A 57,242-nucleotide genomic window follows, 5' to 3' on the forward strand; every position below is an offset into this window, starting at 1 on the left:
CCTTCATCAACCTCTCCATGATCACTATCATGACCAGGCGCCTGACCCGCCAGAAACAGCGGGCCAGGACCACCTAACCAAGATCCAAGACAGGCTCTTAGAACACTGTTTCTCACTCACGAGCAGCCGCGGCAGGGTGTTCAGCCGAACGGACCTCGGCGGCAGGGTCCAAAGACCCTGCCGCCCGCCGGGCGCGGGTGGTGTTCTGTAGGGGTGCAGGCCCGCCGCAGGGCCGGTGCGGGGACCTCGGGCCCCGGCGGGCCGCACGCCTTCTTCACTCCATGACGCGGATCGGTTGCCCCGCCTGGTAGGCGGCGATGTCCTCGACCGCGTCGCCGTAGAAAATCTCGTAGACCTCCCGCGTGACGAAGCCGATGTGCGGGGTCAGCACCGCGTTGTCGAGTGTCCTCAGCGGATGGTCGGCGGGGAACGGCTCGGTGTCGTAGACGTCCAGCGCGGCGGCGCGGATCTCCTTGCGTCGCAACGCGTCCACCAGCGCGGCTTCGTCGACGATCGGGCCGCGGGAGGTGTTCACCAGCAGCGCGGTCGGCTTCATCGCGGCGAGCTCGGCCGCGCCGACCAGGCCGCGGGTGCGCTCGCCGAGCACCAGGTGGATCGACAGCACGTCCGACCGCGCGAACAGCTCGTCCTTGGACACCGCGGTGACGCCGTGCGGGTCCGCCTTCTCCTGGGTGAGGTTCTGGCTCCAGGCGATGGTGTCCATCCCGAAGACCTGCCCGATCTTCGCCGCACCGGCGCCGAGCCGGCCGAGGCCGAGCAGGCCGAGCGTCTTGCCGTGCAGCATGGTGCCGACGGACGTCTGCCAGCCGCCCTCGCGCATGGACCGGAACTCCTGCGGCAGGTTCCGCGACGCGGCCAGGATCAGCGCCCACGTGTGCTCGGCGGTCGGTTCCCCGATGTAGCCGGTGGCGGAGACGACGACGCCGGCGCGCCGCGCGGCGGCCACGTCGATGGCCGCGTTCCGCTTGCCCGTGCTGACCAGCAGCTTCAGGTCCGGCAGGGCGTCGAGCACCTCGGCCGGGAAGCGGGTGCGCTCGCGCATCGCGACCACCGCCTCGAAGCCCTGCAGCTGCTTGACGACGTCGGTCAGGGGTTCGGTGAAGACCGTGATGTCGGCCTGCAGCGAGTCCCAGTCACCGAAGGTGAGGGCGACGTTCTGGTAGTCGTCGAGAATCGCGATCCGCATGGCCTCACCGTAGCCGCGCCACGAAGTCCCCGCGGAGTGACGCGGCTCTCTCTTGAACGCGTTCAAAATCAGCGTTACCGTCCCTCTTGAACACGTTCAAAAAGGAGGCACCATGGATCACGTCGTCCTCGCGTACGCCCTCTACCTGCTGATCAGCATTCCGCTGACCGTGCTCGTGGCCCGGACGCTGAGCAAACACGGCCGCACCTTCCTGGCCGAGGTCTTCGCCGACAGCCCGGGCTTGGCCAACGCCGTCAACCAGCTGCTGGTCGTCGGCTTCTACCTGGTCAGCCTCGGGTTCGTGACGCTGTTCCTGACCAGCGGCGCCGACATCACCACGGCACGGGAGGTGTTCGAGATGCTGTCGGTCAAGATCGGCACGGTGGCGCTCGTGCTCGGCGCCATGCACCTGCTCAACGTCCTGGTCTTCAACGGCATCCGGCGCCGCCACCTGACCCCGAAGCCCGCGCCGGTCCCCGTGCCACTGCCGTACCCCGGCGTGCCGCAGGCCCCGCCCTTCCCGGCTCCCTGACGGCGCTAACGTGCAGCGCGTGGCCAAGAGCGAGGAAACGCGGTCCCTGATCGTCACGACCGCGATGCGGCTGTTCACCGAGAACGGCTACGACCGCACGACGATGCGCGCGATCGCCGCCGAGGCGGGCGTCTCGGTCGGCAACGCCTACTACTACTTCTCGTCCAAGGAACAGCTGATCCAGGGCTTCTACGACGAGATGGCCGGGCAGCACCTGACGGCGGCCCGTGCCCTGCTGGACGGGCGCCCGGGCTTCGCGGACCGGCTCAAGGCCGTGCTGCTGTGCTGGCTCGACGTCGCCGAGCCCTACCACCGGTTCGGCACCCAGTTCTTCGTCAACGCGGCCGACCCGGAGTCGCCGCTGAGCCCGTTCAGCGTCGACTCCTCGGCCGCCCGCGAAGCGTCGATCGGCCTGATGCGCGAGGTCGTCGACGGCTCCGACGTGAAGCTCGACCCGGAACTGCGGGACCAGCTGCCGGAGCTGCTGTGGCTCTACCAGATGGGCGTGGTGCTGTTCTGGGTCCACGACCGCTCGGCGGGCACGAAACGCAGCCGGCTGCTGGTCGAGCGCAGCGTCCCGCTGCTGGCCCGGCTGGCCGCGCTCTCCCGGCTGCGGGTGTTCCGCCCGGTCAGCCGGGAGATCGTGGACCTGATCCAGGAGCTGGCTAAGCGGGACTGACGGCCCGGAAGTACAGGAGCCGCAGGTTCGCCGTCCACGCCGGATCGACCGTGCCGGGCACCACCGCCAGTCCTCGCCGGAGTGGTGCACCGAGAAGACCGGTGCCCCGCCGGGGCAGAGGCCCGGTCCGCCGGGCAGTGCAGCACGAGCAAGGCCGTGACGACATCGATCGAGGCGTCCGGCAGCGCGAGCGGCCGGGTGATGTCTGCGACCTCGAACCGCGCGCCGGCGATCATCCCTGCGCTGGGGTCGACGCCGAGGGTATCGCTTGCCCGCTAGGTGACCGGCCAGGTCCAGGATCGCGAGGGGCTTAGCGCGCGTCGGTGACGGAGTCCTCGGCGTGGCCGTCGTACTGCTCGGCCCGGGCGCGGTCGATGATCTCGTTGATCACCGCCGTCTTGGCGTCGGCGTAGTTCTGGACGTACTTCCACACCCGGGCGGCCAGCTCGCGCTTCTTGGCCGCGTACAGCTCGAGTTCTTCCGGGTGCGAGCGCAGGCGGTCGCGGAAGAGACGGAAGCGCGGGGTCTCGCCGTTGCCCGGCGAGTGGACGTGCAGGTTGATGTTCGTGTCCGGGCCCTTGAAGCAGCGGTGCTTCTCCCAGTCCGGCTCGCGGATGACGAGCCGGTAGCCCGCCGCCGCCAGCGCGGGGACGTAGGCGTCCTCGTCGCCGGAGTCCGGGACCTCCAGCAGGATGTCGATGATCGGCTTGGCGCACAGCCCGGGCACCGACGTCGAGCCGACGTGCTCGAGGACGACCACCTGCTCGCCGAGCACCCCGCGGATGCGCTCGGCCTCCCGCTCGAACAGCTTCGGCCACTCCGGGTCGTAGTCGGCGAGGGTGATCGCCGCGTTGTGCTCCGGCGGCTCGCCGACCCAGATCGCGGCGATCTGCTCGTCGTTCAGCGCGTCTTGACTGGTCATTCCGGTAGACCCCCTTCGAAACAAGGCAGTCGACCAGATTATCGGCACGTGCAAGCGGTTTTCAGCTGATCGGCAGCGGCAGCAGGTTCCCGGTCGCCTCGCGCAGCGCGTCCCGCATCGCCGCCCGCGGGGCCGGGCGGCCGGTGAAGTGCTCGGCCTGGCCGAACGCCTGGTGCAGCAGCATGTCCAGCCCGGTTGCGAGCCGGCCGCCGCGAGCCGCGACCGCTTCGGCGAGCGGCGTCGGCCACGGGTGGTAGATGACGTCGAGGACGTGCGCGACCACGGCGAGGTCGGCCACGTGCGCGGCGACCGCGTCCGGCGGGACGGTGTTCACCAGGACCGCCGCCCCCGCCGCCAGCGCCGTGAAGTCCGTCTCGGACCAGCGCAGGACGTCGACGTCGAGCGACGCCCGCTTCGCCGCGTCGAGCGTTTCGCCGGCCCGGGCCGGTTCGCGCACGACCAGCCGCACCTGCCGCACGCCGAGGTCCGCGAGCCCGACGACCGCCGCCGCCGCGGTGCCGCCCGCGCCCAGCACGATCGCGGTGTCCCCGGGGGACGGCTGGTAGCCGCCGGCCGCCCGCAGCGCGCCGGTGACGCCCTCGACGTCGGTGCAGTCGGCGAGCCAGCCCGTCCCGGACCGCACGAGGGTGTTGGCCGCGCCGACCGCGGCCGCCCGCGGCGTCACCTCGCCGGCGTGGTCGAGGGCCGCGCGCTTGCCCGGCATGGTCACCGAAAACCCGGCCCACTCCGGGCCGAGGCCGTCGACCAGCGCCGGGAGCTCCGCGGCGCCGGTCTCGATCCGCTCGTACGTCCAGCCGGTCAGGCCGAGCGCGGCGAACGCGGCGCCGTGCAGCACCGGGGACAGCGAGTGCGCCACCGGCTTTCCGAGCACGGCGGCCTTGCGCGGCTCAGATGACACCGCGTGACCTGGCCAGGTCCCGGTTGCGGTTGTGCTCGTCGTTGGTGACCGCGAAGCACGAGAGGCCGTTCTTCTCGCACTTGACGAAGTACACCCAGTCACCCTCGGGCGGCTTGACCGCCACCTTGATCGCGTCCGGGCTCGGCACCGCGATCGGGGTCGGCGGCAGCCCGGTGTTCTTGTACGTGTTGTACGCGCCGGACTTCGCCCGGTCGCCTTCGTCCGTCAGCAGCGTCGGGCGGTCCAGCACGTAGTTGACGGTCGAGTCCATCTGCAGCCGCATGTTGATCTTCAGCCGGTTGTAGATGACCCGCGAGAGCTTGCCGAAGTCGGCCTTCACCGCCTCGCGCTCGATGATCGAGGCGATGATCAGCGTCTGGTACGGCGTCATGCCCGGGCCGGTCGACTGCGGGGTCAGCCCGTCGTTCTGCAGCGCCTCGGCCGAGCTGTGCACCAGCTGCCCGAGGATCTCCGGCGCGGTGGACCCGGGCTTGACGTCGTAGACGCCGGGCGCGATCAGGCCCTCCAGCCTGCGGTCCTTGCGGTCGGCCTTGTTCGCCGGCTCGATCGCCCAGTCCGGCACGCCGAGCTGCTTGAGGTCCGCCGCCTCGACGGCCTTGCGCAGGTCGTCGGCCGAGACGCAGGTGCTCTTCCCGTTGAGCTGCGCGCAGGACGCCTTCGCCATCAGGCTGTACACGCCGGGCGTGACCTTGCCGTCGGGCTGGGTGATGTCGTCGAACTGCGTGTACGGCCGGATCTCCAGCTGCCCGACGCGCGCGTCCGGGGTGGTGATCCGGTCGACCGCGCTGGCCCCGGACATGTGCGACTTCATCACGTAGAAGCCGTGCTGGACCCGGGCGAGCTTCGGGTTGTCCTCGCCGGCCTTCACGAACGCCTTGCCGCTGGCGACGATGCCCGCACTGGCGAGCTTCGCGCCGATCGCGGACGTCGTGTCGCCGTCGTCCACCTGGAACACGACGTCGTCGGTGCCGGCGCCGTCGAAGTCGTCGTAGCCGAAGATCCGGTTGAAGCCGTAGTAGGCGCCGCCCGCGAGCAGGGCGATCACCGCGATCGCGGCGACCCAGCCGAGGGCGCGCTTGCCCTTCTTCTTCCGCGGCTTCTCCGGCTCTTCGTCGTAGTCGTCGTACTCCTCGTCGTACTCCGCCTCGTCGTAGTCCGCGTACTCGTCGTACTCGTCGTAGTCCGCGTATTCGTCGTCCTCGGCGAGCGGCTCGGGTTCCTCGCGCGGCGCGCGGGGCGGCTCGGCCGGGGGCGGCGGGGCGAGCGCGGGCAGGACGTCGGTGACCGGTTCCTCGCGCACCGGCGGGGCCGGCGGACGGCGGCGGCGCTCGGCGCCGGGTTCGGGCACGCCTGCGGACCGGTCACCCGGCTGGGCGGGCCGCCGGGCGGGCGGTTCGGGGACGGCGTCGGGATCGGGGGCCGGGCGGCGGCGCCGCGAATCGGCGGACTCGGCCGCTTCGGGGGCGCGGCGGCGGCCGGGCGGCGGCGCGGCGGCTTCCCGCGGCTCGGGTGCCGGGCCACGCCGGCCCGGTGGGGGCTCGGCCGCGTCGGGCTCGGCGCGACGCCGTCGCGGGGGCGCCGGTTCGATGCGCTCGGGCATGGCGCGCCGCCGGCCTTCGGCTTCGCCGGGGTCCGGCGCCGTGCGACGCCGGGGCGCCCTGGCCTCGGTCTCCCCGGGGTCCGGCGCGCGGCGGCGGCGCGGGGCCGGCGGCTCGAGCTCCGAGCCCTCGTCGAGGCCGTGGCGGGCGCGGGCGGCGCGGGCCGGGGCGGCCCGCCGCTCCTGGGGGTCGACGTCGTCGTCGGCCGGGGGCAGGGTGCCCGGCGGCTCGAGGCGGCGGCGACGGCCGGACGGCGGGGCGTCCTGGCGCGGGTCGTAGGCCGGCTCCCCGGGCCGGGCCCGGCGGGAGGGCTGCGGCAGGTCGTACTCGCCGCTGGGCGCCTGCCCGCGACGCGGCGGCAGCTCGTGCTGGCCGCTCGGGGTGTGGCGCGGGTCGGCACGGCGCGGTGCGGGCCGGGACGGCGGCGGGGTGGCCGCTTCCGGCTCGCGCAGTCGCCGGCGCCCGCGTGAAGGCTCAGGTGGCTGCTCGTTCATCGGTCTCCCTCCCGGGCGCGGTGCGCAGCGGCGGCGTCGATCCAGGCCTGCAGGATCTCGACGGCGGCGGCCTGGTCGACCACCGCGCGCTGCTTGCGGCCTTTGACCCCGCGCTGGGAGAGGATGCGGGATGCGGTGACCGTGGTCAGCCGCTCGTCGCCCAGCCGGACCGGCACGGGCGCTATCCGCCCGGCCAGGCGTTCAGAATACGCGATGGCCAGCTCGGCCGCCGGGCCCTGGCGGTTGGCGAGCGTTCTCGGCAGGCCCACGATCACCTCGACCACCTCGTGTTCGGTGACGAGCGCGGCCAGCTGGTCCAGATCACTGTCGTCGGTCGCATCGCGGGAGAGGGTAACCAATGGCGACGCCAGCACGGGGGCCGGATCGCTCAGCGCCACCCCGACCCGGACGGATCCGACATCCACGCCGAGCCGGCGGCCCCGGCCCGGATCGCCCACGCCGGGACGGTCCGGGCCGCGGTTTCCGCGGTTAACCAATGCCGGCAATCGCCGAGCGCAGGGCCGTGACCGCCTCGTTCGCGCCGGCCGGGTTCGTGCCACCGCCCTGGGCCATGTCGGGCTTGCCGCCGCCCCGGCCGCCGATCTTCTCGGCGAACGACGGCACCAGCTTGCCCGCGGCGATGCCCTTGTCCTGGGCCGCCTTCGTCGTCGCGACGACGAAGCTCAGCTTCTCGCCGGCCGGCGAGAACAGCGCCACCACGCCGGGCCGCGAGCCGAGCCGGCCGCGGATGTCGGAGGCCAGCGCGCGCAGGCCGTTGCCGTCGACGTCCGGGACGACCTCGGCCACGACCGTGACCCCGCCGATCTCCTGGGCCTTGTCGACCAGCGCGCCCGCCGAGCCCAGCACCTGCTGGGTCTTGAGCTGCGCGATCTCCTTCTCGGCGTTCTTCAGCCGGGTCAGGACGTCGTCGATGCGGCCCGGCAGCTGGTCCGACGGCACCTTGAAGGTGTTCGCCAGCTGCGAGACCAGCAGCTGCTCCTTGCGGACGTACTTGAGCGCGTCCGTGCCGACCAGCGCCTCGACGCGGTGCACGCCCGAGCCGATGGAGGCGTCGGAGACCAGCTTGACCAGGCCGAGCTGGCCGATCCGGTCGACGTGCGTGCCACCGCAGAGCTCGCGGGAGTAGTCGCCCATGTCGACCACGCGGACGTCGTTGCCGTACTTCTCGCCGAACAGCGCGACCGCGCCCAGCTCGAGGGCCTTGTCCTTGGTCGTGGTGTAGCTCTGCACCTCGACGTTGGTCTGCAGGTAGTCGTTGACCTCCTGCTCGACCTCGGTCAGCACGTCCGACGACACCGAGCCGGGGGTGGTGAAGTCGAACCGCATGCGGCCCGGCGAGTTCAGCGAGCCCGCCTGCGCCGCGCGCTTGCCGTACGCGCCGCGGACGGCCGCGTGCACCAGGTGCGTCGCGGAGTGCGAACGCTCGATCGAGAGGCGGCGGTGCGCGTCGACCGAGCCGGTCAGCTTGGTGTCCAGGCCGACCTCGCCCTCGGTGACCTCGACGCGGTGCACGTACAGGCCGGGCACGATCTTCTGGACGTCCAGGACCTTCAGTTCGACGCCGTCGCCGAGGAGCACGCCGGTGTCGGCGACCTGGCCACCGCTCTCGGCGTAGAACGGCGTCCGGTCGAGGACCAGCTCGGCCTTCTTGCCCGCGGAGACGCTGCGGACCGGCTGCCCGTCTTCGAGCAGCGCGACGACCTTCGCCTCGGCCTGCAGGTCGGTGTAGCCGAGGAACTCGGTCTCGCCGTGCTGCTCCAGGACCTTGCGGTACTCCGAGAGGTCGCCGTGGCCGGTCTTGCGGGCCGCCGCGTCCGCCTTCGCGCGGGTCCGCTGCTCGTTCATGAGCGTGCGGAAGCCGTCCTCGTCGACGGTGAGGCCCTGCTCGGCCGCCATTTCGAGGGTGAGGTCGATCGGGAAGCCGTAGGTGTCGTGCAGCTGGAACGCCTTGTCGCCGGCGAGCACGTCGCCGCCGCCGCGCTTGGTCTCCTCGGCCGCGAGGTCGAAGATGCGCGAACCGCTCGTCAGGGTCGAGAGGAAGGCTTCCTCTTCGATCCGGACGACCTCGCTGATCCGGTCGAAACCGTCGACCAGCTCGGGGTAGGTCGGGCCCATCGTGTCGCGCACGACCTTCGCGAACTCCTGCAGCACCGGCTCGTGCACGCCCAGCAGGCGCGTGGAGCGGACGATGCGGCGCAGGAGGCGGCGCAGCACGTAGCCGCGGCCGTCGTTGCCCGGCGTGACGCCGTCGCCGATCAGCAGCACGCCGGTGCGGGCGTGGTCGGCGATGACGCGGAAGCGGACGTCGTCGGCGTGGTTGCTGCCGTAGCGGCGGCCGGAGAACTCCTCGGCGCGGCCGATGACCGGGCGCACGAGGTCGGTCTCGTAGACGTTCTCGACGCCCTGCAGGATCGTCGCGACGCGCTCGACGCCCATACCGGTGTCGATGTTCTTCGCGGGCAGCTCGCCGAGGATCGGGAAGTCCTTCTTGCCGCTGCCCTCGCCCCGGATGTTCTGCATGAACACCAGGTTCCAGATCTCGATGTAGCGGTCCTCGTCGACGACCGGGCCGCCCTCGCGGCCGTACTCCGGGCCGCGGTCGTAGTAGATCTCCGAGCACGGGCCGCACGGGCCGGGGATGCCCATCGACCAGAAGTTGTCGACCATGTCGCGCGCCTGGATGCGCTCGCCGGGCAGGCCGGTGATCTTCTTCCACAGGCCGGCCGCCTCGGCGTCGTCCTCGTAGACGGTCGCCCAGAGCCGGTTCGGGTCGAGGCCGTAGCCGCCTTCGCTCTGGGGCTTGGTGATCAGCTCCCAGGCGTACTCGATGGCGCCTTCCTTGAAGTAGTCGCCGAAGGAGAAGTTGCCGGCCATCTGGAAGAAGGTGTTGTGCCGGGTGGTCTTGCCGACCTCGTCGATGTCCGGCGTGCGCACGCACTTCTGCACGGAGGTCGCGCGCGGGTACGGCGGCGGCGCCTCACCGAGGAAGTACGGCTTGAACTGCACCATGCCGGCGTTGACGAACAGCAGGTTCGGGTCGTCGAGGATCAGCGGCGCGCTCGGCACGCGCGTGTGGCCCTTGCTTTCGAAATGGCGCAGGAAACGATCGGTGATTTCGTGAGTGTCCACGGGTGTGTCCTTGTGACGGTGGTTCGGAACGGGGTCGGCGGCGACGGCGAAGGGGTTCCGGGCAGGCCCGGATCAGCCCTCCGCCCGGCGAGCTCGCCGGACCGGGCGCCGGGCGGCCGCGTGCCGTCCCTCGGCGCGGGGCGCTGCCACGCCCGTCCGCTCCTCGACCATGTCGTGCAGCTCCTGTTCCCGCTCGTTCATGCCCGCGCGCACCTCGGCGCCGAACGAACCCACGGCACCCGCCAGCTCGCGCACGGCGTCCCCCAGGTTCGATGCTAACCCGGCCGGGGTGGCCTGACGAGCCGTTTCGGCGGCCTTGCGGGACAGCGCGACGCCGGCGACCACGCCGACGCCGAGCCAGAACAGCCGCTTCATTTCCCGGCCTTCCTGGCGGCCTTCAAGGCGCTCTTCTTCTTGCGCGCCTTGATCGCCTTGGACAGGCCGTAGGACAGCGCCGCGGTCTTGACCAGCGGGCCGCCCAGCGTCGCGGTGAACACCGACGTCAGCGCGGAGACGTTCCCGGTGACGGCCTGGGCGTTCGCGGTGACGGCGTCCACCCGCTCGAGCTGGGTGTTGACGTGCGTGATCGTCTCGTTCGCGCCGATCAGCAGCGGATCGGTGTTGCTGTTGGTGCGCTCGATCGCCTCGGTGGCCGCGTCCAGCGTCTTGCCGAGCTTGATCAGCGGGATCGCCAGCAGGACGACCAGCACCACGAATGCTCCTGCGGCGATCAACGCGGCGATCTGCCCTGCCGACACGGGCCCTCCTCGGTTCAGGGGTCGGGATGCCGACTGAGGTTACCGCCTGGCCGGGTCCCCGACCGTGTCACCCCGCCGGGCCCGGAAAGCCCGGCTCAGCGGTCCCCGACGATCACCCGGTACAAGGCAGCCATGTCCTCGTCGCCGTACCCGGCCTCGACCGCCGCCTCCAGGTGGGCCAGCACCGCCTTCGCGCCCGCCACGTCGACGTCGTCGCCGGCCGCCGCCACGACCAGGCCGGCGTCCTTCGCCGCCAGGCTCGCCGGGAACGCCGGCGGGTATTCGCCCGCCAGCATCGCGCCGCCCTTCACGTGGGCGTAGCCGACGTCGAGGCCGCCGCCCTTGATCGTCTCCAGGAACAGGGCCGGGTCCAGGCCGAGTGCCCGGGCCAGGCCCAGGCTCTCCGCCGTTGCGTTGGTCAGCGCGAGCACCCACGCGTTCATCACGAGCTTCAGGCGGCTGCCTCGGCCCGCGGGGCCGAGCCAGATCGTGCGCATGCCGACCGCGTCGAACACCGGCGTCGCCGCCGGCCGGGACTCCTCCGGCCCCGAGCCCAGCACCAGCAGCTGGGCCTGCTCCGCCGGCTGACGGGTGCCGAGCACCGGCGCGTCCACGAACACCACGCCCGCCTTCTCCGCCATCGCGGCCAGCCGGTCGGTCCAGTCGATGCCGACCGTGCTCATCTGCAGCCACAACGTCCCCGAAGCGGGCGAAGCAGCCTCGAACGCTTCGGCAACCGCTGGGCCGTCGGCGAGCATCGTGACGAGGATGTCCGCGCCCTCGGCCGCGGCAGCTGCGGAGGAAGCCACCGTCGCCACGTCGGACAGGGGCTCGGCCTTGGCGCGGGTCCGGTTCCAGACCCGGACGTCGAGGCCCGCCTTGGCGACGTTGGCGGCCATCGGAGCGCCCATGATCCCGGTGCCGAGAAACGCGACAGTCATGCCGCCATCGTGGCCGACGCCGAGCGGGCTCGCGCGCTCAGTAGTCGCCGAGCAGGCAGAACGGGTGGCCCGCCGGATCGGCGTAGACGCGCCAGCCGCGGCCGCCGAGGTCCGGGTCGAGCAGCCGGCCGCCGTTGGCCAGCACCTGGTGGTGGGACTCGCGGAGATCGTCGACCTCGAAGTCGAGGTGGAACTGCTGCGGGAACGCCGGGTCCGGCCAGCGCGGCGGCTGGTGGCCGTACGCCCGCTGGAAGCCCAGCACCAGCTCGTTCACGTGCAGGGTGGACCAGTCGTCGTCGACCCGCCACCGCGGGTCGGGCCGGTCCACCTCGCCGCCGAGCAGGGCCTGGTAGAAGCGGGCGAGCACGAGCGGTTCCGGACAGTCCAAGACGATGCACTGCAGCGTCGCGGGCACGGGTTCGCCTCCTGCCGTCGCTGCGGCCCTCCCCGGTTCCGGGCCGACTCGAAGGGGGAAAGTTTACGAACCCCGATGATCTTGGCCACCCCGGCCCGCACTCCGGGTGAACGGTGTTCTGCCTCAAGCCCTCGGCACGCCGTGCTCACCGCCCGCGGATCGTCCGGCGCAGCTTCGGGACGCGCTCGGCGAGGGTCCGCTCGGCCCCGCGCTGGGTGGGCTCGTAGTAGTCCCGGCCCACCAGGTCGTCCGGCGGGTACTGCTGGGCCAGCACCCCCTCGGGCACGTCGTGCGGGTACCGGTAGCCCTGCGCGTTGCCCAGTTTCTTCGCGCCCGCGTAGTGCCCGTCGCGCAGGTGCGGCGGGACCGTGCCGGCCAGCCCCGCGCGGACGTCCGCGAGCGCGGCGTCGATGCCCTTGATCACCGCGTTGGACTTCGGCGCGGTGGCCAGGTGCACGGTCGCCTGCGCTAGGGCCAGCCTGCCCTCCGGCATGCCGATGAACTGCACCGCGTGCGCGGCCGCGACCGCCGACTGCAGTGCCGTGGGGTCGGCCATCCCGATGTCCTCGCTCGCGTGCACCACCAGCCGCCGCGCGAGGAACCGCGGGTCCTCCCCCGCCTCGATCATCCGGGCCAGGTAGTGCAGTGCGGCGTCCACATCGGACCCGCGGATCGACTTGATGAACGCGCTGATCACGTCGTAGTGCTGGTCGCCGTCGCGGTCGTAGCGCACCGCCGCCTTGTCCACTGTGGACTCGACGATGGGCAGGTCGATCGTCTTCGCCTCGGTGGCCGACGCCGCGTCCGCTGCCGCCTCCAGCGCGGTGAGCGCACGGCGCGCGTCCCCGCCCGCGAGCCGGACGAGGTGGGCGCGGGCGTCCTCGGTCAGGGTCAGCTCGCCGCCGAGGCCGCGCTCGTCGGCCAGGGCGCGCTCGAGCAGCGCCGTGATGTCGTCGTCGGTGAGCGGCCGCAGCTGCAGCACCAGCGACCGCGACAGCAGCGGCGAGACGACGGAGAACGACGGGTTCTCGGTGGTCGCCGCGACCAGCAGCACCGTGCGGTCCTCGACCGCGCCGAGCAGCGCGTCTTGCTGGGTCTTGGAGAACCGGTGCACCTCATCGATGAACAGCACGGTGTTCTCGGCGTTGTACTGGCGGCGCCGCCGGGCCTCCTCGATGACCCCGCGCACCTCCTTCACGCCCGCCGAGAGCGCCGACATCGCGACGAACCGGCGGCCGGTGGCGATCGAGACGAGGTTGGCCAGCGTCGTCTTGCCCGTGCCCGGCGGGCCGTAGAGCAGCACCGACGCCGGCGCGGCGCCTTCGACCAGCCGCCGCAGCGGAGCCCCTTCGCGCAGCAGGTGCTGCTGGCCGACGACCTCGTCGAGCGAACGCGGCCGCATCCGCACGGCCAGCGGCGAGCTGGCCGGGTCGGCCTGCGGTTCCGCGCCCGCGTTCGACCCCGTGCGCTCCGGCGGAGGCGCGATGTCGGCGTTCGCTCGATGGGATGCCGGCTCCGCGGAGAAGAGTGCGTCGCCGGGGAAGAGCTCGTCCTGTGCCACACCGATGACGTTAACCGAAGCCACCGACAGAACCGCTTGCCCCGGTCCCCGGATCGGCGCTACCGTCGTGCTGACCGGTTGACCGAAAGTGCGAATCCGGTCAACACGTCAAACACTCAACGAACCCGCAGGTGGACGACCGCATGAGCCATCCCAACCGCGAGCGCGCCGACCGGATCCTGGACGCGGCGGGCGAGCTGCTGCTGCGCATGGGCTACCGCAAGGTGGCGGTGGACGACATCGCGCGCGCGGTCGGCATCGGCAAGGGCACCGTCTACCTGCACTGGCGCAACAAGGAACTGCTGTTCCAGGCGTTGATGATGCGCGAATCGGCCGACCTGACCGACGAGGTCCTGCAGGCGATCAAGGCCGACCCGGCGATGATCCTGCCGCACCGGATGATCCCCGGGTCGTTCCTGATCACGCACCGCCGTCCGCTGGTGATGGCGATGCTGCGCGGCAACGCCGAGATGTTCGGCTCGCTCGGCGACCTCGCCCTGCACAAGCAGCAGGACGAACTGCGCGCGCAGTTCGAGGAAACCATGCTGCGGCACGGGCTGATCCGCGCGGACGTGCCGAACCTGAGCTACGCGCTCAGCGCCTCGACGCTCGGCTTCTACCTGGGCGACACGCTTTCGCACGAGTTCGAGGGCGTTCCCCTCGAAGAGAAGGCGGCCGTCCTCGCGCACGTGATCCGCACCGCGTTCGAACCGGCCGGGGAGCCCGATCCCGGCGCGGTCGCGGAGGTGGCGGCGGAACTGGGCTCGGCGCTCGAGGAGCTCGTCGCGGGCTACCGCAACGGGATCTACGCACACGATCCCACCAGGTCACCCGGGTAGCTCCCGGGGCTGCACAGGGGAAAGGGGCGGAAATGACCACCACACTCGCCGATACCTGGGGACTCCACGAATCCCAGTTCTGGCTGCGGGGGAAGCAGCCGGAGAAGCAGGTCGAGTTCGCCGCGGAACTGGGGATGTGGAACGTCTACGGGCACCCGGAGGCCGAGGGGATCCTCCGCGACCCGGCGACGTTCTCGTCCGACACGTCCCGCCTGGTGCCGAAGGAGATGATGCCGGAACTCGACGAGGACGCGCTCGCGGCGGGCAGCATCCTGCAGCTGGATCCGCCGCTGCACAACAAGATGCGCAAGCTCGTCAGCCGCGCGTTCACGCCGAAGGTGGTGGCGGACCTCGAGCCGCGGATCGCCGCGATCACCCGCGAGCTGCTCGACACCGCCCCCGGCGGCGGCCGGCTGGAGCTGGTGGCCGACCTGGCCTACCCGCTGCCGGTGATCGTGATCGCCGAGCTGCTGGGCGTCCCGGCGAGCGACCGGTACCTGTTCAAAGGCTGGGTGGACCGCATGTTCGAGTCCGCCGACCAGGTTTCGCTGGTGAAGCAGGACGAGAAGCAGGGTGAAGCGATCAAGAAGTCCCTGGAAGGCCAGAAGGCGCTCATCGACTACCTGGGCGGGCACGTCGACGAGCGGCGCAAGCAGCCGCGCGAGGACCTGCTGACGAAGCTGGTCGAGGCCGAGCTGGACGGCGAACGGCTGTCCCGCGCCGAAGTCGTCAACTTCGCGAACATCCTGCTGCTGGCCGGCCACATCACCACCACGATGCTGCTCGGCAACGTGGTGCTGTGCCTGGACACCTACCCGGAGTGGGACGAGCGGGCGCGCGCCGACCGGGCGCTCGTGCCGCCGGTGATCGAGGAGTCGCTGCGGTTCCTCACGCCGTTCGCGGCGGTCGGCCGCACGACGATGCGGGAGGCGGAGGTCGGCGGCGTCACCGTGCCGGCCGACCAGATGCTGCTGGTGTGGGTGGCGGCGGCCAACCGGGACGAGCGGGTGTTCGCCGACCCGGGCCGGTTCGACCCGCTGCGCGACCCCAACCCGCACCTGGCGTTCGGCCGCGGCATCCACTTCTGCATCGGCGCACCGCTCGCGCGGCTGGAAGGGCGGGTGGCGCTGGACATCCTGTTCGACCGCTACCCGGCGTTGCGCACGATCCCGGGTGAGCCGCCGAAGTTCCAGGTCAACCCGAACATGACGGGCGTGCGCGAGCTGCCGCTCACCGTGGGGTGACGGCGTTGCGCCCTGGGCGAAATCCCTCGCCCGGGGCGCGGCCCGTGCCCGATGGTGGGGCGGTGAACGTGGCCGTGCTGTCCGACATCCACGGGGTGCTGCCGGCGCTGGAGGCGGTCCTGGCGGAGCCGGACGTCCGGGCGGCGGACCGGATCGTGCTGCTGGGCGACGTGCTGGCCGGGCCGATGCCGGTCGAGACCCTCGAACGGCTGCAGGAGCTCGGCGACCGCGCGGTGTGGGTCCGCGGCAACGCCGACCGCGAGCTGGCGGAATCGGCCCGCACCGGCGGCTCGTTCGTCCCGGACCCGATCTTCCCGTGGACGGCGCGGCAGCTGCGTCCGGCCGACCTGCCGCTGCTGGACGCGCTGCCGCTGACCGTCACGCTGGGCGAAGTGCTCTTCTGCCACGCCACCCCGCGCAACGACACCGAGATCGTGCTGGTGGACTCGCCCCCGGAGCGCTGGGCGGAGGTGCTGGCGGGCGTTTCCGCGCCGACGGTGGTGTGCGGACACACGCACATGCAGTTCGCCCGGTTCGCCGACCGGCGGCTGGTGGTGAACCCGGGCAGCGTCGGGATGCCTTACGGGGCAAGGGGTGCGCACTGGGCCCTGCTCGGCGACGGCGTCCAGCTGCGGCGCACGGAGTACGACACCGAGGCGGCGTGCCGGTTCCTCGCTTCACGGTCGGCATACCCGGACATCGAGGAGTGGGCGGACTACTTCGTCCGCAACCCGGCTTCGGACGTGGAGGCGCTGCGGGTGTTCAGCGGGCGCGGAACGAGTTCCACATGATCACCGCGGCGTAGGGCAGGAATTCGCGGCCGCGGCGCCACAGCCACGGGATGCCCTTGAGCACCAGCCACCCCACGTGCCCCGCGGTGCTCGGCTGGACCCCGCCGCTGCAGGTGAGGCTCACCGGTTCCGGCACGGCGAACCCGGCTTCGGCGAGCAGCCCGGTGAAGCCGTTCGCGAGCATGCGGTGGCCCAGTTCGGAGGGGTGCAGCCGGTCGACGCTCCAGGACGCCAGGTCGTAGGCGCCGGGCAGCCGCGCGAGATCGAGGCAGGGCACGCCTTCCCCGGCGACGACCTCGTCGATGGCCGCGTTGAGCTCGGCGACGCGGGCGCTGAGGGCGCGTTTCAGCGACTGCGGGAGGCGGAAGACCTTGCTGTGGTCGTGGAACCGGACGGGCACGACGGTGGTGCCGTGTTCCCGGAGCCCGCGGATCACCCCGGTGAGATCGGCGGCGATGCGCGCGGCGTCGAAGTCCGGCCGCAGGGTGTCGTTCATCCCGGCGACGACGAGCGCCACATCGGGCCGGTGCGCCACGGCGGCGGGCACCTGTTCGGTGAGCACGCACCGCATCCGCGCCCCGGCGAAGGAGGGGTTCAGGTAGCCGTCGGGCGCCACCCCGAGCGCGGCGGCGACCAGCGGGCCGACCCCCCGCCAGCCGGCCCGCCGGGGAAGCGGATCCCCGAGGCCGACAGCGGTGGAGTCACCGAGCACGACCAGCCGCCGCGCCGCCCTGGGCTGCAGCGGCGGAACCGCGGCCAGCGGGGGCCGGCGGCCGGGCTCGGGGAGTTCGGGGGTGACATCGACGCTCATCACGGTCACGCTGACGACCATCGGCCACGCAGGCTCACAGGCGGTGAGGTCGAGGTAACGCGCCTGCGACACCGGGCCTAATTCTTGACGCGGACCTCACGGGCACCGGCCACCGGCGTCGCGAATGACTCATTCGGGACACCAGCGGTCCCGAATGAGTCATTCGCGACCTTCGGGTGCCGCCGCCCCGCCGCCTCGGGCCTCAGCGGAACGCCGGGTAGAACGCCAGGTCGGCGTGCGGTCCCAGCCGTGCCGCCAGGGCCGCCGCCACGCGGGCCGCGAACTCCGGCACCGCCGTCATCCGGACGTATCCCGCGTGCTTCGCCAGATCCCGCCACCACGTCACGAACGCCGCCTCGCGGCTCACCGGGGCCGCGTGGCGGGACAGGTTCAGCGCGCCCAGCTCCTCGCCCGTGATCAGCCAGACCCGCAGCAGCTCGCTGGCCGTCAGGTGGGTTGCCAGCACCTCGTCGTCGGCGAAGGCCGGCCAGATGCCCACCACCTCCGCGCGCCAGGCCGCGATCATCGCTTCGCTCATGCCCGCCGGGAGGGCCAGTGCGTCCGGCCAGCTCGCGAACGGCAACCGCAGGTGGGCCGCGTCGACCAGGGCCGAGCGGACGCAGCCGTACTCGAAGTCGAGGAACCGGACGCCCTGGCCCGTCACCAAGTTGTTGTCCGGGCTGAGCTCGACCGGGCTGAACGCCCGGAAGCCCGCCGACCGCGACTGCTCCAGCGCCGCCGTCACCTGGGCGCGGACCTCGTCCGGCACCGGGATGCCCAGACGCTCCTGGATCAGGGACGGCACCCGCGCGCACAGCTCGTCGACGCCGCCGGAATCGCTCTTCGCCGGGCCGCCGAGGCGACGCAGCAACGCGTTGAAGTCCGCTTCGCGCCCCGCCGTGTTCGCGTGCAGGCGGCCCAGGGACCGGGCCCAGGACAGCAGGGCGCGCTCGGCCGCGCGGGAGTCGCGGGCGTAGAGCTTGTCCTCCAGCGTCGGCGTGCGGCCCAGGTCCTCCAGGACCAGCACGCGGTCGCGGCCGTCGTGGGCCAGCAGCTCCGGGCACATCCGCTCGTCCGGGGACAGCGCCGTGAACAGCTGGTAGCTGACCGCCTCCTGGGCGAACGGGTCGGCGCCCGCCGCCGGCTGGTCCGGGTAGTGCTTGATCACCAGTGTGCGCGGCAGCGCGAAGGACGACGACACCACTCTCGCGCGGACCACCGTCGCCGGCCCGCTGCCCGCGAGGTCCTCCGGCGCGACCAGGGTGATCGGACTGCCGAACCGGCGCGAGAGAACGGACTCGCCCGCCGCGACCGCCGCGGCGACGGCGAGCTGCTCGGCTCCTGCCCCGACCCCAGCGTCGCCGGTGGAGGAGGTGTCGACTGTCATTGTCACCGACCCTACTCGTGACTGAGCAACCATGACTACTGACATCCGGACAGAAAGGCGCAACCCGCCCGGACCCGGGTCACCCCCGTGAAAGCGGACGCGTTCCCACCGCTGAACGTTGCCCATTCCGGCGCACGATCAACACAATGGCCGCTGCTGCAACGATTCCGAGAAGGTTGACCAGCAGCTGCCCGACGGACTGGAGACACCGGCTCCACTCCCCCGCCACGGCCGCGACGACCGCGTACCCCGCGGCCGGCACCGTCGTCACGGAGATGAACACGCCCACCAGCGCGGCCGACTTCGCCGACGTCATGGCGAGCATCCCGGCGGCGCCGGCCAGCATCGCGACGACCAGGGACGGCACCCCGACGGAGAAGACGAAGTCGACGTCGTGGTTCCGCTCCAGCCGGAACGCGTCCGCGCCGAAGACGTCGGTCGCGCGCACGAGCAGGGCGCCGCCCAGCGTCACGACCATCGCCAGCGGGAAGCCGATCCCCAGCGCCGCGGCCGCGCGGCGGACCAGGTCCCATCGGCGCAGCACGAGCCCGACCGCGAGGGCGGCCAGCGGCCCGAACTCCGGGCCGACCACCATCGCGCCGACGATCGTCACCGCGGAGTTCGTCAGCACGCCGACCGCGGCGAGCAGGCACGCGATGGTGAGGAAGGCCAGGAACGTCACGTTCAGCCGGGATTCCTCCCCGGTGCGCGCGACCAGCTCCTCCCACACCACGGCGTCGGCGGCTTCGCCCGGCGCCGCCTCTTCCGCCCGGTCGGCGGCGTCGGACAGCGCCGTGTCGAGCGCTTCCAGGGTGATGCCGCCGGTGTGGTCGAGGTCGAGCGCGCACAGGGCGTCGATGATCTCGTCCGCCGCCTCACGCGCGATGTCGGCCTCGACCAGGTCACCCGCCGGTTCCACGGCGGCGCCGCGGTGCACGACCAGGTGTGCCGTGCCGGCGTGCGCCCGCAGGATGCCGAGCGCCGAAGCGGTCTTCTCCTGCGGGCACACGGCCCTGAGGTGCAGCACTAGTTCTGCGGGGCGGCGGCCGGTTTCGCGTCGATCCCGGCCTCCTTGCGCTGCTGCGCCGTGATCGGCGCCGGCGCCGCGGTCAGCGGGTCGTAGCCGCCGCCGGTCTTCGGGAACGCGATCACGTCACGCAGCGAGTCGGCCTTCGCCAGCAGCATGACGATCCGGTCCCAGCCGAACGCGATGCCGCCGTGCGGCGGCGGGCCGAAGGCGAAGGCGTCGAGCAGGAAGCCGAACTTCTCCTGCGCCTCCTCCTCGCCGAGGCCCATCAGGCTGAAGACGCGCTTCTGGACGTCGCCGCGGTGGATACGGATCGAGCCGCCGCCGATCTCGTTGCCGTTGCAGACGATGTCGTAGGCGTAGGCGAGCGCGTTGCCCGGGTCCTGCTCGAACTTGTCGATCCACTCCGGGGTCGGCGAGGTGAACGCGTGGTGCACCGCGGTCCACTTGCCGGAGCCGACGGCGACGTCGTCGCCGATGTCCTCGACCGGCGCGAACAGCGGCGCGTCGACGACCCACACGAACGACCAGGCGTTCTCGTCGATCAGGCCGAGCCGCTTGCCGATCTCGTCGCGCGCGGCGCCGAGCAGCGGCTGCGTCGACGCGGCCTTGCCCGCGGCGAAGAAGATGCAGTCGCCCGGCTTCGCGCCCGCCGCGGCGGCGACGTTCTCGCGCTCGGTCTCGGACAGGTTCTTCGCGACCGGGCCGCCGAGCGTGCCGTCCTCGTTCACGAGGATGTACGCGAGGCCGCGCGCGCCGCGCTGCTTCGCCCACTCCTGCCACGCGTCGAGCTGGCGGCGCGGCTGGTCGGCGCCACCCGCCATGACGACCGCACCGACGTACGGCGCCTGGAACACGCGGAACGGCGTGTCGGCGAAGAACTCCGTCATGTCGGTGATCTCGAGGTCGAAGCGCAGGTCCGGCTTGTCGGAGCCGTACTTGGCCATCGCCTCGTGGTAGGTGATGCGCGGGATGGGCCGCGGGATCTCGTGCCCGATCAGCTTCCACAGCGCGGCGACGATGTCCTCGCCGAGCTTGATGACGTCGTCCTGCTCGACGAAGCTCATCTCGATGTCGAGCTGGGTGAACTCCGGCTGCCGGTCGGCGCGGAAGTCTTCGTCGCGGTAGCAGCGGGCGATCTGGTAGTACCGCTCCATGCCGCCGACCATGAGCAGCTGCTTGAACAGCTGCGGCGACTGCGGCAGCGCGTACCAGGAGCCGGGCTTGAGCCGCGCCGGGACCAGGAAGTCGCGCGCGCCTTCGGGCGTCGAGCGGGTCATCGTCGGGGTCTCGATCTCGACGAAGTCCTGGGCGTGCAGCACCTCGCGCGCGGCGCGGGAGACCTCGCTGCGCAGCCGCATGGCCGCGGCCGGGCCGCTGCGGCGCAGGTCGAGGTAGCGGTGCTTGAGGCGGACCTCTTCGCCGACGTCGACGCGGTCGTCGATCGGGAACGGCAGCGGCGCGGACTCCGAGAGCACCTCGAGCTCGGTCGCGAGGACCTCGATCTCGCCGGTCGGGATCTCGGCGTTGGCGTTGCCCTCGGGCCGCTTCGCGACCTCGCCGACGATCTTCACGCAGAACTCGGAGCGCAGCGCGTGCGCGCGCTCGGCCATCTCGCCTTCGCGGAAGACGACCTGGGCGACGCCGCTGGCGTCGCGGAGGTCGATGAAGATGACGCCGCCGTGATCGCGCCGCCGGGCCACCCAGCCGGTGAGGGTGACGGTCTGTCCGGCCTGTCCGGCACGCAGGGTGCCGGCTTGATGGGTGCGGAGCACTGCGACTGCTCTCCTTCGACATGGGTGTGCACGCTGCTTGAACCCCCCAGCCTACGGCGTCGGCAGGCCACTCCCGCGCGGTGGTCAGAGGACGTACTTGGGCCGGATCTCCAGCGCCGCGACCAGCCGGTGGGCCTGGGCCAGGTAGGCGGGCACCTGGTAGATGCGCCCGCCCGGGTTCGCCACCAGCCAGCTCGCCGCCGCGGACGCCGACGCGAAGAACGGCTGGCCCGCGCACGCCACCGCGTCGGCCCCGTCCAGGCCGAAGCCGAGGTCGACCGCCGCGACCACCACCGACGGCGGGTCCACCAGCAGGATCGCGTGGGAGGTCAGCTCGATGCGGATGCGGGTCCCGGTGACCGGGCAGGTCGCCGTCGCGTGCACGCGCTCGCCGGTGGCGATGGCCAGCAGGAACATGTCCACCGTGCCGTCGGGGCCGGCGCCGAGGGTGCCTTCGGCCGGTTCGAGGCGGTGGTGGGCCCCGCGCGGGGCCGGCCCGGTGGAGACCAGGTCGCGGTGCAGCGTGAAGCCGATCAGCTCGACCAGCCGCCGGGCTTCGGCCGGGGGCACGCCGACCGTCGCGGCCAGCCGGTCGACGCCCACCGGGTGCCGGCCGGCCCGCGTCAGCTTGAGGGCGGCCCAGGCGAGCCGGGCCGCCGCGACGCGGTCGGTCTGCGAGGTCGTCACGGCCGGCTCCTTCCGGGATCGATCCCTTCGACGTTAGGCGCCGGTGACACACGACGACAACGACACGACCGGACATTTTGCTGCAAACCGAAGACACCGCCCCCGAACGGCGCAGCGCGTCACCCGGTGGGTCCGAAAAGGACCGTCAGAGCAGGCGCAGCTGCTCCGCCGGGACGTCCGCCGGCGCGGCGGGCGCCGGGCCGCGCAGGTCGAAGCCGGTCTTGGCGGCCAGGCCGTGCCGCCGCAGCAGCGGCGCGACCCGCTCCGCGAGCCGCTCCCGGTACGCCTTCCGCACGTAGCTCCCCCGCGCGTACAGCTCGCGGTACCGCGGGACGAGCTCCGGGTGCGTGCCCGCCAGCCAGCGGCCGAACCACTCGCGGGCGCCGGGCCGCAGGTGCAGCGCGAACGCCGTGACGCTCGACGCGCCGACGTCGGCAAGCTGGGCGAAGAGCGCGTCCAGGGCCTCGGCCGAGTCGGTCAGCCACGGCAGCACCGGCGCGACCAGCACCGAGCACGGCAACCCGGCGTCGCGGGCCTTGCGGACCAGCTCCAGCCGCGCCCGCGGGCTCGGCGTGCCGGGCTCGAGACGGTGCTGCAGCTCTTCGTCGAGGAGCGCGATCGACACCGCGAGCCCCACCGGGACATCGGCGGAGACGTCCTTCAGCAGCGGCAGGTCCCGCGCCAGCACCGTGCCCTTGGTCAGCACCGACAGCGGCGTGCCGGACCGGGCCAGCGCCGTGATGATGCCCGGCATGAGCCGGTAGCGGCCCTCGGCGCGCTGGTAGGGGTCGGTGTTGGTACCCATCGCGACGGGCTCGCGCCGCCACGACGGCTTCTTCAGCTGCGCGGCCAGCACCTGCGGCGCGTTGATCTTGACGACCACCTGCGTGTCGAAGTCGCGGCCGGCGTCGAAGTCGAGGTAGGTGTGGGTGTTCCGGGCGAAGCAGTTGTGCGAAACCATGCCGTCGGCCACGAAGTCGCCGGTGCCGGTGGTGATGTCGAACAGCGGCAGCTGCAGGCCCAGCGCCTCGATCGCTTCCACGCGGCGGCGGCTCGCCCCGATCGCCGCGCCTTCGAGCGACCGCTTCCAAGCCACGGCGGGGTTGCTCACGTGCAGGAACCGCAGCACTTCGCCGACGCCGCCGAGCAGGCGGATTTCCTGGCGCGTCGGGAACTTCGGCACCTCGTCCAGCTGGTGGGCGAAGCCGAAGCGGGCGAGCGCGGCGGTGAACGCGTCGGTGATTTCGGGCTCGTCGTGCGCCACCGCGAGGACGCCGCGGCCGTAGCCGCCTGCCAGGTCGAAGACGCCGGCGAGGAACCCGCGCTGCCAGTGGGCGTCCGGATCCGGCGGCACCTTGAGAAAACCGACCGACGCACCGAAGTCCGGCAGGTACTCCAGCGCCCGCGCGGCGGCGTCCGGCTCCGCGGCGAACCCGCCGGAGCGCAGCATCCCGCAGAGGTAGCCGGCCCGGTAGCCGAGGGTTTCGTCGGGGGTCGGGGCGAACCGGCCGACACCGATCAGCTCGGTGCCGGGCGTCAGGTGCGGCCGCTGCGCGGCGCCGAACTTGCTGCCGGTGACGTGCTTCCACCCCTTGCTCGTGAGGAACCGGTGGTCACCGCCGGCCACGAGCCGGGTGCCGTCGTCGAGCGTCACGCGGTAGGCGGCGCGCAGGGTGGTCCAGTGGGCTTCGACCCGGGTCGGCACCAGCCGCCGGGCGGCACCGTGGCCCCGGGTGCCGTAGATCTCGTCACCGACCTCCAGGTCCGACAGCGCCCGCGTCCGGCCGTCGGCCATGAGGATCCGGGTGCCGCCTTCGAGGCAGTAGGTGCAGGCGTGCGAGCAGCCGCGGTAGGGGTTGACGGTCCAGCCGAACGGCACCCCGGACCCGGCAGGCACCTTGTTCAGCACCGACCGCGCGTGCACCTCGTGAAAGGTGACGCCGTCGAATTCCGGTGACCGCACCGATCGCACCAGGCCCTCCAGCCCGGGCAGTGCCGGTTCACCCTCCCCTGTCCGCTGCCGATCCCATCGCACGGCGCCAGTCGAACATACGTTCTAGACGAGTGTCAAACCGGTTCGGGGGCAGTGGATCACGTGGTGCTGATGTGACTGCTGGGGCGGGGAAGGCGTCCCCGTCCGCGCGAAGCGGTGAGCCATCGTGACATCCACGCAGACCGGGGAACCAGGTCACGGACCGGCCACCTGTGGCCGGTGGGGCGGTTCAGGACGAAAACCGGTCCAGCGCCCGGATCTTGTTCGTCGCGTCCAGCGCCGCCACCTTGTACGCCTCCGACAGCGTCGGGTAGTTGAACACCGCGTCCACCAGGTAGTCGACCGTGCCGCCGCAGCCCATCACCGCCTGTCCGATGTGGACCAGATCCGTCGCGCCCGTGCCGAACACGTGGACGCCGAGCAGCTTCCGGTCCGCTGTGGACACCAGCAGCTTCAGCATCCCGTAGCTGTCGCCGGTGATCTGGCCGCGGGCCAGCTCGCGGTAGCGGGCGATGCCCACCTCGTACGGCACCGACGACGACGTCAGCTGGGCCTCCGTCGCGCCGACGTAGGAAATCTCCGGGATCGTGTAGATGCCGATCGGCTGCAGGGCGCCCAGCTCGTTCGCCGGCTCGCCGAACGCGTGGTACGCCGCGAGCCTGCCCTGGTCCATCGACGTCGCCGCCAGGGCCGGGAAGCCGATCACGTCGCCGACCGCGTAGATGTGCGGTACCTGCGTGCGGTAGTTCTCGTCGACCACCAGCCGGCCGCGCTCGTCGGCGGCCAGGCCGGCCGCCTCCAGGTTGAGCTCGCCGGTCATGCCCTGGCGGCCGGCCGAGTACATCACGCCGTCGGCCGGGATCCGCTTGCCGCTCACCAGCGTGGTGATCGTCGCGTCGGCGGACACCGCCACGTCCGCGACCTTCTCGCCGAAGCGGAACGTGACGCCGAGGTCGCGCAGCTGGAACTTGAGCGACTCGACGATCTCCGGGTCGCAGAAGTCGAGCATGTGGTCGCGCTGCTCGACCACGGTGACCCGCGAGCCGAGTGCGGCGAACATCGACGCGTACTCGATGCCGATCACCCCGGCGCCCACCACGACCAGCGACGACGGGATCTGCTCGAGCCGCAGGATCTCGTCGGAGTCGAGCACGCGGGCGGCGTCGAAGTCGACCTGCTTCGGCCGGGCGGGGCGGGTGCCGGTGGCGATCACGACGTGGTCGGCCGACAGCGTGCGCCGGTCGCCGCGGTGGCGGCCCTCGACGACCACGGTGTGCGGGTCGGCGAACGAGCCCGTGCCGTCGACCAGGTCGATGTGGTTGCGCATCAGCTGCGCGCGCACGACCTGGACCTCGCGCCCGACGACGTGCTGGGTGCGCGCCAGCAGGTCGGCGATGGTGATGTCCTGCTTGACCCGGTAGCTCGCGCCGTACAGCTCGCGCTGGTTCATGCCGGTCAGGTAGAGCACCGCTTCGCGCAGCGTCTTGGACGGGATGGTGCCGGTGTTGACGCACACCCCGCCGACCATGTCGTGCCGGTCGACGACCGCCACCTTCTTGCCGAGCTTCGCCGCGGCGATGGCCGCCTTCTGCCCGCCGGGGCCCGAACCGATGACGATGAGGTCGTACTCGTGCTCGCTCACGAGTCGAGCCTGCGCACCCGGCGGCCCCGGCGCAACCCCCCACCGGTGAAGATCCGCCAACACCGCCGCAGCGGGGTTAGCGTGGGCCGGTGCTGCGGGTTTCGCTGCTGGGCGAGCAGGTGATCGCCGACGACGCGACCGGTGCCGTGCTGACGCGGTCGCCGCGGTCGGTCGCGCTGGTGGCCTACCTCGTCGTGCACGCCGGCCTGGCGCAGCCGCGCCGCGTGATCGCCGGGCTGTTCTGGCCGGACTCGACCGACGCGCAGGCGCTGACCAACCTGCGCCGCGAGCTGCACCAGCTGCGCCAGGTGCTGGGCGAACTGCCGTCCCTGGTCGTCACGGGGCGGGACCTCTGCTGGCGTGACACGCCGTCGAGCCGGGTGGACGTGCGGGAGTTCGACACCGCCCGCCGGGCCGCGCTGGCCGCCGGGGACGCCGCCCACGTCCTCGCCGGTGCCCAGGCCGCGCTCGCCGCCTACCGCGGCGACCTGCTGCCGGGCCTGGCCGACGACTGGGTCCTCGCCGCCCGCGCCGAGCTGGACCGCCAGTGCGTCGAGCTGTGCGACCTGATCTGCCGGACGCCGGGCGACAGCGCCACCGCGCTGGCCGCCGCCCGCCGCCGGATCCGGCTGCGCCCGCTGGAGGAGACCGGCTACCGGACCCTGATGCGGCTGCAGGCCGACGCCGGTGACCGGGCGGGCGCGGTGAGCACCTACCACCGGTGCGCGTCGGTCCTCGAACGCGAGCTCGGGGTCGGGCCCGCCGAGCCGACCCGCGCGGCACTGCGCCGGCTCCTCGCCCGGTCCGAGCCCGACGTCCGGCGGGCGGCGGCGCCCGGGCTCGTCGGCCGGGACGCCGAACTGGCCCGCCTCAGCGAAGCCTGGCGCACGGCCGCGGCGGGCCGCGCGGGGGTCGTGCTCGTCCGGGGCGACGCCGGGGTCGGCAAGACGCGGCTGGTCACCGAGCTGGCCGGGCTGGCGCGGGCGGCGGGCGCCGTCGTGGCCACCGGCCGGTGCTTCGGCTCGGCGGGCCGGCTCCCGCTGGCCCCGGTGGCCGACTGGCTGCGCACCCCCGGGGTGCAGCGGGCGGCGGCGTCGCTGGACCCGGTGTGGCGCGCCGAGGTCGAGCGGCTGCTGCCGGCCTCGCCGCCGGTCGCGGGCGGGCACCCGACGGTCGACGCGTGGCAGCGCCTGCGGTTCTTCGAGGGGCTGGCCCGGGCGCTCACCGCCGGCGGGCGGCCGGTCCTGCTGGTGCTCGACAACGCGCAGTGGTGCGACGAAGAGACGAGCGCGTTCGTCACCTTCTGCCTCGGGCTCCGCCCGGACGCGCCGCTGCTGGTCGCCGCGACGCTGCGCGACGGGGGCGCCGAAACGTGGCTCACCCAGCTGCGCGACGACGGCAAGCTGACCGAGCTGCCCCTGCGGCCGTTCGACGCCGACGGCACGGCCCGCCTCGGCGAAGCGGTCGCCGGGCGCCCGCTGTCCGCATCGGACCGAACCCTGCTGCACGCGGCCACCGGCGGCTTCCCGCTGTACGTCGTGGAAGCCCTGCGCACCGGCGCCCCGCCGGCCGGACGGCTGTCCGGGGTGCTGCGGGCCCGGCTCGAACAGCCCGGCCCGGCCGCCAGGGAGGTCGCCGGGCTGGCCGCCGCGGCCGGTCGCGACTGCACCCTGGAGCTGCTCACCGAGGCGAGCGACCTGGACGCGGACACCGTCGTCGACGCGGTCGACGAGCTGTGGCGCCGCCGGATCCTGCGCGAGGTCGGCGGTGGCTACGACTTCACCCACGACCTACTGCGCGACGCGGCCTACCAGCAGGTCAGCCCGCCGCGCCGGTGGCTGCTCCACCGGCGGCTGGCCCAGGGCATGGAGCTGCTGCACGCCGCCGACCCGGACGCCGTCGCCGCGCAGCTGGCCGAGCAGTACGCCCGTGGCGGCCGCCCGGACCGCGCGGTCGAGCACTACCAGCGGGCCGCGGCCGTCGCCGCGCGCACCTTCGCCCACGCCGAAGCGATCCGGCTGCTGAAGGAGGCGCTGACGCTGGTCCGCGCGCGCCCGCCGAGCGGCAACCGCGACCGCGCGGAGCTCGCCGTCCTCGAAGCGCTCGCCGGGCCGCTCAACGCCCACCAGGGCTACTCCTCCCCCGAGCTGCAGCGCACCCTGGAGCGGTCGCTCGCGCTCGCGGAAGCCGTGGGCAGCAAGGATTCCGCGCTGACGGCGTTGCTGGAGCTGTGGTCGTCCCGGTTCGTCCAGGGCCGGACCGCGCTGGCGCACGAATCGGCCGAACGCGCGCTCACGCTGGTCGCCCCCGGCACGAACCCGGCGCTGAGCGGTTCGGCCCACTTCATCGTCGCGGGCTCGTCGGTGAGCCTGGGCCGCCCGGCCGAGGGACTGCGGCACTTCGAGCTGGGCGCCGAGCGCACGCGCGGCGCGTCGACGTGGCCGATCGGCACCCGCCCGGACATCCACGGCCCGGCCTGGGCGGCGCACGCCCACTGGCTGCTCGGGCACGACGCCGCGGCGGTGGCGAGCAGCACCGAAGCCGTCGAGCGGGCCCGCGCGGCGAGCCACCCGTACAGCCTCACCATCGCTTTGGCCTACGCGGCGATCACCCACCAGCTGCGGGGCGACCGGCCGTCGCTGTCGGCGGCCGTGGCGGAGCTGCACGAGCTGTGCGGCCGGTACGGGTTCGCCTACTACCGGGAGTGGGCGCTGGTGCTGGGCGGCTGGACGCACGGCGGCGCGGCCGGGCTGGCCGCGGCCCAGGACGGCGTCGCACACCTCAAGGCCGAGGGCTCGTTCGCCCGGATGCCGTACTGGCTGACGCTGGTGGCCGAGCTGTCGGCGCCGGAGGCGGCCCGCGCGACGCTGGACGCGGCCCTCGCGGCCGGAGAGGCCCGCGACGACCGGTGGTGGCTGCCGGAGGTGCTGCGGCGACGGGCCGCGCACGACCCCGACCCGGTGCCGCGCCTGCGGGCCGCCGCGGAGCTGGCCCGCGCGCAGGACAGCGTCGCCCTGCTGCGGCGCTGCGAAGCGGATCTGGCCGTCACGCAGCCGTCCTGAACGGACCGAACGCTTCGCGAACGCCCGCTGCCTACGTTCGCCTCGAACCGGAAACCTCCGAGAGGGGCACCATGACCACCACCGCGTTGCCGCACGAACAACTGGCCGCCACGCTGCGCGGCACACTCGTCACACCGGCGGACCCGGGCTACGACGAAGCCCGAGCGGTCTACAACGCCATGATCGACAAACACCCGGCGGCGATCGCCTACTGCCGCGACGCGGCCGACGTGGTGGCCTGCGTCCGCTACGGCCGCGACCACGGCCTGGACCTGGCGGTCCGCGGCGGCGGCCACAACGCGGGCGGCCTGGGCGTCGCCGACGACGCGCTGGTCATCGACCTGTCGAACCTCCGCAGCACCACGGTCGACCCGGTGCACCACACGGTCCGCGCGGACGCCGGCTGCACGTGGGGCGACGTCGACCACGCCACGGTGGCGTTCGGCATGGCAACCCCATCGGGCATCGTGGCATCGACTGGAGTGGCGGGCCTGACCCTGGGCGGCGGCATCGGCTACCTGGCCCGCAGGTTCGGCCTGACGATCGACAATCTGCTGGCCGCGGACGTCGTCCTGGCGGACGGCTCGTTCGTCCAGGCATCGGAGTCGTCCCACCCGGACCTGTTTTGGGCCCTGCGCGGCGGCGGCGGCAACTTCGGCGTGGTGACATCGTTCACGTTCCGCTGCCACGACATCGGCGAGCACGGCTCGGTGATCGCCGGCCCGGTCCTCTACGACCTGGCCGACACCCCGGAGGTGCTGCGCTGGTACCGCGAGCTCCTGCCATCCCTGCCGGAGGAGCTCAACGGCTGGTTCGGCCTCCTGACGGTACCCCCGGCCCCACCGTTCCCCGAGCACCTGTGGGGCCGCAAGGCGTGCGGCATCGTGTGGTGCTACACGGGAGCGCACGCGAAGGCGGACGAGGTCCTGGCCCCGGTCCGCGACTTCGGCGCACCATTGCTGGTGGGCCTGCAGGAGATGCCGTACACGGCGCTGCAGGGAGCATTCGACGCCCTGTACCCAGCGGGCCTGCAGTGGTATTGGCGAGCGGACGTGTTCCACGAGATCTCGGACGCAGCAATCGAAATCCACCTGAAGCACGGCGAGGCACTGCCGACAATGCATTCGTCGATGCACCTGTACCCGATCGACGGAGCGGCAGCCAGGGTATCCCCGGACGCAACGGCATTCCCCCACCGAGAAGGCGGCTGGTCAGGAGTGATCGTCGGAGTGGACCCAGCCCCGGAGAACGCTGAAGCGATCGCCCAATGGACACGCAACTACTGGGAGGAGCTGCACCCGACATCAGCAGGCGGAGCGTACGTGAACTTCATGATGGAGGAGGGCCAAGACCGGGTGAAAGCGTCCTACCGAGGCAACTACGAGAGACTGGCAGCGGTGAAGCACCGGTACGACCCGGAAAACGTGTTCCACATCAACCAGAACATCCACCCGAAGTAAAAAAACGGGCAGCCAACAGCACCAAGCAACAACAGGAAAACCCAGACCCCCCGCAACCCCGATCCGAAGCCAGAACACGGGCGGCGGCGGTTTGTCAAGGCACGCTTTCCCGCCTTGACAAACCGCCGCCGCCCGTAGTCACAATCAGGCTTCGGGGTTGTAAAACGGAAGAAATTCACGACCGCAGAGCACCACGCAACCGCTGCCAGTCAGTAACAGAATCCAGCCCAGCAGAAATCTCCTCACCAAGCAAAGCCTCAAGCTGACCACCAACATCACCCCCCAGCAACTCCCCAACCCGCGGAAGCAACGACAGAGCCTCCCAAGGCGACCCAGCCAGCGACCCCACCACCACCCCCGGCTCAGGAGGAGCGAGATCCTCCTCCAACCCAAACCGCCCAGCAGCAAGCAAAGCAGCAACAACAAGATGCGGCTGAGCATCACTCCCGGCAAACCGAAACTCCAACCGAGGAGAGGAGGAAGGCCCAGCAACCCTAACCGAAGCGGTCCGATCGTCATACCCCCACCGAACCTCCCGCGGAGAGAACGGAGCAGTCCGCAACCGAACATAGCTGTTCCAGGTAGGAGCCCAAACAGCAGTCAACGCCCGAGCATCCCGAAGCACACCAGCAAGAAACCCACCCAGCAGATCCGGCTCCGAACCATCCACAGCAGACAAAGACAAGTGCACATGCCCCGACGAACCCTGCCCAACCTCAGGCGCAGCAAGGTAATCAGCGGTAACACCATGCCGCCCCGCAACCCGCCGAACAAGAAGCTGCTGCAGAAGAACATCATCACAAGCAGCAAGAGCATCCCGATGCCGCAGCACGATCTCATACTGCCCCGGATGACACTCGGCACGAGCGCTCTCCACACCCAGCCCGGCATCATCCAAAGCAACCCGCAGATCACGAAGCAACGGCATCAACCGCTCGGTCCCACCAAGAGCGTAGTCGACACCATGCGAGGTAAGAGGCCCGTCAGCATCCCGAAAAACGACCTCGTGCTCGATCCCCACGGAAGGAACCAACCCCAGCCCCTCCAAAGCCGCCAGCTGCCCCCGCAGCACCTCACGCGGAGCAAGCTCGGCAGCAGCCCCTGACGGCCATTCGGCATCGCACACAACAGCCCAGGTCCGATCCCCCAGCGGAACCGCCGAAGCAGCATCCACCCGCACCCTCAGATCGCCGAACCCTTCCAGATATCCACCCAGCACCCCGGCCGCAGGCAGCGGATCCCGCGACGGCGTCCACGCGAAAACATAGCTGCAGACGCCATAACCCTCATCAAGCACCGAAGCGGCAAACGGCGCAGCAACCTCGACCGCGGCGAACCGCGCATGCGGATCGGGCACGAGCAGGAGAAGCCGGGCACCGTCCTCGGCAAGCACCCCGCGCAGCACCCCCTCACCCGCCGCGGCCGCCGCACGCCGAGCGGCAAGGGACCGCGGCCCAGCAGGCCGCGCGAACGCCGTCACCACGCCCCACCAGGATCCGCCGAGTGCAGCGGATTCGGCACCCGGCCCCAGCGAACGTCGAACTCGTCGTCCCGCTCCACCTTGTCGAAGCCCTGCCCGGCGAAGTGTTCCCGGTTCAGCGTCACCCGCTCGACATCCGGCGCGAACAGGCGGCAAGCATCGAAGCGCGCAGCCACATCCGGGTTCTCGTCGCGGTAGCGGCGGACGACTTCCCTGACCGGCGCCCAGAAAGCGGCCCGCGCCAGGCCGAGTTCGTCGAGCAGCAGCTCGGCCCAGAACCGGAACTGCCCGGAGAACACCGAGCTGAACAGCGACTGGGCCAGCAGGTGCGCGGGCCAGCGCAGCATGTCCGCCGCAGCCTCGGGCGGAAGGGACGCGTAGCTGTCGAGCTGCTCGTCGAGCAGGTCGACACCCTGCGCGAAGTCCTTGATCAGCACCCGCTGCGGGAACCCGGCGGGATCGACGACGAGGATGAGGTTCTGGCCGTGCGGGCAGAACCCGACGCCGTGGCGCAGCAGCCACTGCAGCAGCGGCGTGAGCAGCAGGTCGAACAGCCGCGTCAGCCACGCCACCGCGTCCCCGCCGCCGATCAGGTGCGCCAGCACAGAGACGCCGTCGGGCCCGCGGTAGGGCAGCGCGGCGAACGAGATCGCGCGCTCCCCCGGCGGCAGCGGTTCGCGCCACAGCGCACCGAGGGTCTCGTGGAACCGGTACGGCAGCTCCTCGAGGTGCCCGAACAGCGGGTGCTTGACCGACACGCTCGCGACCTCGCCGAGCAGCCCGAACCGGTACTTCTCGCCGAGCAGCGGGTCGGCGGCGCTGATCCGGCGCAGCCACGACGTCACCGACGGCCCGGCGAGCGTCGCCGCGGAGTTGAGCCCGCGGTAGACGAGCGTGTTCCGCACCGAAACGGCGGTCTTGACGTCGTGGCGGCCCGGCGTGCTCACGTTGGCCAGTGTCCGGACCGTCTGGTGCGGCCGGTAGGCGTCGGCGCTCTCGCCGAGGTCGATCACGACGCCGGTGGCGAGCTCGGCGGCGTAGAGCGTGCCGACGATTTCGTCGGCCTGCCACGGGTGCACGGGCACCCAGACGTAGTCCTCGGGCGCCTTCGCGGCGAATTCCGCGCGCTGCTCGCCGAGTTCGGCGTCCAGCAGCGCGTCCCGGCTCAGGTCGCCGACGCAGCGGAACTCGGCGTGGGCGGGGTGGACGGCGAACCAGCGCAGCCGCAGGCCGGCCCCGGCCTCCGGCGCGTACCGGGCGCGGTCGGCGGCGGAGAACCCGACCCGGCCCTTGTTGAGCACCAGCCGCGGGTGGCCGGCGAGGTGACCGTCGGCGAGATTGTAGTCCATTGTGGACAACGCGGCCGCGGTCGGCGCGCGGCGCAGGCGGGTGGCTTCGTTGGTGACCGTCGCGGTCAGCTCGGCCAGGACGTCCGCCAGCCGCAGGCCGCCGAGTCCCAGGACCGCGCGGGCGTCGACGACGAGGGTGCGCGGATCGGTGACCGGCGCACCGAGGCGGCGCGCGCTGCCCGGTTCCACCGTCCACGCCTCGAAGGCGCCGCGCCGGGCGCGGAAGGTGTAGGTGACGCCGTCCGGGAGGTCCAGCCGGTAGCCGTCGCCGTCGGCGACCGGCTCCAGCATGTGCTCGTAGGACAGCTCGCCGAGCATCTTGTGCGTGATCAGGGCGCCGGCCGCGCGCCAGGCGGCCGCCTCATCCAGGGTCACAGGTCCTCCAGGCCGAACGTGGTGAAGGCGGTGCGGTCGGGCAGCTCGTGCACGGTCCGGCCGCACACGGCGTTGAGGATCACGGCCGCCCGCCAGGCGCCGAGACCGAGGTCGGGGGCACCGGGGCCGTGGGTGTGCCGCTCGGCGTTCTGCACGAACAGCGGCCCGGGCACGTCGAGGGCGACGCGGTAGCCGGCGTCGACGACCAGGCGGCCCCGCTGGTCGCGGTGGACGGCGTCGCCGAGCCCGGCCAGCAGCGGCCCGGTCGGCGTCTCCGCGTACCCGGTGGCCGCGACGACGGCAGTGGTGCGCAGGGTGGCGCTGCGGCCCTGCTGCGCGTGCCGGACGCCGAGCTCGACCCCGCCGTCCACAGTGGACGCGGAGACGACCTCGACGCCGGGGGTCAGCACCGCGCCGGAGGGGCCGGTGATGCTGCGGCGGTAGAGCTCGTCGTGGATCGCGCCGATCGTTTCGGTGTCGATGCCCTTGTACAGCTGCCACTGCGCGGGCAGCAGCCGGTCGCGGACGGCTTCCGGCAGGCCGTGGAAGTACGCGGTGTAGTCGGGGGTGAACTGCTCCAGCCCGAGTTTCGAGTACTCCATCGGCGCGAACGCCGGTGTCCTGGCCAGCCACCGCAAGCCGTCCAGAGTGGAGCGGGCGCGCAGCAGGTCGAGGACGACCTCGGCCCCGGACTGCCCGGAGCCGACCACCGTGACGCTCTCGGCGGCCAGCAGCGCGTTCCGGTGGGTCAGGTAGTCGGCCGAGTGCAGCACCGGGACGGCCGGATCGTCCACCAGCCCGCGCAGCGGCTCCGGGACCGACGGCACCGAGCCGACGCCCAGCACGACGGCGTCGGCGAGCACCGGCTCGGCCCCGGCGACGGTCAGCTCGAACGCGGTCTCGGCGTCGTTCCAGCGGACGCCGGTGACCTCGTGGCCGAACCGGCACGACGGCAGCCGGGCGGCGGCCCAGCGGCCGTAGTCGTCGTATTCGGCGCGCGGCAGGTGGAACCGCTCGGCGAAGTAGAACGGCAGCAGCCGCCCGCGGTCGCGCAGGTAGCTGAGGAAGGAGAACGGGCTCGTCGGGTCGACCAGGGTGACGAGATCGGCCAGGAACGGCACCTGCAGCGTCGCCCCCTCGACCAGCAGGCCGGGGTGCCAGCGGAATTCCGGGCGCGCGTCGAAGAAGACCGCGTCCAGGCCGCCGACCGGGGCGGCGAGGGCCGCGAGCGAGAGGTTGAACGGTCCGATCCCGATGCCGGCGAGGTGGTGGTGCCTCACGAAGCGACCGGGCTTTCCCGGCCGGCCACCAGTTCGGCCCCCGCCGTGGCCGCGATCCGGTCGAGCAGCGGGCGGTAATCCTCGGCGGTGGTGTGCGGGTGCAGCAGGGTCAGCTTGAGCCACAGCTGGTTCTCGCCGCCCGGCCCGGTCGGCAGCGCGGCCCGGCCGACGACGGCGGTGCCCGCTTCGAGCAGCGCGCGGCGGACACGGGCGACGAGCTCGTCACCCGCTTCGTCACCCGCCTCGTCGGCGACGACCGGCCGGAGGACCACAGTGGACAGTTCGGGCCGGCCCCAGAGCCGCAGGCCCGGGTGGCCGGACACCAGCCGGGCGACCTCGCCGGCGGTGGTGCAGCAGCGTTCGACGAGCGCGCCGAGGCCGTCGGTGCCGAGCGCGTGCACGGTGACGGCCATCCGGAAGGCGTCCGGCCGCCGCGACGTCCGGATCGACCGGCCGAGCAGGTCGGGCAGGCCGGCTTCGGTGTCGTCGTCGGCGTTGAGGTACTCGGCACGGACGGTGAGCGCGGCGAGGTCGGCGGCCTCCCGGGCGGCGAAGAGCCCGGCGGCGACGGGCTGCCAGCCGAACTTGTGCAGGTCGAGGGCGACGGAGTCGGCCAGTTCGAGCCCGTCGAGTTTGGTCTTGAGCGTGGCGCTGCAGAGGGCCATGCCGCCGTAGGCCGCGTCGACGTGCAGCCGGGCCAGGTGTCGTCGGCAGATCCGGGCGATTTCGGGCAGCGGGTCGAGGGTGCCGGTGTTGGTGGTCCCGGCGGTGGCGACGACGACGGAGTCCGGCGTGAGGACGCCGTCGAGGGCCGCGGGAAGCAGGCGGTCGCCTTCGCAGGGGACGACGACGGGGGCGGGCAGGCCGAGCAGCCAGGCGGCGCGGGCGACGCTGTGGTGGGCGTTGGCGCCGCAGACGGGCTGGGCGCGGGGGTTGCGTTCGCGGGCCAGGAGCAGGCCGAGGAGGTTGGATTCGGTGCCACCGGTGGTCACGACGGCGTCGGGGGTTTCGGCGTGGGGGTAACACAACCGGGCGATTCCGGCGGTGAATTCACGCTCGAGTTCGCTGGCGACGGGAGCTTGGTCCCAGGAGTCCATGGAGGGGTTGAGGGCACTGGCGACGACATCGGCGGCCACGGAGACCGCGAGCGGCGGGCAGTGCAGGTGGGCGGCGCAGGAGGGATCGGCAGGATCGGCGGAACCGGCGGCGAGGAGCCGGCTGAGGTGTTCGAGCGCGGCTTCGGCGCCGACTCCGGTCCGAGGCAAACCGGCCGACAGAAGCGGACCAGTCTCGGCGGCCACGGGTTCGGCGCTGGGGACGGGCGCACCGAGCCCGGCCACCTGCGTGTCGGCGGCAGGCGCGAGCTTCTCCGGTCCCGAACCCGCCGTCACCTGGCCCAGCTCGCCGCCCTCCGCCACCAGGGCCGCTGCCACCGCGGCCGGGCCGCCCGCCGGGACCGGGCCGCCGCGTTCCGCGATGCCCGCCGCCATTGCGCGCAGCGCCACCGGGATCAGCTCGCCGAGGCGGTCCGCGCCGCCCTCGCCACCGGCCAGCCCGTCTGCCCGCATGTGCCCCGCCTTCCTTAGGGTTGCCTTGCCTACGCTGAGCAACAGTACGGCGACCGACGGCTGCCTGTCATCCGGTCCCGTCCAGCATGCTCGACCGGGTGGCGGGGACGCGTCGGCCATCGGGAGTAGGTTCACCGCGAGGAGGAGGTGATCAGCGTGCCCCGGTGGGACGTCCTGCTGGTGGTCGGCGCCGGCGGCGCGCTCGGCAGCCTCGCCCGCTACGGCCTGTCCGTGGCGATCCCGCACGCGCGCGGGGAGTTCGCCCTCGCGACGCTGCTCACCAACGTGCTCGGCTGCCTGCTCATCGGCGTCCTGATGGCGATCCTGACCACCACGGCCCGCCCCCACCACCTGCTGCGGCCGTTCCTGGGCGTCGGGATCCTCGGCGGGTTCACGACGTTCTCCACGTTCGTGACGGACACCCTCGACGCGGCCACGACCGGGCGCATACTGGGTTCGCTGGCCTACGCCCTGGCCTCGCTGGTGCTGTGCTTGACCGCGGTCGCCGCGGGTCTCACCGCCACGCGAGCCGTGCGAAAGGGACGCTGATGGACGGACCCGCGACGCGCCTGACGATCTACCTCGGCGAAGACGACCACTGGCACCACAAGCCGCTCTACCACGAGATCGTCCGCCGAGCCCGCGACGCCGGCCTCGCCGGCGCTTCGGTGCTTCGCGGCGTCGAGGGCTACGGCGCGTCGTCGCTGATCCACACGACGCGGATCCTGTCGCTGTCGGAGGACCTGCCCGTGGTGATCGTGATCATCGACGAGGAGGCGAAGCTGCGGGCGTTCCTGCCCCAGCTGGACGAGCTGATCGGCGAGGGACTGGTGACGCTCGACCAGGTCGAGGTGGTCCGCTACGTGGGGCGGACGGAGTGACGCTGGTCCTGGTGGCCCTGGGCGGAGCGGCGGGGTCGGTGCTGCGCTACCTGACGGATCGCCGCATCCAGCAGTGGCGCGACTCGCCGTTCCCGTTCGGCACGCTGACGGTGAACATCGTGGGCTCGTTCATCCTGGGCTTCCTGAGCGGCTGGCTCCTGCACGGCGCGGAGCCGTCGTCGGTGCGGGCGCTGCTGGCGGTGGGGTTCTGCGGCGGCCTGACGACGTTCTCGACGTTCGGCTACGAGACGGTCCGGCTGTTCCTGGAGAAGACGCGCCTGTACGCGGTGCTGAACGTGGTGGTTACGGTGGCCGCAGGCCTGGCCTCGGGCGCCGCCGGGCTCGCACTGGCCACCGTGATCTGGTCCTGATCGCGCCCCAATCCGCCGTCAGTCACGATCCGCTATCGCCTTTAACACGCCGCTCCGGTGCGGCGACTTGGGTGTCATGGGAAAAAGCACCCGTCGACGGTGGCTCTCGAAACGCGCGCGCACCACGGTGACCCGGTGGGCCATCGCGGTGGCGGTGGCCGCGGTGGGGGTTGCGGTCGTCGCCACGGTCGAGGGCCTGCAGCAGCACGAGGCCGCGCAGAAAACCGAATCCACACCGGACTGCACTCTCGACGAGTACCCGCGCGCCGCCGTTACCGTGCGGGCCGCGGTCGAGACGGACAACGTCGACTACCCGCGGATCAGCAGCGACGTGGTGATCCGCGCCCCGCGGATGTGGAACCGCGCGGACGACCTCCTCGGCGATCCGGACCACAGCGACTACCGGTCGGCACTCCGCTGTCTCCTTGGTGCCTACCCGACCGACTTCTCGGTGTACCGCAACGAGCCGCCAACGATCACGGTGGAGGATGGGGACGTGGTGGTGCACGACCACGTCTGGACGGAACTGGTGCAGTCGGGCCACGGCGCCGTCGGAATGCTGGACCTGAACGTCGAACGGGCGAAGCCGTGGCGACTGGCCGTCGTCTCTCGTGGCGGGCTCAGCCGGTCCACTTCGTGGAACGTCACCATCACGGCGCCGGTGCACTGGCTCGCCTCCTCCGTCCCGCAGCCCTGGCCGCCCCACGACGCGAAGCCGGGCGAGGTGACCTGGTATTACGGGACGACTTCGCCAATGGACGACCAGAAGGAATTGGCCATCACCGAGCTGACCCCGGACGTCCGTACGACGGTCTACGTCTGGCACGGATCGACCTTTGGTGACCTTATGGTGCAAGGTGTCGACGCGGTAAGCGCAGCAGCATTCCCGGCCGTGATCCTGTTGTTCATCCGGCGCATCCGCAAGCATCTGTCCGACGACGGTGACAAACTCGCCCGACGCGCGCGGCGAGTCACCATTGCGGTGCTCATCATCCAGTTCGTCGGCCTCGGTATCCAGATCACCCGCGCCATCCTCGCCGCACAGGGCGACCGGGTGCCGGACTGGTCGACCGCCGCCTGGGCAGCCGACATCGCCGTCGGCCTGGCGGTCTTGGTGTTAGCCCGCTGCTCCGGCGTCCGGCGGAGGCCGCTGTTCGCCGCGGTGCCGGTACTCGTGGCCACCTTGGCGTTCGGCTGGGTACTGGGGGACAATGTCGCCTTCACCGGCCGATGGGAGGACGATGCCCTTTTCCTCCGGTTGAGTGAAACCGCGATGGTCTTCGTCGTGCTGCTTCTCGCAGTGGCAGGATTCGTCGACGCCCTTCGTTCGTTGACCCGGTCGAACGGAAAACGACCGCGACGTGCATGGTGGGTCTGGCCGGTAACGTCGGTCGTGACCGGCGCTCTGGTCCTCGAGCGGGTGATCACCGCCTTGCACAACGACTCGCTCCAGCAGTGGATCAACGATCCGGGGCCTACCGGTGTCCTCCGAGGCATCTTCCGCTACACGCTGTGGGGACTTCCTGGCGCCTGGCTGTGGATCTTCGGCGCGCTGCCGGCAGTCGCCGTGTACGTTCTCGCTCGGACCGTGCTCCAACACAAGAGTGATGCCGACCGCTCCCTGCTTTGGTACCTGTCGCTGGCCCTCTTCGTGGCCGGCCCGGTCACGTGGAGTCTCACGATTTATGGATTCGAGCTGCCTTTCTGGCTGCTCGGAGCGTTGGTGTACTGGCTGTGTTGCCGGGCTGGGAAGCCGCTGCTCGATTCCACGCTCCCCTCGGGCGGCAGAATTCGCGACTACGCGACCCAGCAAGGCGACGCCGCTGTCCGGCGGGACGCGACGCGATGGCTCAAGCACGCAGCCGGACCGGCTGCACCCCGCCACCCGAAGTTGCCGAAGCAGGTCACTCCGGTCGACGTCGTCCTGGCTTTGGGGCCGGGCAGGACCCCCTACGAGAACATGAGGACCATGGTCAGGTTCTCGTGGTGGATGGGGGTCACAGTCGCCGTGGTCGTCTACTTCTCCCGCAAAGTCGCAAGCGCCGACCTCACCGCCGCTTCGCCCGATTCGCTGATCCTGCAGTACGCCGGCGACATCGTTTGGACGGCGGCGGGCTGGGTGCTGGCCGCGGCGGCACTCGGCCTCTATTGGCAGTACCTGCCGGGTAAACGTGGATTTGTCAAGGTGCTGCCGCTGGCAGTCGCGAACGCTGTAGGTCCCATCTGCGTGTTCCTGGCGTCGAAGCTCACCGGCGGGACCGGTGACGTGGACGAGTTGATCGACGGCGCCGTGTTCACGATCGTCTTGTTCTTTCTGGGGCTCGCCATGGACATCCGCACCTTGCGGGATTTGGGCGCAGCAAGGTACCTGACCTTGCGACAGGGCATGGCGGCGTATGGGGTGAGCAATCTGCCGTCCCGGATCACCGCGGCAGTGGCACCGGTTTCGGCGGTCATCGCGCTCGTCTTCACGATCATCGCCGGGCCGCAGAGCAACTCCACGCCCGCGAGTCAGCCACCGTCACCCGAGACAGGACAGAACAAACCGAACACGGGAATCAAGTAAGGGAAGACCCGCCGGTCAAGCACACCACCGGCGGGGAGGACCGCCATCTTGCTCAGCGTGGTGCCAGGCCGCGCACCTGCTCGAACGGGTCCTCCCCGGTCGGCAGCAGCGCGATGATCGGCGTCGTCAGCCCGTTGTCCACATAGGACTGGACCTGCTCCCGGCACGACTCCACGCTCCCGTGGATCACCAGCTCGTCCACCACCGAATCCGGGATCACCTGGTTCGCCTTCTGCCGGTCCCCCGCGGCCCACGCCTCGTGCATCGGCGCCAGCGCCTCCCCGCGTCCCAGCCACTCGTGGAACGCCGCGTACACCGGGACCGTCAGGTAGCTCGAAATCAGCATCCGCCCCAGCCCCCGAGCCGCCTCCGCGTCCTCCGTCGGGCACACGAAGATCCGGGCCGCCAGCTCGACGTCCGGGCCGATCACCGAGCGCACCCGGGGCACGTCCGAAGCCGCCAGCCAGTTCGTGATCGCGCCGTCCGCCTCGCGTGCGGCCAGGCGCAACATGCCCGGGCGCAACGCCGCCAGCATGATCGACGGTGGTGGGTCCGCCGGGCGCTCCAAGCGGAACTTCGAGACCGCGAACGTCTCGTACTTCTCGCTGACCTTCTCGCCCGCCAGCGCCGAACGCAGGAAGCGCAGCGTGTCCCGCGAACGCGCGAAGGGCTCATCGAAGGAAGCCGCGTTCCAGCTCGACACGATCACCGGGGACGACGCGCCGATGCCGAGGACGAACCGGCCCGGGGCCAGCTCCGCCACCGTCGCCGCCTGCATCGCCAGCAAGCCCGGGCCGCGGGTGTACACCGGGACGATCGCCGTCCCGAGACGCAGCTGCGGTGCCCACTGCGAGGCCAGCACCAGCGGCGTGAACGCGTCCGTGCCCGCCGTCTCGGCCGTCCACGCGTCCGTGTAGCCCAGGTCCGGCAGCTGTTCGACCAGCTCGCGGTGCGCCGTGAGCGGAACTCCGGTCAGCGGGATCGTGAGGCCCCAGCGGCTCATGCGTTCTCCTTCTCGACGGCCGACAGTTCACGCAGCAGCCAGTCCACCTGCGTGCGCATCAGGTTCTCCGCGACCTCTTCGGCCTGCGGCGTCATGTGGGTCGCGCCCGCCAGCGGCAGGAAGACGTGCGGCCGGCCCTTCGCCAGCAGCGCCGACGACAGCCGCAGCGCGTGCGCGACGAACACGTTGTCGTCGGCCAGGCCGTGCACGATCAGCAGCGCCCGGCTCAGCTCGCCCGCGCTCTCGATCAGCGAGTTGTGCGCGTAGCTCTCGGCCTCGTCCTGCGGCTTCCCGAGGTAGCGCTCGGTGTAGTGCGTGTCGTACAGCGACCAGTCGGTGACCGGCGCGCCCGCGACCGCCGCGTGGAAGACGTCCGGACGGCGCAGCACCGCCAACGCCGACAGGTAGCCGCCGTACGACCAGCCCCGGATCGCCACCCGCTCCGGATCCAGCTCCGGGTACGACGCGGCCGCCGCCTGCAGCGCGTCCACCTGGTCCTGCAGCGTGACGTCGGCGAGGCGGCCGTGGATCTCGCGCTCCCACACCGCGCCGCGGCCCGGCGTGCCGCGGCCGTCCGCGACGAGCACCGCGAACCCCTGGTCCGCCAGCCACTGCGAAGTGAGGAACGCATTGCGGCTCTGCATGACGCGCTGGGCGTGCGGGCCGCCGTACGGGTCGAGCAGCACCGGCAGCCTGCCCTCGCTCGGCTCGTACCCGCGCGGCAGCAGCAGCGCCGCCCGCAGGCCGCGCTCGCCCAGCGTCAGCCAGGTCAGGTTCGGCACGATGTCCGGGTCCACAGTGGACGAGGAGATCGTCGCGACCGGCGAGCCGTCGCGCAGCACCGAGACGCGCGGGCCGCTGTAGTCCAGGCTCCATGAAGAAAGCACGGTGACCGCGGCGGACCCGGCGCCGACGTGCACGCCGTCCACAGTGGACAACCGGCGCACCGACGAGCCCTCGGTCCGGAAGACGTGGATCTGGGTCGGGTCGGCTTCCGAGGCGCTGAACAGGATCTCGGCGCCGACGTCGAGGACGGCCCGCAGCTGCAGCCCGGCCGGGGTGACGGCCTCGCCGCCGACGAACAGCCGGTGGTCGCCGTCGACCATGCCCTCGACGACGAGGCGGCCGTCGGGCGTCCACGCCGGGACGCCGCCGACGATGTCGATCCAGTGCTGGTCGGCCGCGGTGTGCACCGTCGACGTCGAGCCGTCGGTGACGTCCACGGCGAGGACGTCCATCCGCTTCTGGTCACGCGGCTGCACGGCGAGCAGCGGCGCACCGCCGGCCGACCAGTGCACCGAGGCCAGGTACTCCCAGTCGCCCTGCGTGACGTCGACGCGTGAGCCGTCCAGGCCGAGCACGGACAGCGACACCAGCGCGTTCGTGGTGCCCGCGGCCGGGTAGGCGACGACGTTCGCCGGGTGCTGCGGGTTGGCCGGGTCGGCGATGGTCCAGCGCGGCACCGGGCCGCGGTCGGAGCGCTCGGCGAGGATGCTGCGGCCGTCGGGCGCCCACCAGTAGCCGCGGGTGCGGTCCATCTCCTCCGCGGCGATGAACTCGGCGAGGCCCCAGGCGATGTCCTCGCCCTCCTCCTCGACCAGCACGCGGTCGTCGCCGGTGGCCAGCTCCAGCACGTGCAGCCGCCGGTTCTGGACGTAGGCGACGTGCGTGCCCGCCGGGTTCGGCCGCGGGTCGATGACCGCGCCGTCGACGCGCAGCGTCACCTCGCCCGAGGCGAGGTCCAGCGTGTAGAGCTTCCCCGAGAGCGAGAACACCGCGACGGTGAAACCCGCGTCGACGCCGTAGTGCACGACACCGCCGCCGGTCTCGCGGGCCCGTTCGCGCCGCGCGCGCTCTTCGGCGGGCAGCTCCTCCTCACCGGGCAGCAGTTCGGCGGCGTCGACGAGCTTCGTCTCGGCGCCGGTCGCCAGGTCGGCCGACCACAGGCTGTGCCGGGGGTCGGTGCCCGACTCCGCGCGCAGGAACAGCACGCGGGAGCCGTCCGGGTCGACCCGGAACTCCTTCGGCGCGCCGAGGGTGAAGCGCTGGGTCCGGGCCTGCTTGCGGAGGAACGGGAGGTCGTCGACATCGGTCACGCCCGCACTCTTCCAGACGATCACGCGGATACGCCAACGCCCTTCAGCTTCGCCAGTTCCGCGTCGACGTCGTAGTCCGGCGCCGGGAACGCCGGCTTCAGGTCGGCGAGGGTCTCGATCAGCAGCTCGGCGACGGCCCAGTTGCGGTACCACTTGTGGTCGGCGGGCACCGCGTACCAGGGCGGCGTCTTGGCGAAGATGTCGGCGTAGGCCTCCTGGTAGGCGGGCCAGTGCGACCGCGCCTCCAGGTCGCCCGGGTTGTACTTCCAGCGCTTTTCGGGGGTGACGAGCCGGGCCTTCAGCCGCTTGAGCTGCTCCTCCGGCGAGATGTGCAGGAACACCTTGAGCACGGTCGTGCCCGCGTCGGCCAGCTCCTGTTCGAACGCGGTGATCTCGGCGTAGCGGCGCCGCCGCTCGGCCGCGGTGAGCAGGCCGGAGACGCGCGGGACGAGGATGTCTTCGTAGTGCGAGCGGTCGAAGACGCCGATCCGGCCGGGCGCGGGCAGCTGCTTGCGGATCCGCCACAGGTAGTGGTGGCGCCGCTCGGCCGCGGTCGGCTTCTTGAACGCGGCGTACCGGACGCCCATCGGGTTGACCAGGCCGAGCACGTGCGAGACCGTGCCGCCCTTGCCGGAGGTGTCCATGCCCTGCAGCACGAGCAGGACACTGCGGGTACCGCCGGCAACACCCTCGGCGTAGAGCGCCTCCTGCAGCGCGGACAGCCGTTCGCCGGCGCTCTCGAGCCGTTCGAGGGCCTTGGCTTTCTTGCCGGGCCCGACCGGGGTCGAGCCCGGGTCCGGCAGGTCGCCACCGACGCGCAGCGCGTCCCGGACCCGGCTTCCGTCGTTCTTGGCCATCCGCCGAAACTACCCGTTCAGGCGGCGGCTTTCTCGGCGAAGAGGCCCAGCAGGGCGCCGTGGCCGCCGTCACCGGACACGCCTTCGCGGACTTTCGCGCCCGTCTCGCCGTGCCGTTCGAAGCCGCGGTGCTCCAGCTCGACGCGGGTGCTGCGCGGCCCCTCCTCGATGAACCGGACCTCGATTTCGCTCGCGAACGCCGGGTCCGGGTTGATCCGCCAGTCGCCGTCGATCCGCCAGGACAGGACCACCCGGGCGGGTGGTTCCCAGACCAGCACCTCGCCCCACTGGCACTCGGCGCCGTCCACGGTCTTCTCGTACCAGCGGCCGCCCGGCTTCGGCTCGAGGACGGCTTCGGCGAGGTCCGCGTCGCCCAGGTGGTGCTGCCGCGGCCACCAGCTGTCGAACGCCTCGGTGTAGGTCTTGAACGCGTGCTCGCGCGAGCAGGCGACGGTGATGCTCTTGCGGATCGGTTCCAGGGTGCTCACGACTGCTCCTCCTCGGTGGATTCCGCCAGGTCGGCGAAGGACTTCAGCGCGTCCGACCACATCCCGTCGAGGTAGGCGCGCAGCGCGGCGATCCCGGCCGGTTCGAGCCGGTAGAGCCGCTTGGTGCCGGCGGCCCGATCGGTGACCAGCCCGGCCTCCTTGAGCACCTTGAGGTGCTGGGACACGGCCGGGCGGCTGATCGGCAGGTCCGCGGCCAGCTCGCCCACCGCGCGCGGCCCGTCCCGCAGCGCTTCGAAGATCGCGCGGCGCGAAGGGTCGGCGAGGGCGGCCAGCTGATCGCTTCCGTAAGTCGCCACGAACGGTAAGTTACGACTTACCAATGGCTTCGTCAACGGCTGCGCACTGTTTCGCGGGTGTGAACGGGATATTGCGCAACGAACAACGGGTGAAAGCAACGATTCCCGGCTGAACTCTGCGTGTTCTGCCTCTAACCTGAACGTATGACGACGTTCGCCGGCCGGGAGACCGCCGCCCCCACCGCCGCGAGCTTCATCGAGCTCGACGAGCAATGGAGCACGCACAACTACCACCCGCTGCCCGTCGTGATCGCCGAAGCCTCCGGTGCCTCGGTGACCGACGTCGAGGGCAAGTCCTACCTCGACTTCCTGTCCGGCTACTCGGCCCTGAACTTCGGCCACCGCCACCCGGACCTGATCGCCGCCGCCGTCGCCCAGCTCGGGCGCGTCACGCTGACGTCGCGGGCGTTCCACCACGACCAGCTGGGGCTGTTCTGCCACGAGCTGGCCGAGCTGACCGGCACCGAGCTGGTGCTGCCGATGAACTCCGGCGCCGAGGCCGTCGAGTCCGCGGTCAAGGTGGCCCGCAAGTGGGCGCACCGGGTCAAGGGCGTGCCGGACGGCACCGCGGAGATCATCGTCGCCGGCTCGAACTTCCACGGCCGGACCACGACGATCGTGTCGTTCTCCACCGACGAGACCGCCCGCGCCGACTTCGGCCCGTTCACCCCCGGCTTCGTCACGGTGAAGTACGGCGACGCGGCCGCGCTGCGCGACGCGATCACCCCGCGCACGGCCGCGGTGCTGCTGGAGCCGGTGCAGGGCGAGGCCGGCGTCATCGTGCCGCCGGAGGGCTACTTCGCCGACGTCCGGCAGGCCTGCGACGAGCACGGCGTGCTGCTGATCGCCGACGAGATCCAGTCCGGCCTGGCCCGCACCGGCACGGTGCTGGCGCTGGACCACGAGGGCGTCCGCGCCGACGTCTACACGCTCGGCAAGGCCCTCGGCGGCGGCATCCTGCCGGTGTCCGCGGTGGTCGGCCGCCGCGACGTGCTGGGCGTGCTGAAGCCGGGTGAGCACGGCTCGACCTTCGGCGGCAACCCGCTCGCCTGCGCGGTCGGGCGGGCCGTCGTCAAGCTGCTGAAGACCGGCGAGTTCCAGCAGCGGTCGGCGGAGCTGGGTGCCCACCTGCACTCGCGCCTGAACGCGCTGATCGGCACCGGCCTGTCCGAGGTCCGCGGCCGCGGGCTGTGGGCGGGCATCGACATCGCGCCGGGCGGTCCGTCCGGGCGCGAGGCGTCGGTGGCGCTGTCCGCGCGGGGCGTGCTCTGCAAGGAGACGCACGAGCGCACGCTGCGCGTGGCGCCGCCACTGGTGATCACCCGCGAGGAGCTGGACCGCGGCATCGACGCGATCGCCGAGGTCATCCGCCCCTGAAACCACCCGGACGCCGCCGGGTGAGCCTCCCGCCCCGGCGGCGTCCGGGAGCACAACGTCCCCTTCGGACGTTGTGCCCGGTATGGGATCAGGGGAACGCCCGCTCGTGGGCACCGAAAGCGTCACCCCCGCCGAGCTGTACGAACAGGGGAAACGGCTCCGGGATAAAACACCGGTCACGGCACACGACCACCAGGCGGCCGCCGAAGACCGGCCGTCGCCGCGGGACTACTTCGAGGCCAGCAACGCCGGACGGCTGCCGGAGCTCGTCGAACTGCGGCGCGAGCGCATGCTGGCCTCGCCGTTCACCTTCTTCCGCGGCGCCGCCGGGCTGATGGGCGCCGACCTCGCCGGGACGCCGGACGCCGGGCTGACCGCCCAGCTCTGCGGCGACGCGCACGCGGCGAACTTCGGGCTCTACGGCACACCCGAGGGCAAGATCGTGATGGACATCAACGACTTCGACGAGACCGTGCCGGGCCCGTGGGAGTGGGACCTCAAGCGGCTCGCCGCCAGCCTCGTGCTCGCCGGGCGCGAAGGCGGCATCGGGGAGTCCGGCTGCCGCGAGGCCGCCGAAGACGCCGTGAAGTCCTACCGCCGGACCACCCGCGCGCTGGCCGAGCTGCCGTTCCTGCGGAGCTGGAACGCGCTGCCGGACTCCTCCGTGCTGTCGAAGGCGCGCGCCGACGAGCTGATCGACGACTTCGCCGACGCCGCCGAGAAGGCCCGCAAGAACACCAGCGCGAAGGTCGCGGCGAAGTGGACCGAGCACGTCGACGACCACGAGACCGGGCTGGCGCGCCACCGGTTCGTCGAAGACCCGCCCGTGCTGACCCACGTCGACGCGGCAACCGCCGACGCCGTGGCCGCCGGCCTGGTGTCCTATGTGGACACCCTGCGCGAGTCGAGGCGCACGCTGATCGCGCGGTACCGGCTCGCCGACGTCGCCTTCCGCGTCGTCGGCACGGGCAGCGTCGGCCTGCGCAGCTACGTCGCCCTGCTGCACGGCAACGACGACGAAGACCTGGTGCTGCAGGTGAAACAGGCGCAGCGGCCCGCGCTGGCGCCGTACCTGGACCTGCCGCCGGCGGCGCACGAAGGGCAGCGGATCGTCGACGGCGCCCGGCTGGTCCAGGCCGAAACCGACATCCTCCTCGGCTGGACCACGATCGGCGGCGTGCCGTTCATCGTCCGGCAGTTCCGGAACCTCAAGGGCGACATCGACCCGGCGGCGCTGGAGAAGGACCACCTCGACGACTACGGCCGGCTGGCCGGGGCGCTGCTCGCCCGCGCGCACGCGCGTTCCCTGCACCCGAAGCTGCTTTCGGGCTACTTCGCCGACGACTCCGAGCTCGACGAAGCGATGGGTGCGTTCGCCGTGCGCTACGCCGACCGGACGGAAGCCGACCACGCCGCCTTCTCGGGGACCTGACCGGACAGGTTGCCGGTCAACCCTGGAGAACGACTTCCCGGCCGTGCTAGACGTTCGTGAACGGGTGACGGCGAGGGAGGCGGCGTGGCGGACATCGGGCGGCGGTCGGTACTCACGGGTGTGGTCGCGACGGCGCTGGCGGCCACCGCGGCACCCGCGTTCGCGGCGCCCCGGCGGCGGGCGTTCCGGCTGGGCGTCAACTACACGCCGTCGACGCGGTGGTTCCACATGTGGGAAGACTGGCGCGAGGACGACCTGCGCCGCGACCTGCACGACATCGCCGAGCTGGGGCTCGACCACATCCGGATCATGCTGCTGTGGTCGGCCTTCCAGCCCGAACCGCACCTGGTGAGCGGCGAGAAGCTCGACCGGCTGCACCGGTTCCTCGACCTCGCCGGCGCGGCCGGGCTGGACGTCGAGGTGACGGTGTTCAACGGCCACATCTCGGCCCGCTACTGGACGCCGAACTGGCTGCAGCCGACGCCGAAGCCGGTCAACTGGTTCACCGACCCGGCCGCCCTCGATGCGCAGCGCGCGCTCCTGGCGGCCCTCGCCGGGCGGATCGGCACGCACCCGCGGTTCCTCGGCTTCGACCTGTCGAACGAGCCGTACTACTACTGGGACTCCTACGCCGGCCTCTTCGTCACCCAGGCGCAGGCGGACGCGTGGGCCCGCACGCTCTGCGCCACCGCCGAGGAGGTGGCCCCCGGCAAGGCGCACACGGTCGGGTGCGACCGGGCGCCGTGGGACAACGGCACCTACTTCACCCGCGCCGGGCTGGCGGACGCGGGCAACGTGGTGGCGATCCACCCGTGGACGTCGTTCTTCGGCACGCTGAAGACGGACCCGCTCGCCGCGTTCGCCACCCACAACGCGGAACGCCTGATCCAGGTGGCCCAGGCGTACGCGACGGACCCGGCCCGCCGCGTCTGGATCCAGGAGGACGGCGCGGCGCCGTCGATCCACTTCAGCGACGCGACGCGCCCCCAGTACGGCGAGTGGCTGTCCCGCTCGATCCGCAACGCGGCGTCCTGCGCCCACACGCTCGGCTTCACGTGGTGGTGCTCCCACGACGTGAACCCGGCCCTGGTGCCGAACCTGAACCCGCTGGAGTACGACCTGGGGCTGTACACGAACGACCGCAAGCTGAAGCCCGCGGGCCAGGCGCTGAAGAACCTGGTGGCGGAGTTCGACCGGACACCCCCGGCCCCGGCCCCGCGCACGACGGCGATCGTGGGCCCGGACCTGATCCCGACGGCGGGCAGCGACCGGTTCTTCAAGCTGGCGGCCGAGGGCAGGCGGGTGGCGTTCGTGCTGCAGAGCCGCGCCGCGGACACGGCTTACTTGAGACAGCGCGGTATCACCGAGCTCATCCAGCCGTGACGAGCGCGGCGACGTCCGCCGCGCAGCCCCAGGCCAGGGTGATGCCCGCTCCCCCGTGCCCGTAGCAGTGCACCACGCCGGCCTCCCGCTCCAGCCGCACCGACTGCCGGAACGGGCGCAGTCCCACCAGCGACCGCAGCACCTGCGCGTCCGCCAGCCGCGGCTCCAGCTCGCGGCAGCGGCGCAGGATGTCCGCCGTCACGCCCGGGTTCGGGTCCGTGTCGCCGCGGCCCGGCTCCTCGGTGCCGCCGCACACCACGTGGGTGCCGTGGGGGATCACGTACGCCACGCCCGGGCCCGTCTCGTCGACCACGAACTCCGCCAGGCCCGGGTCGGCCACGTGCACCACCTGGCCGCCGACCGGGACCATCGAGCCGTCGCCGGCCAGCGGGCCCGCGCCGAGGCCCGCCGCGTTGACCACCACGTCCGCGCCGAGCCCCGACAACGACGTCAGGGCCCGGTACTCGACCTGCACGCCCAGTGCGCGCACGCCGGCGAGCAGCCAGCCCAGGTACACCGGCGTGTCGACCACCGCCGTCGTGAACTCCACGCGGTCGCCGTCGCGGGCCGCGTGGCCGACCGCCGGGAGCCACGGCGGGTCCGGCTCGCCCGCCGCCAGCAGGACACGGCCGCGGCGGAACCGCACGCCCGGGGCGTCCTGCCCGCGGAAGACCTCGATGCTCGCCGCGGTCCAGCGCACGAGCCGCTCGTCCGCGCTCCGGCCCGGCGGGTACAGCACCCCGCCGGCGACCGCCGACGTCGTCTCTCGCGGCGGGGCCGCCGCCACCACGGTGACGTCGTGGCCCGCTTCCGCCAGCCGGTACGCGCTGCTCAGCCCGACGATCCCGGCGCCGGCGACTGTGACCCGCATCCGCTCCTCCCGAGGTCGCTCCCTCGCATGGTGACGCACCGGCGGCGCCCGGCGGGCCGCGGGGGCCCGGCTACCCTCGCGCGGGTGAGGACGATCGCCGCGGTCTGCGGGCTGTTCGCGCTGCTGCTGGGCCTGCCGTTCGCCGGCGGGACCACACCCGGCGCGCTCGACGACGCCGCCGCCCGGGCCGTGGCGCCGCTGAGCCCCGGTGTGCTGCGGGCGCTGGTGTTCCCGACCGAGCCGTGCGTCGTGGTCGCGCTGGCCCTGCTCGCGGTCGTCCTGTGCCTGCGCGCCGGACGGCGGCGGGAGGCCGCGCTCGCCGTCGCCGTGCCGGTGCTGGCCATCCTCCTGACGGCGTTCCTGCTGAAGCCGCTGTACGACCGGTGGAAGAACGGCACCCTCGTCTACCCCAGCGGCCACACGGTGAGCCTGGTCGCGGTGCTGACCGTGCTCGTCCTGGTCACGCGCCGGGTCGTCGTGGCCGTGCTGGCCGCGGTGGCGCTGCTCGCCGCGGCGGCCGGGCTCGTCGGCCTGGGCTACCACTACCTCACCGACGTCGCCGGCGGGACGCTGTGGGCCGTCGCGGTCGTGCTGGTCAGCTGGCCGGCGCGGCGTCACGGGCCAGCGCGGTCAGCCGGCTGACCGCGCGGAGGTACTTCTTGCGGTAGCCGCCGTTCACCATCTCCTCGGTGAACAGCGACGGCAGCGGCTCGCCCGACACCACCAGCGGGATGGCCCGGTCGTAGAGCCGGTCGGCGAAGGCGACCAGCCGCAGGCCCACGTTCTGGTCCGGCGCCGGGTGGATGCCGCGCAGGTGCACGCGGGTGACGCCGTCGAGCAGCCGCCCGTAGCGCGAGGGGTGCAGCTGGGCGAGGTGGGCGCACAGCGCGTCGAAATCGTCCACTGTGGACCCGTCGTGCGCGGCGGCCGACGCCTCCAGCTCCGCCTCCGGCACCGGCGGCGGCGCGTCCGGCAGGCCGCGGTGGCGGTAGTCCGGGCCGTCGACGCGGACCACGCCGAAGCGGGCCGACAGCGTCTGGATCTCGCGCAGGAAGTCCTCGGCGGCGAACCGGCCCTCCCCCAGCTTCTCCGGCAGCGTGTTCGACGTCGCCGCGACGAACACCCCGGCGTCCATCAGCTCCTGCAGCAGCCGGGTGACGAGCGTGGTGTCGCCCGGGTCGTCGAGCTCGAACTCGTCGATGGCCAGGATCCGGTGCTCCGACAGCCGCCGCACGGCCTCGGCGAAACCCAGCGCCCCGACCAGGTGGGTCAGCTCGACGAACGTGCCATAGGCCTTGGGCGACGGCGCCGCGTGCCACGTCGAAGCCAGCAGGTGGGTCTTGCCGACGCCGAACCCGCCGTCGAGGTAGAGCCCCTTCGGCCCGGACGGCTCCGGCGACCCGCCGAACAGCTTGAAGCGCTTCTTCTCCTTGCGCGCGCCCACCTTCTCCGCGAACGCCGAGCACGCTTCGACCGCGGCGGCCTGGCTGGGCTCGTCGGGATTCGGCAGGTAGGTCCCGAACCGGACGGCGTCGAAGCGCGGCGGCGGCACCAAAGCGCCGATCAGCTCGTCGGCGGACAGCTCGGGGCGGCGATCGGTCAGGTGCGCGGGCATGAACAAAGAGACTATGACCTGCCAACGCAACCACACGCGGGGGTCCTGGGGCTTGCCCCCGGCGGGGGTCTGGGGGCTCGGCCCCCAGGAGACACAGTCCCCGGTAGAGACGTGATTCACGCTCGTGCTGGGATGATCGGGTGCAGCTTGTGTGGCCCGATCGGACGGGCGAACTGACCGCTTCGGACCTCCAACGGCTCTACGCCTATCCCGAGCACCTGGACCGGCCCTGGGTGCAGGTGAACTTCGTCGCGTCCGCCGACGGCGCCGTCGAGATCGACACGACGTCGGCCGGCCTCTCGCACGCCGCCGACCGCCGCGTTTTCCTGCTCGGCCGCGACCTCGCCGACGTGATCCTGGTCGGCGCCGGAACCGTCCGGGCGGAGAACTACCGCGGGGTCGTCGCGGGCGCGAAACGCCTGGAACGCAGGCGGCGCCTCGGGTTCGACGGTGTCCCGCCGATCGCCGTCGTGACGCGCACCGCGGAGCTCGACCCCGATTCGCGGCTGTTCACCGAAACCGTCGTTCCCCCGATCGTGGTCACCACGGAGACCGCTGACACACGCGCCCTCGAAGCCGCCGGGGCCGAGGTCCTGCGCGCGGGCGACGGCGACGTCGACCTGCCGCGCGCCCTCGCCCTGCTCGCCGCCCGCGGCCTGCGCCGGATCGACTGCGAAGGCGGTCCCGGGCTCTTCGCCCGGCTCGTCGCCGTCGACCTCGTCGACCAGCTGTGCCTGACCGTCGCGCCGCTGCTGGTGGCCGGGACCGCGGGCCGGATCGCCGCCGGGGCCGCGCCCGCCGTGCCGCGCCGGCTCGCGCTGGCCTCGGTCCTCGTCGAGGACGGCTTCACGTTCCTGCGTTACCGCCGGGACGCCGGGTGAGCGGCGACGCCGAGCTCCTCGCCAAGGCCGCGGGCGGCGACGAAACGGCGTTCGGCGCGCTGGTGCGGCAGCACACGCCCCGGATGTACCGGGTCGCGCTGCGGATCACCGGCAGCGCGGCGGAGGCCGAGGACGTGGTGCAGGACGCGTGGCTCGCCGCCTGGCGCTCGCTGGCCGGGTTCCGGCAGGAGTCGGCGGTGTCGACCTGGCTCTACCGCGTCGTCACCAACAGCGCGCTCGCCGTGCTGCGCCGCCGCCGTCCGACGGTCTCGCTCGACGACCCGGCCCCGCAGTCCACTGTGGACAACGCGCTGCTGGCCGCGGCGGTGCCCGGCCCGGAAGGCCGGGTCGTGCGGGCCGAAGAGGTCGACGCGGTGCTGCGGGCGGTCGGCAGGCTGGAGGTGTCCCAGCGCGTGCCGCTCGTGCTGCGCGAACTGGAGGGGCTGAGCTACGAAGAGGTCGCCGAAGTGCTCGACGTGAACGTCGGCGCCTTGCGCTCCCGGCTGCACCGGGCCAGGGTGGCGCTGCTCGCCGAATTGAGGGAGCGGTGATGGCCGAGCCAGAGGACCCCGAGTCCGATCCCCGCTGGGACGCCGTGCGCGCCGCCGCCCGGCGCCGGGTGCCGACCCCGCCCGGCCTGGTCGAACGCGTGCTGCGGGCGGTCGCGCGCGGCCGCCGGACCGCGGTCGACGTGCCCGGCGAGGCGGGCCGGCTGCGCGTCACCGAAGCCGTCGTCACCCGGCTGGCCAGTGCGATCGCGGCGGAGCGGGCCCCGGACGGCGTGCGGGTCTCGGCCGTCGCGGTCGAGGCCGACGTCGTGGAGGTCCTGGTGTCGGTCCGGTTCGGCGTCGTCGCCGACGAAGCCGCCGAGGGGCTGCGCCGGGACGTCACCGCCGAGCTGGCCCGGCAACTCGGGACCGCCACGGCGGTGAACGTGCACGTCGTGGACGTCCACCCGGGGTGAAGTTACCCCGATCGGGTGACATTGCGTGAGGGTCGGGCCCGCCCGGGCATCGTAACGGCGAACGCCCGCCACGAGAGGAGCCCGCACGCATGCACCCGGAACGGACCGAGAGCCCCGGCACGGTCACGCCGCTCAACGAGGAGGGCGCCGCCGGCCGCACTACCATCTCGTCGCTGGTGGTGCAGAAGGTCGCCGGCCTGGCCGCCCGCGAGATCGCCGGCGTGCACGCCCTCGGCGGCGGCGGGGTTTCCCGCGCGATCGGCGCGCTGCGCGAGCGGATCCCCGGCTCCGGCACGGTCACCACGACCGGCGTGTCGGTGGAGGTCGGCGAAAAGCAGACGGCGATCGACCTCGACGTCGTCGTGGAGTACGGCGCGCGCATCACCGACGTTGCCCGTGCGGTGCGGCGCAACGTGATCACCGCGGTCGAGCAGATCACCGGCCTCGAGGTGATCGAGGTGAACATCGCGGTCAACGACATCTTCCTGCCGGGCGAGGAAGAGCCCGAATCCACCCGCGTGGAATGACCGCCCTTCCGTCCCAGTCCAAGGAGGACACGTGAACGCAACGCAGACCGGGCTCCTGGCCGGGCTGATCCTCGGCCTGGCCGCGACCCAGGGGTTCACCGCGTTCCTGGTGACCCTGGCCGTCGGGATCATCGGCCTGGTCGCCGGCCGGGTCCTCGACGGCGAGCTCGACCTCGGCGAGCTCTTCGGCAAGGGCCGCGACAAGTGAGCCGCGTCCTGGACGTGCCGCGGGAGCTCGCCGACCCCGGCGAGCGCGGCACCCTCACCATCGGGCACGCGGTGGTCCGCAAGGTCGCCCAGCACGCCGCGGACACGGTGCCCGGCACCGCCCGGGACGGCCGGAAGGGCCCCAAGGCGAAGGTCGGCGGGCACGACAACGACGTCGACCTGGCGCTCGACCTCGCCCTGCGCTACCCGGCGGCGGTCCGCGCGGTCGTCGGCGACGTGCGCGAGAAGGTCACCGAAGAGGTCGAGCTGATCACCGGCTACCGCGTCCGGACGCTGGCCGTGACGGTGTCCGCGCTGCTGCCGGACGCGGCGCCGAGGGTGCGGTAGCCGTGCGCCCGTTCGTCCGCATCCTCGCGACCCTGCTGGGCCTGGCCTTCGCCGCGGCCGGGGCGTTGCTCGCCCTGGAGGTCGGCTGGCACTGGTGGCGCCCGGGCTCGGCGCCGCTGCTGGTGCCGTGGCCGCGGTGGCAGGCCGGGCTGGCGGCCCTGGGCTGGGACGCCTACGCGGTCCGCGTCGGCGCCGGCGTGGTCGCCGCGGCCGGCCTGGTGCTCATCGCCTGTGCGCTCGCCGCGGGCAACCGCGCGGTCCGGCTGACCGACCCGGCCGGCGACGTGAGCGTCTCGACGTCGCCGCGCTCGCTGGCCCGGCTCGTCGGGCTCACCGTGCGCGCCCAGGACAACGTGGCGGGCGCATCGGTCACGGCGAGCGCCCGCCGCATCCGCGTCCGCGCCAAGAGCACCCTCGAGGGCGAAGGCGAGCTGCGCCCGCGGCTGCTGGCCACGGTGTCGGCGCTGCTCGACGAGGTCCCGCTGGTGCGGCGGCCGAAGGTCTCGGTCGTCGTCGACTCGCCGAAGGACCGCCGATGAGCCGGTCAGTCGCCGCGAAGGCGCTCGCCCGGTCGTACACCGGCGAACGGACGCTGACGTTCCTGGTCGGGTTGCTGGCCCTGGCGGGCGGAGCGCTGGCCCTGGTGGTCGGCTTCGGCTGGCTCGGCGAGTTCCGCGGCCGCCGTCCCCTGCTGGACCCGATCGCCACGGCCTGGCTCGGCGCGCACGCGACACCGGCGCGGATCGCCGCGATCGTGCTCGGCGTGCTGCTGTTCGTGGCGGGCCTGCGCTGGGCGGCGCGCTCGCTGCGCCCGGAACCGCGCCCGGACCTGGACCTCGACCGCACGGAAGGCGCGGAGCTGGTGGTCACGGCGGCCGCGATCGCCGGCGCGGTCCAGGCCGACGCGGAACGCCTCGACGGCGTCAGCCGGGCCCGGGTCCGCGCGGTGGGCTCGCGCACTTCTCCGGCGTTGCGCATCACGCTGTGGCTGCGGGAGGGAACGGACCTCAAGGGCGTCTGGGCGGACCTCGACACCCAGGTCCTGACCAGGGCCCGGGAATCACTCGGCCTGCCGGCGCTGCCGGCCGCGGTCCGCCTGGAACTCGACACGAGCCCGGCGAAACGCGTGCGCTGAGCCGGGGTTTTCCGCAGAATGCGGGGCATGCCCCTACCGCTGCAGCCGCCGCTGAAGCCGATGCTCGCCAAGCCCGCCAAGGCCATTCCGGACTCCGGGGGCCTGCTCTTCGAACCGAAGTGGGACGGCTTCCGCTGCATCGTCTTCCGCGACGGCGACGAGCTGTACCTGCAGTCGCGCGCGGAAAAGCCGCTCAACCGGTACTTCCCCGAGGCCGTCGCGCGGCTGCTGGAGATCCTGCCGCCGCGGGTCGTGCTCGACGGGGAGCTCGTCGTGGCCCGCGGCGGGCGGCTCGACTTCGACGCCCTCACCGAACGGATCCACCCCGCCGAAAGCCGGATCACGCTGCTGGCCGCCGAACAGCCCGCCGAATTCGTCGCCTTCGACGTGCTCGCGCTCGACGGCGAGACCCTGCTCGACGAGCCGACGTCCACGCGCCGCGAACGGCTCACCGAGCTGGCCGGCGACCGGTTCCCGCTCACCCCCGCCACCACCGACCCGGACACCGCGCGGCACTGGTTCGAGCTGTTCGAGGGCGCCGGCCTGGACGGCGTCATCGGCAAGCCCCTGGACGAGCCGTACACGCCCGGCAAGCGGGCGATGCTCAAGTACAAGCACCTGCGCACCGCCGACTGCGTGCTCGCCGGCCTCCGCTGGCACGTCGACGGCGGCCCCGGCGACCTCGTCGGCTCCTTCCTGCTCGGCCTGCACGACGAAAAGGGCGTGCTGCACCACGTCGGCACCGTCGGGTCGTTCCCCAAGGAGCGCCGCCGCGAGCTGGCCGAAGAACTCGCGCCGCTGATCACCGACGGCGAAGACCACCCCTGGGGCGGCCGGGCCACCGGCGAGGCGCAGCGCATCCCCGGCGGCATCACCCGCTGGCGGGCCACCGAACACGAATGGGTGCCGCTGCGGCCCGAGCGCGTCGTCGAGGTCGCCTACGAGAACACCGAAGGCGGGATGCCGTCGCGGTTCCGGCACAACGCGCGGTTCGTGCGGTGGCGGCCCGACCGCGAACCCGCCTCGTGCGACTACGGCCAGCTCGACGAGCCGGCCCGCTACGACCTCGACGCCGTCTTCCGCGGCCAGGTGGTGCGGACCCGCTAACCCGCGTCCCACACCGGCCGTGCGAAGCTCGGCCCTGCCCTTGATCGATGAAACCGTGAGGACACCGCCCGTGCGCCGCCGCCGTACCCGTCTCCTGGTCGCGCTGCTCGCCCTGGTCTCCGCCGCGGGCTGCGCCGCGGGGCCGTCGGTCCGGCCGGCGCTGGTCGAGAACGACGGGAAGACGACCGGCGCCGCGCCCACCCGGACGCCCGGGGTGCCGCTGCCGCCGCTGGGCGAACCGCAGTCGCCGACGCTGAAGTGGGCCGACTGCGACGACGACACGCGCCAGCGCATCGGCACCCCCGCCGTGCCGGACAGCCTGCACTTCACCTGCGCCCGCGTCACCGCGCCGCTCGACGCGCCCGGCGAGCCGCGGCGTTCGGTGGTGCGGCTGCTGGCGCTGAAGGCCGGCAGCGGGCCGGTGCCGCTGGTCGTGGTCAACGACGTCGACGGCGAACCGGGCAGCGTGTACGCCGCGCGGCTGGCCGCGACGCTGCCGCCGGCGTTCCTGGAGAAGTTCTCGCTGATCGGCCTGGACCGGCGCGGCACCGGGCTCTCCGGCGCCGCGCAGTGCGTTCCGCCCGACACCCGGCACGACCTCATCGACGCCGACCCGGCCCAGGGCGGCCTGGGCGACGTGCTGGACGCGGCCCGCAAGGCCGGCCAGCAGTGCGCCATCGAGCTGGACGACTCCCAGACCGCGCTGGACAGCTGGCGCGCCGCGGGCGACCTCGACGAGCTCCGCAAGCAGCTGGGGATGGAGCGGCTGGACGCGCTCGGCCACGGCGACGGCTCGAAGGTGCTGGCCGAGTACGCCGTCCGCTTCCCCGGCCAGGTCGGGCGGGTGGT

54 protein-coding genes and 1 pseudogene (1 of these 55 running past the window's edge) are annotated in these 57,242 nt (G+C 72.4%); 25 read left to right on the forward strand and 30 right to left on the reverse strand.

The window, feature by feature from the left end:
- Positions 1-274: 274 nt before the first annotated feature.
- Positions 275-1,207 carry a D-2-hydroxyacid dehydrogenase family protein gene (locus OO60_RS19825; protein ID WP_004559121.1) on the reverse strand — a complete coding sequence of 311 codons (933 nt, stop codon included), beginning with the start codon at positions 1,205-1,207 and terminating at the stop codon, positions 275-277.
- A gap of 112 nt (positions 1,208-1,319) precedes the next feature.
- Between OO60_RS19825 and OO60_RS19830 the strand changes: the two genes are divergently transcribed.
- Both OO60_RS19830 and OO60_RS19835 read left to right on the forward strand, forming a co-directional pair.
- A complete protein-coding gene (locus OO60_RS19830) occupies positions 1,320-1,739 on the forward strand; it encodes a hypothetical protein (RefSeq protein ID WP_004559122.1) in 420 nt (139 codons plus the stop codon).
- Between the two features lie 19 nt (positions 1,740-1,758).
- Complete coding sequence (locus tag OO60_RS19835; RefSeq protein ID WP_004559123.1) at positions 1,759-2,418, forward strand: TetR/AcrR family transcriptional regulator; 660 nt, start codon at positions 1,759-1,761, stop codon at positions 2,416-2,418.
- 176 nt (positions 2,419-2,594) lie between these two features.
- Here the strand turns inward: OO60_RS19835 and OO60_RS48430 are convergent.
- From OO60_RS48430 to OO60_RS19885, 11 genes and pseudogenes are all read right to left on the reverse strand, one after another.
- A pseudogene (locus OO60_RS48430) lies at positions 2,595-2,654 on the reverse strand (hypothetical protein); the annotation flags it as partial.
- A 74-nt stretch (positions 2,655-2,728) separates the two neighbouring features.
- A complete protein-coding gene (locus tag OO60_RS44650; protein ID WP_004559124.1) occupies positions 2,729-3,340 on the reverse strand; it encodes a GrpB family protein in 612 nt (203 codons plus the stop codon).
- A gap of 61 nt (positions 3,341-3,401) precedes the next feature.
- A complete protein-coding gene (locus tag OO60_RS19845) occupies positions 3,402-4,232 on the reverse strand; it encodes a shikimate dehydrogenase (protein WP_033261855.1) in 831 nt (276 codons plus the stop codon).
- Between the two features lie 16 nt (positions 4,233-4,248).
- The gene (gene mltG / locus OO60_RS19850) at positions 4,249-6,372 is read right to left on the reverse strand and encodes an endolytic transglycosylase MltG (protein WP_033261856.1); all 2,124 of its coding nucleotides are present in this window, start codon (positions 6,370-6,372) and stop codon (positions 4,249-4,251) included.
- A complete protein-coding gene (ruvX, locus tag OO60_RS19855) occupies positions 6,369-6,830 on the reverse strand; it encodes a Holliday junction resolvase RuvX (protein WP_051736371.1) in 462 nt (153 codons plus the stop codon). Before ruvX ends, mltG begins: the two co-directional genes overlap by 4 nt.
- 31 nt (positions 6,831-6,861) lie before the next feature.
- Entirely contained in the window at positions 6,862-9,522 is a 2,661-nt protein-coding gene (alaS, locus tag OO60_RS19860; RefSeq protein ID WP_033261858.1) for an alanine--tRNA ligase, read from the reverse strand.
- Positions 9,523-9,594: 72 nt separating this feature from the next.
- Positions 9,595-9,897, reverse strand: coding sequence for a hypothetical protein (locus OO60_RS19865; RefSeq protein WP_033261859.1), 303 nt, complete (start codon positions 9,895-9,897; stop codon positions 9,595-9,597).
- The gene (locus OO60_RS19870) at positions 9,894-10,280 is read right to left on the reverse strand and encodes a DUF948 domain-containing protein (RefSeq protein WP_003075357.1); all 387 of its coding nucleotides are present in this window, start codon (positions 10,278-10,280) and stop codon (positions 9,894-9,896) included. The genes OO60_RS19865 and OO60_RS19870 overlap by 4 nt, the downstream gene beginning before the upstream one ends.
- 95 nt (positions 10,281-10,375) lie before the next feature.
- Positions 10,376-11,221, reverse strand: coding sequence for an NAD(P)-dependent oxidoreductase (locus OO60_RS19875; protein WP_003075354.1), 846 nt, complete (start codon positions 11,219-11,221; stop codon positions 10,376-10,378).
- Between the two features lie 37 nt (positions 11,222-11,258).
- Positions 11,259-11,636 (reverse strand): VOC family protein, encoded by a 378-nt coding sequence (locus OO60_RS19880; RefSeq protein WP_003075351.1) that lies wholly within the window; start codon positions 11,634-11,636, stop codon positions 11,259-11,261.
- 145 nt (positions 11,637-11,781) lie between these two features.
- The gene (locus OO60_RS19885) at positions 11,782-13,197 is read right to left on the reverse strand and encodes a replication-associated recombination protein A (RefSeq protein WP_425304653.1); all 1,416 of its coding nucleotides are present in this window, start codon (positions 13,195-13,197) and stop codon (positions 11,782-11,784) included.
- Between the two features lie 143 nt (positions 13,198-13,340).
- On the opposite strand from OO60_RS19885, the gene OO60_RS19890 reads away from it, so the two are divergent.
- The 3 genes from OO60_RS19890 (at position 13,341) to OO60_RS19900 (ending at position 16,071) form a co-directional block, all read left to right on the forward strand.
- Positions 13,341-14,036: a TetR/AcrR family transcriptional regulator gene (locus OO60_RS19890; RefSeq protein WP_033261999.1), complete on the forward strand. Its 696-nt coding sequence runs from the start codon at positions 13,341-13,343 to the stop codon at positions 14,034-14,036.
- Between the two features lie 32 nt (positions 14,037-14,068).
- On the forward strand, positions 14,069-15,280 hold the full coding sequence (locus tag OO60_RS19895; RefSeq protein ID WP_003075346.1) for a cytochrome P450: 1,212 nt from the start codon (positions 14,069-14,071) through the stop codon (positions 15,278-15,280).
- A 62-nt stretch (positions 15,281-15,342) separates the two neighbouring features.
- Positions 15,343-16,071: a metallophosphoesterase family protein gene (locus OO60_RS19900; RefSeq protein WP_003075344.1), complete on the forward strand. Its 729-nt coding sequence runs from the start codon at positions 15,343-15,345 to the stop codon at positions 16,069-16,071.
- Here OO60_RS19900 and OO60_RS19905 read toward each other — a convergent pair.
- The 7 genes from OO60_RS19905 to sthA form a co-directional block, all read right to left on the reverse strand.
- Positions 16,043-16,903: an SGNH/GDSL hydrolase family protein gene (locus OO60_RS19905; RefSeq protein WP_033261860.1), complete on the reverse strand. Its 861-nt coding sequence runs from the start codon at positions 16,901-16,903 to the stop codon at positions 16,043-16,045. The genes OO60_RS19900 and OO60_RS19905 overlap by 29 nt on opposite strands.
- A gap of 181 nt (positions 16,904-17,084) precedes the next feature.
- Positions 17,085-18,269: a hypothetical protein gene (locus tag OO60_RS19910; RefSeq protein ID WP_003075338.1), complete on the reverse strand. Its 1,185-nt coding sequence runs from the start codon at positions 18,267-18,269 to the stop codon at positions 17,085-17,087.
- A 79-nt stretch (positions 18,270-18,348) separates the two neighbouring features.
- A complete protein-coding gene (locus OO60_RS19915; protein ID WP_003075335.1) occupies positions 18,349-19,296 on the reverse strand; it encodes a DUF389 domain-containing protein in 948 nt (315 codons plus the stop codon).
- Complete coding sequence (aspS, locus tag OO60_RS19920) at positions 19,296-21,071, reverse strand: aspartate--tRNA ligase (protein WP_003075330.1); 1,776 nt, start codon at positions 21,069-21,071, stop codon at positions 19,296-19,298. Before aspS ends, OO60_RS19915 begins: the two co-directional genes overlap by 1 nt.
- Before the next feature lie 84 nt (positions 21,072-21,155).
- Positions 21,156-21,758, reverse strand: a complete 603-nt coding sequence (gene merB, locus OO60_RS19925) for an organomercurial lyase (RefSeq protein WP_033261861.1) — start codon at positions 21,756-21,758, stop codon at positions 21,156-21,158.
- A 145-nt stretch (positions 21,759-21,903) separates the two neighbouring features.
- Positions 21,904-23,793, reverse strand: a complete 1,890-nt coding sequence (locus tag OO60_RS19930) for an intein-containing Rv2578c family radical SAM protein (RefSeq protein ID WP_209441389.1) — start codon at positions 23,791-23,793, stop codon at positions 21,904-21,906.
- 187 nt (positions 23,794-23,980) lie between these two features.
- The gene (gene sthA, locus OO60_RS19935) at positions 23,981-25,393 is read right to left on the reverse strand and encodes a Si-specific NAD(P)(+) transhydrogenase (protein ID WP_003104025.1); all 1,413 of its coding nucleotides are present in this window, start codon (positions 25,391-25,393) and stop codon (positions 23,981-23,983) included.
- An 89-nt stretch (positions 25,394-25,482) separates the two neighbouring features.
- On the opposite strand from sthA, the gene OO60_RS19940 reads away from it, so the two are divergent.
- Positions 25,483-28,455 carry an ATP-binding protein gene (locus OO60_RS19940; RefSeq protein ID WP_033261863.1) on the forward strand — a complete coding sequence of 991 codons (2,973 nt, stop codon included), beginning with the start codon at positions 25,483-25,485 and terminating at the stop codon, positions 28,453-28,455.
- Positions 28,456-28,526: 71 nt separating this feature from the next.
- A complete protein-coding gene (locus tag OO60_RS19945; RefSeq protein WP_003061871.1) occupies positions 28,527-29,915 on the forward strand; it encodes an FAD-binding oxidoreductase in 1,389 nt (462 codons plus the stop codon).
- A 175-nt stretch (positions 29,916-30,090) separates the two neighbouring features.
- On the opposite strand, the gene OO60_RS45465 is transcribed toward OO60_RS19945, so the two are convergent.
- The 4 genes from OO60_RS45465 to OO60_RS19970 are packed head-to-tail and all read right to left on the reverse strand — an operon-like array spanning position 30,091 to position 35,967.
- Complete coding sequence (locus OO60_RS45465; protein ID WP_063749406.1) at positions 30,091-31,395, reverse strand: type I glutamate--ammonia ligase; 1,305 nt, start codon at positions 31,393-31,395, stop codon at positions 30,091-30,093.
- Entirely contained in the window at positions 31,392-33,119 is a 1,728-nt protein-coding gene (locus OO60_RS19960; RefSeq protein WP_003061873.1) for an IucA/IucC family protein, read from the reverse strand. Before OO60_RS19960 ends, OO60_RS45465 begins: the two co-directional genes overlap by 4 nt.
- Positions 33,116-34,399 carry a lysine N(6)-hydroxylase/L-ornithine N(5)-oxygenase family protein gene (locus OO60_RS19965; protein WP_003061874.1) on the reverse strand — a complete coding sequence of 428 codons (1,284 nt, stop codon included), beginning with the start codon at positions 34,397-34,399 and terminating at the stop codon, positions 33,116-33,118. Before OO60_RS19965 ends, OO60_RS19960 begins: the two co-directional genes overlap by 4 nt.
- Positions 34,396-35,967, reverse strand: a complete 1,572-nt coding sequence (locus tag OO60_RS19970; protein ID WP_003061875.1) for a pyridoxal phosphate-dependent decarboxylase family protein — start codon at positions 35,965-35,967, stop codon at positions 34,396-34,398. The genes OO60_RS19965 and OO60_RS19970 overlap by 4 nt, the downstream gene beginning before the upstream one ends.
- A gap of 147 nt (positions 35,968-36,114) precedes the next feature.
- Here OO60_RS19970 and OO60_RS19975 point away from each other — a divergent pair, with 147 nt between their 5' ends.
- From OO60_RS19975 to OO60_RS19990, 4 genes are all read left to right on the forward strand, one after another.
- Positions 36,115-36,516 carry a fluoride efflux transporter FluC gene (locus tag OO60_RS19975; RefSeq protein ID WP_003061878.1) on the forward strand — a complete coding sequence of 134 codons (402 nt, stop codon included), beginning with the start codon at positions 36,115-36,117 and terminating at the stop codon, positions 36,514-36,516.
- Entirely contained in the window at positions 36,516-36,848 is a 333-nt protein-coding gene (locus OO60_RS19980) for a DUF190 domain-containing protein (protein ID WP_003061881.1), read from the forward strand. Before OO60_RS19975 ends, OO60_RS19980 begins: the two co-directional genes overlap by 1 nt.
- The gene (gene crcB, locus OO60_RS19985; RefSeq protein WP_003061883.1) at positions 36,845-37,219 is read left to right on the forward strand and encodes a fluoride efflux transporter CrcB; all 375 of its coding nucleotides are present in this window, start codon (positions 36,845-36,847) and stop codon (positions 37,217-37,219) included. The genes OO60_RS19980 and crcB overlap by 4 nt, the downstream gene beginning before the upstream one ends.
- A 76-nt stretch (positions 37,220-37,295) precedes the next feature.
- Positions 37,296-39,785, forward strand: a complete 2,490-nt coding sequence (locus OO60_RS19990; protein WP_155848835.1) for a DUF6185 family protein — start codon at positions 37,296-37,298, stop codon at positions 39,783-39,785.
- Positions 39,786-39,837: 52 nt separating this feature from the next.
- Here the strand turns inward: OO60_RS19990 and OO60_RS19995 are convergent, their stop codons facing one another.
- From OO60_RS19995 to OO60_RS20015, 5 genes are read right to left on the reverse strand one after another with little or no spacing between them, the layout of a single operon-like run.
- Positions 39,838-40,788, reverse strand: coding sequence for an LLM class F420-dependent oxidoreductase (locus OO60_RS19995; protein WP_003061888.1), 951 nt, complete (start codon positions 40,786-40,788; stop codon positions 39,838-39,840).
- Entirely contained in the window at positions 40,785-42,884 is a 2,100-nt protein-coding gene (locus OO60_RS20000) for a S9 family peptidase (RefSeq protein ID WP_033262000.1), read from the reverse strand. The genes OO60_RS19995 and OO60_RS20000 overlap by 4 nt, the downstream gene beginning before the upstream one ends.
- Before the next feature lie 20 nt (positions 42,885-42,904).
- Complete coding sequence (locus OO60_RS20005) at positions 42,905-43,741, reverse strand: PPK2 family polyphosphate kinase (protein ID WP_003061894.1); 837 nt, start codon at positions 43,739-43,741, stop codon at positions 42,905-42,907.
- Between the two features lie 17 nt (positions 43,742-43,758).
- A complete protein-coding gene (locus tag OO60_RS20010) occupies positions 43,759-44,229 on the reverse strand; it encodes an SRPBCC family protein (protein WP_003061897.1) in 471 nt (156 codons plus the stop codon).
- Complete coding sequence (locus OO60_RS20015; protein ID WP_003061900.1) at positions 44,226-44,546, reverse strand: ArsR/SmtB family transcription factor; 321 nt, start codon at positions 44,544-44,546, stop codon at positions 44,226-44,228. Before OO60_RS20015 ends, OO60_RS20010 begins: the two co-directional genes overlap by 4 nt.
- 144 nt (positions 44,547-44,690) lie before the next feature.
- On the opposite strand from OO60_RS20015, the gene rocD reads away from it, so the two are divergent.
- The 3 genes from rocD to OO60_RS20030 all read left to right on the forward strand — a co-directional run bounded on the left by rocD (position 44,691) and on the right by OO60_RS20030 (position 48,738).
- Entirely contained in the window at positions 44,691-45,923 is a 1,233-nt protein-coding gene (gene rocD, locus OO60_RS20020; RefSeq protein ID WP_003061902.1) for an ornithine--oxo-acid transaminase, read from the forward strand.
- Between the two features lie 82 nt (positions 45,924-46,005).
- Positions 46,006-47,355, forward strand: coding sequence for a DUF2252 domain-containing protein (locus tag OO60_RS20025; protein ID WP_033261866.1), 1,350 nt, complete (start codon positions 46,006-46,008; stop codon positions 47,353-47,355).
- 84 nt (positions 47,356-47,439) lie between these two features.
- Positions 47,440-48,738, forward strand: a complete 1,299-nt coding sequence (locus OO60_RS20030; protein WP_003061910.1) for a glycoside hydrolase 5 family protein — start codon at positions 47,440-47,442, stop codon at positions 48,736-48,738.
- Here the strand turns inward: OO60_RS20030 and OO60_RS20035 are convergent.
- Positions 48,725-49,609, reverse strand: coding sequence for an FAD-dependent oxidoreductase (locus tag OO60_RS20035; RefSeq protein ID WP_003061913.1), 885 nt, complete (start codon positions 49,607-49,609; stop codon positions 48,725-48,727). The two genes, OO60_RS20030 and OO60_RS20035, sit on opposite strands and share 14 nt — an antisense overlap.
- A 27-nt stretch (positions 49,610-49,636) precedes the next feature.
- Here OO60_RS20035 and OO60_RS20040 point away from each other — a divergent pair, with 27 nt between their 5' ends.
- Entirely contained in the window at positions 49,637-50,251 is a 615-nt protein-coding gene (locus OO60_RS20040; protein WP_003061914.1) for a phosphatase PAP2 family protein, read from the forward strand.
- On the opposite strand, the gene zapE is transcribed toward OO60_RS20040, so the two are convergent.
- Positions 50,205-51,224 carry a cell division protein ZapE gene (gene zapE, locus OO60_RS20045; RefSeq protein ID WP_003061915.1) on the reverse strand — a complete coding sequence of 340 codons (1,020 nt, stop codon included), beginning with the start codon at positions 51,222-51,224 and terminating at the stop codon, positions 50,205-50,207. The two genes, OO60_RS20040 and zapE, sit on opposite strands and share 47 nt — an antisense overlap.
- A 140-nt stretch (positions 51,225-51,364) precedes the next feature.
- On the opposite strand from zapE, the gene OO60_RS20050 reads away from it, so the two are divergent.
- The 10 genes from OO60_RS20050 to OO60_RS20095 all read left to right on the forward strand — a co-directional run.
- Positions 51,365-52,105, forward strand: a complete 741-nt coding sequence (locus OO60_RS20050) for a pyrimidine reductase family protein (RefSeq protein ID WP_033261867.1) — start codon at positions 51,365-51,367, stop codon at positions 52,103-52,105.
- A complete protein-coding gene (locus OO60_RS20055; protein ID WP_033261868.1) occupies positions 52,102-52,656 on the forward strand; it encodes an RNA polymerase sigma factor in 555 nt (184 codons plus the stop codon). The genes OO60_RS20050 and OO60_RS20055 overlap by 4 nt, the downstream gene beginning before the upstream one ends.
- Positions 52,656-53,069 carry a hypothetical protein gene (locus OO60_RS20060; RefSeq protein ID WP_033261869.1) on the forward strand — a complete coding sequence of 138 codons (414 nt, stop codon included), beginning with the start codon at positions 52,656-52,658 and terminating at the stop codon, positions 53,067-53,069. Before OO60_RS20055 ends, OO60_RS20060 begins: the two co-directional genes overlap by 1 nt.
- Positions 53,070-53,158: 89 nt before the next feature.
- The gene (locus tag OO60_RS20065; protein WP_033261870.1) at positions 53,159-53,596 is read left to right on the forward strand and encodes an Asp23/Gls24 family envelope stress response protein; all 438 of its coding nucleotides are present in this window, start codon (positions 53,159-53,161) and stop codon (positions 53,594-53,596) included.
- Between the two features lie 31 nt (positions 53,597-53,627).
- Positions 53,628-53,804, forward strand: a complete 177-nt coding sequence (locus OO60_RS47175; RefSeq protein ID WP_013224542.1) for a hypothetical protein — start codon at positions 53,628-53,630, stop codon at positions 53,802-53,804.
- Entirely contained in the window at positions 53,801-54,151 is a 351-nt protein-coding gene (locus OO60_RS20075; RefSeq protein WP_033261871.1) for an Asp23/Gls24 family envelope stress response protein, read from the forward strand. Before OO60_RS47175 ends, OO60_RS20075 begins: the two co-directional genes overlap by 4 nt.
- 2 nt (positions 54,152-54,153) lie before the next feature.
- Positions 54,154-54,690, forward strand: a complete 537-nt coding sequence (locus OO60_RS20080; RefSeq protein ID WP_033261872.1) for a DUF6286 domain-containing protein — start codon at positions 54,154-54,156, stop codon at positions 54,688-54,690.
- Positions 54,687-55,286, forward strand: coding sequence for an alkaline shock response membrane anchor protein AmaP (locus tag OO60_RS20085; protein WP_003068826.1), 600 nt, complete (start codon positions 54,687-54,689; stop codon positions 55,284-55,286). The genes OO60_RS20080 and OO60_RS20085 overlap by 4 nt, the downstream gene beginning before the upstream one ends.
- A 27-nt stretch (positions 55,287-55,313) precedes the next feature.
- Complete coding sequence (locus OO60_RS20090; RefSeq protein ID WP_033261873.1) at positions 55,314-56,393, forward strand: ATP-dependent DNA ligase; 1,080 nt, start codon at positions 55,314-55,316, stop codon at positions 56,391-56,393.
- 70 nt (positions 56,394-56,463) lie between these two features.
- Positions 56,464-57,242: the 5' portion of an alpha/beta hydrolase gene (locus OO60_RS20095; RefSeq protein WP_033261874.1), read on the forward strand. Its footprint extends 769 nt past the window's final position; 779 of the gene's 1,548 nt are visible here — the first part of the coding sequence; its start codon is at positions 56,464-56,466; its stop codon lies beyond the right edge, outside the window.

It is taken from the genome of Amycolatopsis vancoresmycina, from assembly GCF_000716785.1.
Classification (GTDB): domain Bacteria; phylum Actinomycetota; class Actinomycetes; order Mycobacteriales; family Pseudonocardiaceae; genus Amycolatopsis; species Amycolatopsis vancoresmycina.

Bases quoted from the DNA above. Each gene is read 5' to 3' on its own strand.
- OO60_RS20035 (WP_003061913.1), bottom strand. From the start codon at position 49,609: ATGCGGGTCACAGTCGCCGGCGCCGGGATCGTCGGGCTGAGCAGCGCG.
- OO60_RS20005 (WP_003061894.1), bottom strand. From the start codon at position 43,741: ATGGCCAAGAACGACGGAAGCCGGGTCCGGGACGCGCTGCGCGTCGGT.
- OO60_RS19890 (WP_033261999.1), top strand. From the start codon at position 13,341: ATGAGCCATCCCAACCGCGAGCGCGCCGACCGGATCCTGGACGCGGCG.
- zapE (WP_003061915.1), bottom strand. From the start codon at position 51,224: ATGCCCGCGCACCTGACCGATCGCCGCCCCGAGCTGTCCGCCGACGAG.
- OO60_RS20090 (WP_033261873.1), top strand. From the start codon at position 55,314: ATGCCCCTACCGCTGCAGCCGCCGCTGAAGCCGATGCTCGCCAAGCCC.
- OO60_RS20065 (WP_033261870.1), top strand. From the start codon at position 53,159: ATGCACCCGGAACGGACCGAGAGCCCCGGCACGGTCACGCCGCTCAAC.
- OO60_RS19825 (WP_004559121.1), bottom strand. From the start codon at position 1,207: ATGCGGATCGCGATTCTCGACGACTACCAGAACGTCGCCCTCACCTTC.
- OO60_RS19865 (WP_033261859.1), bottom strand. From the start codon at position 9,897: ATGAAGCGGCTGTTCTGGCTCGGCGTCGGCGTGGTCGCCGGCGTCGCG.
- OO60_RS20040 (WP_003061914.1), top strand. From the start codon at position 49,637: ATGGTGACGCACCGGCGGCGCCCGGCGGGCCGCGGGGGCCCGGCTACC.
- rocD (WP_003061902.1), top strand. From the start codon at position 44,691: ATGACGACGTTCGCCGGCCGGGAGACCGCCGCCCCCACCGCCGCGAGC.
- OO60_RS44650 (WP_004559124.1), bottom strand. From the start codon at position 3,340: ATGACCAGTCAAGACGCGCTGAACGACGAGCAGATCGCCGCGATCTGG.
- OO60_RS19970 (WP_003061875.1), bottom strand. From the start codon at position 35,967: ATGCGGGCAGACGGGCTGGCCGGTGGCGAGGGCGGCGCGGACCGCCTC.
- OO60_RS19910 (WP_003075338.1), bottom strand. From the start codon at position 18,269: ATGACAGTCGACACCTCCTCCACCGGCGACGCTGGGGTCGGGGCAGGA.
- mltG (WP_033261856.1), bottom strand. From the start codon at position 6,372: ATGAACGAGCAGCCACCTGAGCCTTCACGCGGGCGCCGGCGACTGCGC.
- OO60_RS19830 (WP_004559122.1), top strand. From the start codon at position 1,320: ATGGATCACGTCGTCCTCGCGTACGCCCTCTACCTGCTGATCAGCATT.
- OO60_RS20025 (WP_033261866.1), top strand. From the start codon at position 46,006: ATGGGATCAGGGGAACGCCCGCTCGTGGGCACCGAAAGCGTCACCCCC.
- OO60_RS19980 (WP_003061881.1), top strand. From the start codon at position 36,516: ATGGACGGACCCGCGACGCGCCTGACGATCTACCTCGGCGAAGACGAC.
- OO60_RS19905 (WP_033261860.1), bottom strand. From the start codon at position 16,903: ATGGTCGTCAGCGTGACCGTGATGAGCGTCGATGTCACCCCCGAACTC.
- OO60_RS19990 (WP_155848835.1), top strand. From the start codon at position 37,296: ATGGGAAAAAGCACCCGTCGACGGTGGCTCTCGAAACGCGCGCGCACC.
- OO60_RS19895 (WP_003075346.1), top strand. From the start codon at position 14,069: ATGACCACCACACTCGCCGATACCTGGGGACTCCACGAATCCCAGTTC.
- OO60_RS20085 (WP_003068826.1), top strand. From the start codon at position 54,687: ATGAGCCGGTCAGTCGCCGCGAAGGCGCTCGCCCGGTCGTACACCGGC.
- OO60_RS20060 (WP_033261869.1), top strand. From the start codon at position 52,656: ATGGCCGAGCCAGAGGACCCCGAGTCCGATCCCCGCTGGGACGCCGTG.
- OO60_RS19945 (WP_003061871.1), top strand. From the start codon at position 28,527: ATGACCACCACCGCGTTGCCGCACGAACAACTGGCCGCCACGCTGCGC.
- OO60_RS19875 (WP_003075354.1), bottom strand. From the start codon at position 11,221: ATGACTGTCGCGTTTCTCGGCACCGGGATCATGGGCGCTCCGATGGCC.
- OO60_RS19995 (WP_003061888.1), bottom strand. From the start codon at position 40,788: ATGAGCCGCTGGGGCCTCACGATCCCGCTGACCGGAGTTCCGCTCACG.